The organism is Marinobacter lacisalsi, assembly GCF_042651045.1.
Classification (GTDB): Bacteria; Pseudomonadota; Gammaproteobacteria; order Pseudomonadales; family Oleiphilaceae; genus Marinobacter; species Marinobacter lacisalsi.
Genome location: NZ_JBHSDI010000001.1, coordinates 56,767 through 113,421, shown reverse-complemented (window position 1 = coordinate 113,421; position 56,655 = coordinate 56,767). Strand labels below are relative to the sequence as shown.

General features: G+C 59.7%; 51 protein-coding genes, 1 tRNA gene and 1 pseudogene (2 of these 53 cut by a window edge). 31 read left to right on the top strand and 22 right to left on the bottom strand.

Translation table 11 applies throughout. The features are described from left to right. Positions 1–1,256: the 3' portion of an NfeD family protein gene (locus ACFOZ5_RS00520; protein ID WP_379884686.1), read on the top strand. Its footprint begins 187 nt before the window's first position; 1,256 of the gene's 1,443 nt are visible here — the last part of the coding sequence; its start codon lies off the left edge, out of view; the stop codon is at positions 1,254–1,256. Continuing rightward, positions 1,253–2,065 carry a slipin family protein gene (locus ACFOZ5_RS00515; RefSeq protein WP_379884684.1) on the top strand — a complete coding sequence of 271 codons (813 nt, stop codon included), beginning with the start codon at positions 1,253–1,255 and terminating at the stop codon, positions 2,063–2,065. The genes ACFOZ5_RS00520 and ACFOZ5_RS00515 overlap by 4 nt, the downstream gene beginning before the upstream one ends. Before the next feature lie 74 nt (positions 2,066–2,139). On the opposite strand, the gene ACFOZ5_RS00510 is transcribed toward ACFOZ5_RS00515, so the two are convergent. The 3 genes and pseudogenes from ACFOZ5_RS00510 to ACFOZ5_RS00500 form a co-directional block, all read right to left on the bottom strand. Continuing rightward, on the bottom strand, positions 2,140–2,421 hold the full coding sequence (locus tag ACFOZ5_RS00510; protein ID WP_379884682.1) for an Lpp/OprI family alanine-zipper lipoprotein: 282 nt from the start codon (positions 2,419–2,421) through the stop codon (positions 2,140–2,142). A gap of 225 nt (positions 2,422–2,646) precedes the next feature. Then, positions 2,647–3,093: a L,D-transpeptidase family protein gene (locus tag ACFOZ5_RS00505; RefSeq protein WP_379885412.1), complete on the bottom strand. Its 447-nt coding sequence runs from the start codon at positions 3,091–3,093 to the stop codon at positions 2,647–2,649. A gap of 241 nt (positions 3,094–3,334) precedes the next feature. Beyond that, positions 3,335–5,051, bottom strand: a pseudogene (locus tag ACFOZ5_RS00500) (potassium/proton antiporter). Positions 5,052–5,235: 184 nt separating this feature from the next. Between ACFOZ5_RS00500 and ACFOZ5_RS00495 the strand changes: the two are divergent. After that, positions 5,236–5,309: transfer RNA gene (locus ACFOZ5_RS00495), tRNA-Gly, on the top strand. A gap of 186 nt (positions 5,310–5,495) precedes the next feature. On the opposite strand, the gene ACFOZ5_RS00490 is transcribed toward ACFOZ5_RS00495, so the two are convergent. Continuing rightward, positions 5,496–5,663, bottom strand: coding sequence for a hypothetical protein (locus tag ACFOZ5_RS00490; protein ID WP_379884680.1), 168 nt, complete (start codon positions 5,661–5,663; stop codon positions 5,496–5,498). 96 nt (positions 5,664–5,759) lie between these two features. Here ACFOZ5_RS00490 and ACFOZ5_RS00485 point away from each other — a divergent pair, with 96 nt between their 5' ends. Continuing rightward, complete coding sequence (locus ACFOZ5_RS00485) at positions 5,760–6,815, top strand: type IV toxin-antitoxin system AbiEi family antitoxin (RefSeq protein ID WP_379884678.1); 1,056 nt, start codon at positions 5,760–5,762, stop codon at positions 6,813–6,815. Further along, positions 6,781–7,632, top strand: a complete 852-nt coding sequence (locus ACFOZ5_RS00480; protein ID WP_379884676.1) for a nucleotidyl transferase AbiEii/AbiGii toxin family protein — start codon at positions 6,781–6,783, stop codon at positions 7,630–7,632. Before ACFOZ5_RS00485 ends, ACFOZ5_RS00480 begins: the two co-directional genes overlap by 35 nt. Positions 7,633–7,933: 301 nt before the next feature. Here ACFOZ5_RS00480 and ACFOZ5_RS00475 read toward each other — a convergent pair whose 3' ends face one another. The 3 genes from ACFOZ5_RS00475 to ACFOZ5_RS00465 form a co-directional block, all read right to left on the bottom strand. Continuing rightward, positions 7,934–9,166 (bottom strand): permease, encoded by a 1,233-nt coding sequence (locus ACFOZ5_RS00475; protein ID WP_379884674.1) that lies wholly within the window; start codon positions 9,164–9,166, stop codon positions 7,934–7,936. A 132-nt stretch (positions 9,167–9,298) separates the two neighbouring features. Further along, entirely contained in the window at positions 9,299–9,526 is a 228-nt protein-coding gene (locus ACFOZ5_RS00470; protein ID WP_379884672.1) for a hypothetical protein, read from the bottom strand. A 327-nt stretch (positions 9,527–9,853) separates the two neighbouring features. After that, positions 9,854–10,345, bottom strand: coding sequence for a hypothetical protein (locus tag ACFOZ5_RS00465; RefSeq protein WP_379884670.1), 492 nt, complete (start codon positions 10,343–10,345; stop codon positions 9,854–9,856). A gap of 566 nt (positions 10,346–10,911) precedes the next feature. Here ACFOZ5_RS00465 and katG point away from each other — a divergent pair. After that, positions 10,912–13,092, top strand: coding sequence for a catalase/peroxidase HPI (gene katG, locus ACFOZ5_RS00460; protein ID WP_379885410.1), 2,181 nt, complete (start codon positions 10,912–10,914; stop codon positions 13,090–13,092). A gap of 338 nt (positions 13,093–13,430) precedes the next feature. Beyond that, positions 13,431–14,246, top strand: coding sequence for a poly(ethylene terephthalate) hydrolase family protein (locus ACFOZ5_RS00455; RefSeq protein WP_379884668.1), 816 nt, complete (start codon positions 13,431–13,433; stop codon positions 14,244–14,246). Positions 14,247–14,307: 61 nt separating this feature from the next. On the opposite strand, the gene ACFOZ5_RS00450 is transcribed toward ACFOZ5_RS00455, so the two are convergent. The 3 genes from ACFOZ5_RS00450 to ACFOZ5_RS00440 all read right to left on the bottom strand — a co-directional run bounded on the left by ACFOZ5_RS00450 (position 14,308) and on the right by ACFOZ5_RS00440 (position 18,083). Further along, positions 14,308–15,618 carry an NAD(P)/FAD-dependent oxidoreductase gene (locus ACFOZ5_RS00450; protein ID WP_379884666.1) on the bottom strand — a complete coding sequence of 437 codons (1,311 nt, stop codon included), beginning with the start codon at positions 15,616–15,618 and terminating at the stop codon, positions 14,308–14,310. A gap of 143 nt (positions 15,619–15,761) precedes the next feature. Then, the gene (gene ilvD, locus ACFOZ5_RS00445) at positions 15,762–17,438 is read right to left on the bottom strand and encodes a dihydroxy-acid dehydratase (RefSeq protein WP_379884664.1); all 1,677 of its coding nucleotides are present in this window, start codon (positions 17,436–17,438) and stop codon (positions 15,762–15,764) included. 33 nt (positions 17,439–17,471) lie between these two features. After that, positions 17,472–18,083, bottom strand: a complete 612-nt coding sequence (locus tag ACFOZ5_RS00440; protein WP_379884661.1) for a TetR/AcrR family transcriptional regulator — start codon at positions 18,081–18,083, stop codon at positions 17,472–17,474. A gap of 107 nt (positions 18,084–18,190) precedes the next feature. On the opposite strand from ACFOZ5_RS00440, the gene ACFOZ5_RS00435 reads away from it, so the two are divergent. From ACFOZ5_RS00435 to ACFOZ5_RS00425, 3 genes are all read left to right on the top strand, one after another. Beyond that, positions 18,191–18,745 carry a carboxymuconolactone decarboxylase family protein gene (locus tag ACFOZ5_RS00435; protein ID WP_379884659.1) on the top strand — a complete coding sequence of 185 codons (555 nt, stop codon included), beginning with the start codon at positions 18,191–18,193 and terminating at the stop codon, positions 18,743–18,745. A 107-nt stretch (positions 18,746–18,852) separates the two neighbouring features. Beyond that, positions 18,853–19,530, top strand: a complete 678-nt coding sequence (locus ACFOZ5_RS00430) for a TVP38/TMEM64 family protein (RefSeq protein ID WP_379884657.1) — start codon at positions 18,853–18,855, stop codon at positions 19,528–19,530. Positions 19,531–19,598: 68 nt separating this feature from the next. Continuing rightward, entirely contained in the window at positions 19,599–20,222 is a 624-nt protein-coding gene (locus ACFOZ5_RS00425; protein ID WP_379884655.1) for a YbhB/YbcL family Raf kinase inhibitor-like protein, read from the top strand. A 103-nt stretch (positions 20,223–20,325) separates the two neighbouring features. Here the strand turns inward: ACFOZ5_RS00425 and ACFOZ5_RS00420 are convergent, their stop codons facing one another. The 3 genes from ACFOZ5_RS00420 to ACFOZ5_RS00410 form a co-directional block, all read right to left on the bottom strand. Further along, on the bottom strand, positions 20,326–20,571 hold the full coding sequence (locus tag ACFOZ5_RS00420) for an anti-sigma factor family protein (protein ID WP_379884653.1): 246 nt from the start codon (positions 20,569–20,571) through the stop codon (positions 20,326–20,328). After that, positions 20,565–21,182 carry an RNA polymerase sigma factor gene (locus ACFOZ5_RS00415; RefSeq protein WP_379884651.1) on the bottom strand — a complete coding sequence of 206 codons (618 nt, stop codon included), beginning with the start codon at positions 21,180–21,182 and terminating at the stop codon, positions 20,565–20,567. The genes ACFOZ5_RS00420 and ACFOZ5_RS00415 overlap by 7 nt, the downstream gene beginning before the upstream one ends. Before the next feature lie 195 nt (positions 21,183–21,377). Further along, positions 21,378–21,662, bottom strand: coding sequence for a hypothetical protein (locus ACFOZ5_RS00410; protein ID WP_379884649.1), 285 nt, complete (start codon positions 21,660–21,662; stop codon positions 21,378–21,380). A gap of 214 nt (positions 21,663–21,876) precedes the next feature. Here ACFOZ5_RS00410 and ACFOZ5_RS00405 point away from each other — a divergent pair, with 214 nt between their 5' ends. From ACFOZ5_RS00405 to ACFOZ5_RS00385, 5 genes are all read left to right on the top strand, one after another. Next, positions 21,877–22,629, top strand: coding sequence for a YiiX/YebB-like N1pC/P60 family cysteine hydrolase (locus ACFOZ5_RS00405; RefSeq protein WP_379884647.1), 753 nt, complete (start codon positions 21,877–21,879; stop codon positions 22,627–22,629). 279 nt (positions 22,630–22,908) lie between these two features. After that, positions 22,909–24,084, top strand: a complete 1,176-nt coding sequence (locus ACFOZ5_RS00400; RefSeq protein ID WP_379884645.1) for an ADP-ribosylglycohydrolase family protein — start codon at positions 22,909–22,911, stop codon at positions 24,082–24,084. Positions 24,085–24,153: 69 nt separating this feature from the next. Further along, positions 24,154–24,909 (top strand): amino acid ABC transporter substrate-binding protein, encoded by a 756-nt coding sequence (locus tag ACFOZ5_RS00395; protein WP_379884643.1) that lies wholly within the window; start codon positions 24,154–24,156, stop codon positions 24,907–24,909. A 25-nt stretch (positions 24,910–24,934) separates the two neighbouring features. After that, the gene (locus ACFOZ5_RS00390) at positions 24,935–25,609 is read left to right on the top strand and encodes an amino acid ABC transporter permease (RefSeq protein WP_379884641.1); all 675 of its coding nucleotides are present in this window, start codon (positions 24,935–24,937) and stop codon (positions 25,607–25,609) included. Further along, on the top strand, positions 25,606–26,352 hold the full coding sequence (locus tag ACFOZ5_RS00385) for an amino acid ABC transporter ATP-binding protein (protein ID WP_379884639.1): 747 nt from the start codon (positions 25,606–25,608) through the stop codon (positions 26,350–26,352). Before ACFOZ5_RS00390 ends, ACFOZ5_RS00385 begins: the two co-directional genes overlap by 4 nt. Positions 26,353–26,448: 96 nt before the next feature. Here the strand turns inward: ACFOZ5_RS00385 and ACFOZ5_RS00380 are convergent, their stop codons facing one another. Then, complete coding sequence (locus tag ACFOZ5_RS00380; protein ID WP_379884637.1) at positions 26,449–27,297, bottom strand: DUF547 domain-containing protein; 849 nt, start codon at positions 27,295–27,297, stop codon at positions 26,449–26,451. 216 nt (positions 27,298–27,513) lie between these two features. On the opposite strand from ACFOZ5_RS00380, the gene ACFOZ5_RS00375 reads away from it, so the two are divergent. The 12 genes from ACFOZ5_RS00375 (at position 27,514) to ACFOZ5_RS00320 (ending at position 44,623) form a co-directional block, all read left to right on the top strand. Then, entirely contained in the window at positions 27,514–28,359 is an 846-nt protein-coding gene (locus ACFOZ5_RS00375; RefSeq protein ID WP_379884635.1) for a UDP-2,3-diacylglucosamine diphosphatase, read from the top strand. A gap of 291 nt (positions 28,360–28,650) precedes the next feature. Beyond that, entirely contained in the window at positions 28,651–29,502 is an 852-nt protein-coding gene (locus ACFOZ5_RS00370; RefSeq protein ID WP_379885409.1) for a universal stress protein, read from the top strand. A 216-nt stretch (positions 29,503–29,718) separates the two neighbouring features. Next, complete coding sequence (locus ACFOZ5_RS00365; protein WP_379884633.1) at positions 29,719–30,822, top strand: efflux RND transporter periplasmic adaptor subunit; 1,104 nt, start codon at positions 29,719–29,721, stop codon at positions 30,820–30,822. Then, positions 30,822–33,878 (top strand): efflux RND transporter permease subunit, encoded by a 3,057-nt coding sequence (locus tag ACFOZ5_RS00360; RefSeq protein ID WP_379884631.1) that lies wholly within the window; start codon positions 30,822–30,824, stop codon positions 33,876–33,878. Before ACFOZ5_RS00365 ends, ACFOZ5_RS00360 begins: the two co-directional genes overlap by 1 nt. A 202-nt stretch (positions 33,879–34,080) precedes the next feature. Continuing rightward, on the top strand, positions 34,081–36,279 hold the full coding sequence (locus ACFOZ5_RS00355; protein ID WP_379884629.1) for an FAD-dependent oxidoreductase: 2,199 nt from the start codon (positions 34,081–34,083) through the stop codon (positions 36,277–36,279). 49 nt (positions 36,280–36,328) lie between these two features. Further along, positions 36,329–37,285 carry a radical SAM protein gene (locus ACFOZ5_RS00350; RefSeq protein WP_379884627.1) on the top strand — a complete coding sequence of 319 codons (957 nt, stop codon included), beginning with the start codon at positions 36,329–36,331 and terminating at the stop codon, positions 37,283–37,285. 157 nt (positions 37,286–37,442) lie between these two features. Continuing rightward, positions 37,443–38,852 (top strand): sodium:solute symporter family transporter, encoded by a 1,410-nt coding sequence (locus ACFOZ5_RS00345; protein WP_379884625.1) that lies wholly within the window; start codon positions 37,443–37,445, stop codon positions 38,850–38,852. Continuing rightward, positions 38,849–39,814 (top strand): metallophosphoesterase family protein, encoded by a 966-nt coding sequence (locus tag ACFOZ5_RS00340; protein WP_379884623.1) that lies wholly within the window; start codon positions 38,849–38,851, stop codon positions 39,812–39,814. The genes ACFOZ5_RS00345 and ACFOZ5_RS00340 overlap by 4 nt, the downstream gene beginning before the upstream one ends. A 133-nt stretch (positions 39,815–39,947) precedes the next feature. Then, entirely contained in the window at positions 39,948–40,463 is a 516-nt protein-coding gene (gene ectA, locus ACFOZ5_RS00335; RefSeq protein WP_379884621.1) for a diaminobutyrate acetyltransferase, read from the top strand. A 155-nt stretch (positions 40,464–40,618) separates the two neighbouring features. Continuing rightward, on the top strand, positions 40,619–41,887 hold the full coding sequence (gene ectB, locus ACFOZ5_RS00330) for a diaminobutyrate--2-oxoglutarate transaminase (protein WP_379884618.1): 1,269 nt from the start codon (positions 40,619–40,621) through the stop codon (positions 41,885–41,887). Between the two features lie 53 nt (positions 41,888–41,940). After that, positions 41,941–43,383 (top strand): aspartate kinase, encoded by a 1,443-nt coding sequence (locus ACFOZ5_RS00325; protein WP_379884616.1) that lies wholly within the window; start codon positions 41,941–41,943, stop codon positions 43,381–43,383. 271 nt (positions 43,384–43,654) lie between these two features. Further along, the gene (locus ACFOZ5_RS00320) at positions 43,655–44,623 is read left to right on the top strand and encodes a sigma-70 family RNA polymerase sigma factor (RefSeq protein WP_379884613.1); all 969 of its coding nucleotides are present in this window, start codon (positions 43,655–43,657) and stop codon (positions 44,621–44,623) included. A 38-nt stretch (positions 44,624–44,661) separates the two neighbouring features. Here the strand turns inward: ACFOZ5_RS00320 and ACFOZ5_RS00315 are convergent, their stop codons facing one another. The 5 genes from ACFOZ5_RS00315 to pdxH form a co-directional block, all read right to left on the bottom strand. Then, positions 44,662–45,108 (bottom strand): DUF3429 domain-containing protein, encoded by a 447-nt coding sequence (locus ACFOZ5_RS00315; RefSeq protein WP_379884611.1) that lies wholly within the window; start codon positions 45,106–45,108, stop codon positions 44,662–44,664. After that, complete coding sequence (locus ACFOZ5_RS00310) at positions 45,105–45,410, bottom strand: DUF6482 family protein (protein WP_379884608.1); 306 nt, start codon at positions 45,408–45,410, stop codon at positions 45,105–45,107. Before ACFOZ5_RS00310 ends, ACFOZ5_RS00315 begins: the two co-directional genes overlap by 4 nt. Positions 45,411–45,487: 77 nt before the next feature. Continuing rightward, positions 45,488–46,099: a DNA-3-methyladenine glycosylase I gene (locus ACFOZ5_RS00305; RefSeq protein WP_379884607.1), complete on the bottom strand. Its 612-nt coding sequence runs from the start codon at positions 46,097–46,099 to the stop codon at positions 45,488–45,490. After that, the gene (locus ACFOZ5_RS00300; RefSeq protein ID WP_379884605.1) at positions 46,096–46,878 is read right to left on the bottom strand and encodes a 4'-phosphopantetheinyl transferase family protein; all 783 of its coding nucleotides are present in this window, start codon (positions 46,876–46,878) and stop codon (positions 46,096–46,098) included. The genes ACFOZ5_RS00305 and ACFOZ5_RS00300 overlap by 4 nt, the downstream gene beginning before the upstream one ends. Further along, positions 46,847–47,482 (bottom strand): pyridoxamine 5'-phosphate oxidase, encoded by a 636-nt coding sequence (gene pdxH / locus ACFOZ5_RS00295; protein ID WP_379884603.1) that lies wholly within the window; start codon positions 47,480–47,482, stop codon positions 46,847–46,849. The genes ACFOZ5_RS00300 and pdxH overlap by 32 nt, the downstream gene beginning before the upstream one ends. 93 nt (positions 47,483–47,575) lie before the next feature. Between pdxH and ACFOZ5_RS00290 the strand changes: the two genes are divergently transcribed. Both ACFOZ5_RS00290 and yfbR read left to right on the top strand, forming a co-directional pair. After that, on the top strand, positions 47,576–50,290 hold the full coding sequence (locus ACFOZ5_RS00290) for a DUF748 domain-containing protein (RefSeq protein WP_379884601.1): 2,715 nt from the start codon (positions 47,576–47,578) through the stop codon (positions 50,288–50,290). Continuing rightward, complete coding sequence (gene yfbR / locus ACFOZ5_RS00285; protein ID WP_379884599.1) at positions 50,287–50,895, top strand: 5'-deoxynucleotidase; 609 nt, start codon at positions 50,287–50,289, stop codon at positions 50,893–50,895. Before ACFOZ5_RS00290 ends, yfbR begins: the two co-directional genes overlap by 4 nt. A gap of 12 nt (positions 50,896–50,907) precedes the next feature. On the opposite strand, the gene ACFOZ5_RS00280 is transcribed toward yfbR, so the two are convergent. Beyond that, positions 50,908–52,014 carry a GGDEF domain-containing protein gene (locus ACFOZ5_RS00280; RefSeq protein ID WP_379884597.1) on the bottom strand — a complete coding sequence of 369 codons (1,107 nt, stop codon included), beginning with the start codon at positions 52,012–52,014 and terminating at the stop codon, positions 50,908–50,910. Between the two features lie 370 nt (positions 52,015–52,384). On the opposite strand from ACFOZ5_RS00280, the gene ACFOZ5_RS00275 reads away from it, so the two are divergent. Continuing rightward, on the top strand, positions 52,385–52,843 hold the full coding sequence (locus ACFOZ5_RS00275) for a hypothetical protein (RefSeq protein ID WP_379884595.1): 459 nt from the start codon (positions 52,385–52,387) through the stop codon (positions 52,841–52,843). After that, on the top strand, positions 52,840–53,289 hold the full coding sequence (locus ACFOZ5_RS00270; RefSeq protein ID WP_379884594.1) for a hypothetical protein: 450 nt from the start codon (positions 52,840–52,842) through the stop codon (positions 53,287–53,289). The genes ACFOZ5_RS00275 and ACFOZ5_RS00270 overlap by 4 nt, the downstream gene beginning before the upstream one ends. Before the next feature lie 267 nt (positions 53,290–53,556). On the opposite strand, the gene nirD is transcribed toward ACFOZ5_RS00270, so the two are convergent. Further along, the gene (gene nirD, locus ACFOZ5_RS00265; RefSeq protein WP_379884592.1) at positions 53,557–53,925 is read right to left on the bottom strand and encodes a nitrite reductase small subunit NirD; all 369 of its coding nucleotides are present in this window, start codon (positions 53,923–53,925) and stop codon (positions 53,557–53,559) included. A gap of 342 nt (positions 53,926–54,267) precedes the next feature. Beyond that, positions 54,268–56,655, bottom strand: partial view of a nitrite reductase large subunit NirB gene (gene nirB, locus ACFOZ5_RS00260; RefSeq protein WP_379884590.1) — the 3' portion only. The gene runs 132 nt beyond the window's last position; only the last 2,388 of its 2,520 coding nucleotides appear in the window; its start codon lies beyond the right edge, outside the window; the stop codon is at positions 54,268–54,270.

Genomic DNA, 56,655 nt, shown 5'->3' with positions numbered 1-56,655 from the left:
AGGCCGAAAAGGACGGTGCGGCCGTTATTGTTCTGCGTATGGACACCCCCGGTGGGCTGATGGACTCCATGCGCACCATCATAAAGACCATTCTCGCCTCCGACGTACCCGTGGTTACCTGGGTTACGCCTTCCGGTGCCCGGGCAGCCAGTGCCGGAACCTATATCCTTTACGGCAGTCATGTGGCGGCCATGTCTCCAGCCACCAATCTTGGATCGGCCACGCCCGTCCAGATGGGCGGCATGCCCGGCAGTAGCGAGCCACCTGACGAGCCAGGCGGCGAGCCTGCTGAGGGAGACAGTGAATCCGGAAACGAACAATCCGCTCCGAAAGGCGGCACCGCCATGGAGCGCAAGATACTGGAAGATGCCGTCAGTTATATCCGGGGCCTGGCGGAGCGCCATGGGCGTAACGCCGACTGGGCTGAGAGTGCCGTTCGTGAAGCGGTGAACCTGGGGGCCACTGAGGCGCTGGAACAGAACGTGATCGAGGTGGTGGCGACCGATCTGAACGACCTGCTTGCCCAGATCAATGGTCGGCAGGTGCTGATGGCCACCGGTGAACACACCCTGGATACCACCAATCTGACCATCGTGCGCCAGCAGCCCGACTGGCGGACCGACCTGCTGTCGGTGATCACCGATCCCAATATTGCCTATTTCCTGATGATCATTGGCTTCTACGGCATCATCTTTGAGCTGGCCAACCCCGGCAGCCTTTACCCCGGGGTGATCGGCGCCATCTGCCTGGTGCTGGCCCTGTTCGCCTTCCAGGTACTCTCCGTGAACTATGCCGGCCTGGCCCTTATCCTGCTGGGCCTGGCCTTTATTGTGGGAGAGGCCTTCATGCCCAGTTTTGGCATGCTTGGTGTGGGGGGTATTGTGGCGTTTGTGCTGGGGTCGGTGATCCTGATGGATGGCTCCCACCAGGAAATCTCCCTACCGGCGGTGGGCGGGACCGCTGCCGTGGCCGGCGGCTTCATGCTCTGGACCGTTGTCCGCTTCATGGGGCTGAGACGCAAGGCACCCGTGGTTGGTGCTGAGCACATGCCGGAAGAGCGTTGTCGGGCGGTGGAAGACTTTTCACCGGATGGCGACTACTATCGAGGGCATGTCCAGCTTGGTGGTGAGCGCTGGAATGCGGTAAGCGACGGCCCCATTGCCCATGGAGCGTGGTTGCGCGTAGAGAAAGTGGAGGGCCTTACCGTAAAGGTCAGCCCGGACCGGGAACATGACAACAGGAAGGAGACGTTATGATTGGTGAACTGATTCCCTGGATTGCACCCCTGGTGGTGCTGTTGCTGATTCTTGGTTCCGCGATCCGGATCCTGCCTGAATACGAACGGGGCGTGGTGTTTTTCCTGGGGCGTTTCCAGGGCGTGAAAGGCCCTGGCCTGATCATTATTATCCCTGGCATCCAGCAGATGACGCGGGTTGACCTGCGGGTGATCACCCTTGATGTACCCAGTCAGGATGTCATCTCGAAAGACAACGTGACCGTGAGGGTGAACGCGGTGCTCTATTTCCGGGTCGTGGATCCGGAGAAGGCCATTCTCAGGGTGGAGGACTTTGGTTCGGCGACCAGCCAGCTTTCCCAGACTACCCTCAGGTCCGTGCTCGGCAAGCACGACCTGGACGAAATGTTGTCGGAGCGGGACAAGCTCAACTCCGACATTCAGGAGATCATTGATGCCCAGACGGAAGACTGGGGTATCAAGGTGGCCAACGTCGAAATCAAGCACGTGGACCTGAACGAGTCGATGATCCGGGCTATTGCCCGACAGGCCGAGGCAGAGCGTGAGCGGCGGGCCAAAGTCATCCATGCCGAGGGTGAGCTGCAGGCGTCAAAGAAACTGGTGGAGGCGGCCGAGGTCATGTCCACCGATTCCGGTGCCATGCAGTTGCGCTATCTGCAGACGCTCTCTGATATGAGCACCAATAACGCCAATTCTTCAACCATTGTCTTCCCGCTGCCCATGGATCTGATGGAAGCCTTCAGGAAGAAGGCCACAGGCACCGGGGCACCCCGTCCGAAGCCTGATGAATCAGGCCAGGCAGAGTCGTAAACCATATGTGATTGAAATAGAAATAAAAAAGGCCGGCAAATGCCGGCCTTTTTCATGCAGTTGCTAGCCAACCATTATTTCTGGCTAGACCGCTGAAGCATGCGACGAGCACGCTCGTTTGCTTCGTCTGCAGACTTCTGGGCTGCCTTGGCTTCAGCCAGGGCCTGCTCGGCACGACGCAGGGCGGTGTTAGCCTTGCGGTCGGCGTTGTTTGCAGTGCTCAGGGCGTTGCTGGCGGTCTGCTCTGCAGAGTTGGCAGTTGCAGTCGCTTCGTCAATAGCTGCCTGATCAGTAGTGGCACAACCGGCAGTCAGAGCCGTGGCCAGTGCAAACCCTGCGATCGTCAACTTACGCATGTCTAGAATCCCCTTATTGGTCGTTATACTTCCTGTGGTGCAGAAGTTCTGAATGAATAACATCCTGTTAAATCGGGTCCGGTGGGCTTCCCCACCGGGTGCAGTTACAGTGTAAAACACTCCAGACAAAAATGTTAACTCGGGATACGTAAAATTTCTTAGCTAATTACATAACCTTAAGTCTGGGTTCAGGAACATTCCGGATCTGCGGGGGTCGCGGGGCTTTCAGGGGAGTATGCGAATAGGGGTTCCCACGTCTACCAGTTGCCATATCTCGTCCATTTCCTCGTTGGTTACGGCAATGCAGCCATCCGTCCAGTCCAGCCCCTTATAGGCAAAGGCCATGTCGCCCACGTTGTTGGGCAGACCGTGGATCATGATGTTGCCGCCGGGCTTCAGGCCCCAGGATGCCGCCAGTTCCCGGTCCTTCGGGCTGGGGTAGGAAATGCGGATGGACTTGTAGAAGTCGCTGTTGGGATTGCGGAAGTCAATGGTGTAGCTGCCCTCCGGCGTACGGCTGTCGCCCTCGTACAGCTTGTGGCCTTCCGGGCTCTTGCCCAGGGAGATGCGATAGCTGCGAACGATCTGATCGTTGGACATCAAATACAGGCGGCGTTCTTCCTTGCGTACGACGAGCTGATTGATGTCACCGTAGGCACCGGTTTCGGCCATGGCCAGGGTTCGGTTTTCAGCGGCCTGAGTCCCGGTAGCAATGACGATCAGTGCCAGGCAGGCTGAAATAACGACGTGTTTACGCAAAAGTGTCAGTAGCAAAGTCATGGCTCAATACTATCGGGCTGAATTCATCACAATTTCGCCATGTTATAGCACAAAGCAAAGGTTGCGGGCAGGTAACTTTTGTGGGGATATGTCACAAAACCTTGCCGGGATTGACGAGTGAGGCAGTACCCTTTCAGGACTCGCTCATTTTCAGGCCCACCTTGGTCACCCGATCTGACTCCGTTGCCCGTGCCACCAGTACCACGGGCCCGAGGGTTACCTTGTCGCCCACCACCGGGTGGCCCTTGGTTCGCTTGGCAAAGCACTCGGCCAGTGACAACTCTGGTGGCAGCTCATCGAACTCGATCCCGTAAACCTGCTCCACATCACCCAGTAGCGCATCGCCGTTCAGCACAAAGTCACCGAAGAACGCCCGTTCCGCCAGGTGCCGCGGCGACGGCTTGCCCGACAGCGATTTGCCGAGTTCCCGCAATGCCGACGATACCGCAAATACCGCTATCACGTCCCCCTGTGAGATCTGCAGGTCCGGAGCCGGCGGCAGGCACTGGCGGTGACGGAAGATGCCGGCAATGGCGGTGTTCTGCGGCATGGAAAGCTGGCCCAGCGGGCGAGGGTCTTCCCAGCGCTCGCCCCTTAGCGGGAACAGCATCAGTTCGTGATCACCGGCGGCAGGCACATCCAGCGGCAGGCGGCGATAGGGTTCGCCGGTGGCGGGTACCTCCAGGTTGAGCTTTCGGGCCAGGGGGGGCCAGCGAGGTGCCCTGGACAATCAGTGACACCAGTACGATAAAGAACGCAAAGTGGAAAATATCCCTGGCCTCCGGTAACCCTGCCATGATCGGGAACAATGCCAGCACAATCGGCACCGCGCCCCGCAGGCCCACCCAACTGATAAAGAACAGTTCACGACGGTTGAAGCCGAACGGCCAGAGCGTGCCGAACACCGCCAGTGGCCGGATCACGAAGATCAGTGTCAGGGCCAGTATCAGGCCGCCGCCGGCCAGCGGCAGCAACTCCGACGGGCTCACCAGCAGCCCCAGCATCAGGAACAGGCAGAGCTGGGCCAGCCACGCCAGGCCGTCGTGGACCTGCAGGATCATGGGCATCATCCGCACCGGGCGGTTGCCGACGATGACACCGGTCAGATAGATCGCAAGAAAGCCGCTGCCCCCCAGGATGTTGGTGCCCGAGAACACGCACAAACCTGCCGCCCCCACCATTAATGGGTAAAGTGCCGGTGTCAGCCGGACCCGGTTGGCCATCTCGACAATCACAAAGCCACCAAGAACCCCCACAATGGTCCCGATGCCGAACTGCCGCACCAGCATCAGCAGGCCATCCATAAGGCCCGACGCGCCATTGGCGCTGAGCAGGCTGACCAGCATCAGGGTCAGGAAGATGGCCATCGGGTCGTTGGAGCCGGATTCGATTTCCAGGGTGGCGCTGACCCGCTCGTTCAGATGCAGGCCGTGCCCCTGCAGCAGGGAGAACACCGCTGCGGCATCGGTGGAAGAGATGATGGCGCCGATCAGCAGGGCCACCATCCAGTGCAGGTCGAACACCAGCCAGGCACAGAGGCCGGCCAGTGCCGCGGTGATGAACACCCCGAAGGTGGCCAGCACAACCGCCGGCTTCAGGCCGACACGGAAGGTTTCGGACCGGGTCCGCATACCGCCATCCAGCAGTATAACCGCCAGGGCGAGATTGCCGATGATAAAGGCCAGCTCGAAGTCGTCGAAGCGGATCCCGCCAGCGCCGTCTTCCCCCATCATCATGCCGACCACCAGGAAAATCAGCAGCACCGGCATGCCGACCCGGCTGGAAAGCGGGCTCAGCAATATGCTCATGACAAGCATGGCGGCGCCAATAAGGATCAGGTGGGGGTCCATGAATACTCCAAAGCGGGATGGCTCCTCAAACGGGCCAGGGAAAAGCCTGACCAGCCCGAGGTTGCAGACGACCCGGTATCTTACCAGAGACCTCTAAATACTAGCTGACTCGTTAGTCCCTGCGAACAGCGTGTTTTCGGCGGATGTTGCCAGTTCTGGCGGGTAGGCCTATATTGGTGCCAACGCGGGTGTAGCTCAATGGTAGAGCAGAAGCTTCCCAAGCTTAAGACGAGGGTTCGATTCCCTTCACCCGCTCCAAACCGATATCCTTCCAAGTCCTCACGCATCCATTAAGTCCTTTATTATCAATGCTTTGTAGCTGAGCTCTATCCTTATGCGTCCTTGTGGATCCCTGTATATCGGCCCCGTTGTGTATAGCGATTTGTATGGTAATTTCAAAGGCGAACTCAGCCATACAAGTGACTGTGGTGTCAAACCCATTTATCAGGCCACTTTTTCACGCCATGGCTCCTGATTTTTCACCATGGTATTGAGCACTACGATCTTCTTTCTCATGCAGGCTACGAGCGCGACTTCGGGGATCTTGCCCTGTGCCTTCAGGCGTTCGTAGAAGCGCTTTAACACGGGGTTGCACTGGATCGATGAGAGCATGGCAGGCAATAGTGCTCCTGAGCTGTTGTTCATTTAAAAGCCTTGTTCATTAATAATGAACAGTGCTATTTTGTGAACATAATGTTTGGAGAGGCTATGAAACCATCAATCAACGAGCGCGAATTTCTAAGCCAGGCAATCCGCGTGTTCCAGCAAGAGACAGGTTTAGAGTTACACCCTACTGTCGAGAGTGATGTGATGCCCTACTCTGATGGCTTCATTCTTGAACTGGGCGATACGGGTATCCAGTACAGCGTGGAGCTGAAGCGCTGGGCGCAGCAGGCGAATATAGGCACTATAGTCGCTCAGCTACGACGAATGCCGCCGCCCGCACTGCTCGTCGCTGATTACGTAAACCCGAATATGGCAGACCGTCTTCGAGAAGCCGGCGCACAGTTCATTGACGCTGCCGGCAATGCCTACCTGAACGAAAAGACCTTCTTCGTCTTTGTAAAAGGTAATCGCAAAACGCCTGTCCATGCATCACAAAGGAAAACTTCCCGAGCCTTCAATTCATCTGGGTTAAAGCTGATTTTCAGTTTTCTAAAGGACCCTCATCTGGTCGGTGAAACCTACCGAAGAATGGCAGAAGTCAGCGGTGTTTCCCTTGGTGCCATAGGCTGGGTTCTGAATGACCTGAAAGACAAGGGTTATGTCCGAGAACATGGAAAGAAGGGCGCAAGGTCACTTGAGAACCCTATGGGACTGCTTGATCGCTGGGCCGAGTCTTACCCGGAAAAACTGCTGCCCGAGTTGGACATGGGGCTATTTCAGGCAACCTCTGCGATGCCGTGGAAGAACATCCGGCCGGAGCTTTTGGGTGGGTGTTGGGGCGGGGAAGTTGCCGTCTCCCGACTGGGCAACTATCTGTCGCCTGCTCAGGGGACCATTTATCTGCCCCGAGGAGAACTGAAAAACTTGGTAATGGAGTATAGGCTTCGTAAAAGCCCGGACAACTCACCCAATACGTCCGAGACATTGCAGATCAACGAGAAATTCTGGCTCGATGATTCACTCACCGTAAACCAGACTCCTGGGATTGCCCCAGATATTCTTGTTTATGCTGACCTCCTGATGAACGGCGACCCTCGTAATCTGGAAGCAGCGGAGCGGCTTTATGCCCAGATTAAAAATCGAATCCAAGAATATTGATCCGATTCAATTGGACACCTACGGAGCCATCAAGCGTGTTGCCGTGAATCAGGATGTGCCATTCATCATTGTCGGTGCCTCCGCCCGTGATCTGGTAATGCATCACGCCTATGGAGCACCCATTCAGCGGGCAACAATGGATATCGATCTTGCAGTCCAGGTCCCGGATTGGACTGATTTTGAAAGCATCCGCGGCAGTCTGATTGGTAAAGGTTATACCAAAACCGATCGCCCTCATCGTTTGCGCGGCCTGAACGGCGCACCGATCGATATTCTTCCTTTTGGAGCTGTTGAAAGTGACGATTCAACGATCCAATGGCCTCCGTCCGGCGACGTGCACATGAGCGTGGTCGGTTTTCAGGATGCACTGGATAATGCCGACTGGTTGACGATAACAGCAGAGCCAGAGCTGGAATTGCCTGTCGCCAGCCCCGAGGGGTTGGCCCTTCTGAAACTGGTGGCCTGGTCCGAAAGAGATGCGCAAACAAGACGCAAAGACGCGGCCGATATCGCTTATCTGGCATCCAACTATGAAAATATTCCCGGACAGATGGGCCGGCTTTTCGAACAGCATGAAAGCATCCTCGAAGTCTACGGCTGGGATACGAGACTTGCGGGCGCTCAGTTGCTCGGCAAGGAAACGGCACAGATTGCCAGCGAATCAACGATGAAAGTCCTGCGACGCTTGCTCAATAAGGATCTGATTGCCAACCTCACACGGGATTCGGGCAATGCGTGCGGCGATGCCACCGAAGAAATCGTGTCAGCGTTTGTTGGTGGACTTTTTGGCTCAGAGGTAACGAATGTACAGAATTGACTCAGAAGCCAACCGCATAACACCACTGGCGGTAAAACGCTTCTCAGAACTCAAAATCTTCGAGCGAAATCACTTGCAGGAAGGGCTCGAAAACGCTCCCGAAAAGCCTTCGGCGAAGAGCCGGTCCAAAGGACCACATCCGGAAACATTTTGTCGAAGCCATATCGGACGGAATCATAGTCTCTCCCGGCGCCGCCGGCGGACGTGCTGAAAGCGTAAAACGCTACGAGTACTGATTTACTCTGTGGCCGCCAGGTTGCAGCTGATGGTTGCGCCACGCTCGACCATCAGCTGGACCATGTCACAACAGGGGCACGATGACGCCCCCTGCCAGCCAGATCAGGGCGATCACCACCAGCACCCGCAATACCTTGTCGGTCATTGAGGCACCCCCATGATCGTGGTCGTGCCCGTGGTCATGGGAGTGCTGCTTCTGGCCCTGACGCCAGAACCAGATCAGCGCGGCCGTGATGGTCAGGAAGATGATGTTCAGTACGCTCTGGTAATTCCATTTGAAAAATTCCCGGTCGCTCATTGACGTCTGGCCACCGAAATCCGGTAGCAGGCCAAGTAGCGCCAGGCTGTAATGCATGATCAGCGACGCACTGACGATGCCCACCAGCATCAGCGCGAGGATATAGAGGGCCATTTTCCAGCCATAGTAGGAGGCGTTGATCCTGAGGATCGGCAGCACCACCAGGTCGGAAAAGATAAAGGCCATAACGCCGGCAAAGCTCACACCCTGGGCAAACAGCACCGCCGCCAGGGGGATGTTACCCATCGAGCCGATAAAGGTGAAAAAGGCCGCCAGCGGACCGACCAGGGTTTGTGCCAGTACCGCGAGAAATCCCGGGTTGGCGGCATTTTCGCCGCCGGAGCCGATAAACAATGCCTCGAAGAAACTCTGGGGCACCATGGCAGAGATGATGCCGGCGACCGTAAAGCCGATCAGTACATCCTTCCAGACCATCTGCCATTCCATGATGTAGGTCTGGCCTATCTGCTGCCAGCCTTCCCTGCTGGTGATTTTCTCTTTCCAGGTCCTGTCGTCGCTGTTGTCATCCGCGTCGCCATCATCCATTTTGCGGCGGGCCTGGGCTTCCAGCCGGCGCGGGCGGGTAATGCGTATCAGCAGCCAGGTAATCAGGATCAGCAGGATACCGCCAACATACTCCCCGACCACGAACTGCCAGCCCAGGAACACGGCGATCACCATGCCCAGTTCGATGACCAGATTGGTGGAGGCCAGCATAAACGCCAGGGATGGCGCCAGACCGGCGCCCTTGTTGAAAATTGCCCGGGTGGAGGCCAGGGCCGAGAAGCTGCAGGAGCTGGAGATAAACCCAAAAAAGGTCCCCAGGGCGATACTGCGTGGGCCATCCGTACCCATGGCCTGCTGCATTTTCCTGCGGGTAACCAGAACCTGGATCAGGCTGCTGATGATATAGCCGAGAACAAACGCCCAGAGTGCCATCCAGAAAAAGCCGAGACTGGTGGTGGCCGCCTCATTCCAGAGAGTCAGAAAGTTACTCAAATCATTTCTCCTGTCTGGTTTATAAGCGTCGGATTAACTATCTCTCCTCACTATAGCTTTGCCGTAAAGGTGGGAGCACCCAAGCAGATTAACTGGAGGCTCTTTTCTCCGTTCGAGACGGATCTGGCCCCGTTATGCGTCCTTATCCTTGATGCGGTTGTTTGGCCAATCCGCGAACGCGATGAAGTAGAGCAGAAACAGGTTGATCATGGGGATCAGTATCAGGATGCCCATCCAGCCCGGGTAACCAATCCGCTGGCAGATACGCCAGACTGGCACTACCACGACGATGGCCATGACCAGCAACCATAACCAATGACCTGCCCATATGGAGTTACTGAACATGTAGCCATGCATCATGGCAATACCCTCCGGTTCGGGGTTGAATGTTTATTTTTTCATGGGTGGAACTTTGGAACAGCAGAAGGGCCCGTGCCTGGCGTTTGCCCGGACATTGTCGTCGGTGAACCGGTACCACGCCAGTTTCCGGCGAAGCAGAAACTGCACCTGGCTTGTCGCTTTGTGAGCTTGCATGGTGATGTACCTTTCAGCCTGCTGCTTTGGCACCATCACAGCATGCCAAGCTGAATTGCGACTGAAAAAGCACGGGCTCCGTCGATGCTCTGCAGATGAATTGATTCGCATCAATTCATCTGCCCCCGGTCAACGGGTGCTTATGACTCAGCGCTAGCGCTGCTGCCTACGATCCATATGCTGCAGCATCTGCTCCATCATGAGCTGCATCTGGTCCATGCGACGCTCCATCATTTCCATGCGCTGCTCATAATTCATATCACCAGTCCCGGCGCGACTTCCCTGGGAGTTACCCGACTGCTTCTGGCGCTGGTTGTTCATCATGCCCTGGCCGTCGCCCATCATGCCCTGACCGTTACCCATCATTCCCTGACGTCCCATCATGCCACCGCGCATCATGTCCATGTGTTGCCGCATGGACTGCATGTGCTGATCCCTCAGTCGTTCGCGTTGGTCGCCGGGGTTGGTATTGTGCATTTGCTGCATCATTTCCTGCATCTGGGACATGTTTTCATGCATCTGCTGCATTTGTTCCTGATTCATCATGCCACCCCGGGGCATCTGACCGGCATTGCCCTGGGCAAATCCCAGCATAGGGGTGGAGACGAGAAGCGAACACGCGATCAAACGGGTCAATCTGTTCATGGGATCCTCCTGAGAATCTGTATTGTCTGTATTGAATGACATCGCCCTCAGTAAAGACCATAAAACTGAATCCAGGCTGAAAAAGTGTCGGATTAAGGGGGAAATATGGGTCATCTTTGACCTGAGTCATCCGTTGCTGAGTGTGGATGCTTGGTCGATAAGACGGTTCTGGAGACAGGTTCCGGATGCTCATCTGTGGCATTCGCCCAGACCAGCCTGCCATTTCAGGGTGCACTCGTCCCATTGAACTTCCCTATCGTGATTTTTCAAAAGTTACATTGGCTATCAACCGGCATGGAGTAGTCCCATGGGCGTCGCGGGCGGCCATTGCCAGTCTCCCGTCCATTCCTGATGTGTGGCCTTCGGTTGTTGAGCGCTGTCCCGAAGGTCGCCCCGCACTGGATCAACAAGCTGTCAACGTGCGCACGGCGAGAGGTTGGTTCGGGTGGAAGTGAGTTGTCTCCGGTTGTCCTGATCCACGTCCCACCATCGGGCCTGATCAAACCACGACAAATCAAAAAGAGAGCGCTTATATGACAAGGAAACCTGTATCGGCCGCCATCCTGGTGGCCCTGGTGTCGTCCCTTCCCGTGCATGGCCAGCAAGATGGCCCCGACAACGCCTATTGGTGGCCCAACCGCCTGAGCCTGGAACCCCTGCGACAGAATGCAGCCACCTATGACCCCATGGGCGACGAGTTCGACTATGCCGAGGCCTACGAGCAACTCGACATGGCTGCCCTCAAGCAGGACCTGAAAACCCTGATGACCACCTCCCAGGACTGGTGGCCCGCCGACTTCGGGCATTACGGTCCGTTCTTCATTCGCATGTCCTGGCACGCGGCCGGCACCTACCGGGTGGTTGACGGTCGTGGTGGTGCCGATGGCGGCATGCAGCGTTTCGCGCCCCTGAACAGCTGGCCGGACAATGCCAACCTGGACAAGGCCCGCCGCCTGCTGTGGCCCATTAAGGAAAAATACGGTCGCAGCATTTCCTGGGCCGACCTGATGGTATTGGCCGGTACCGTGGCCATGGAGGACATGGGCTTCGAGACCCTCGGTTTTGCCGGTGGCCGGGAAGACGCCTGGTACCCGGAGGATGTCTACTGGGGCCCCGAGGGTGAGTGGCTGGGCGGTGATCGCTATGACGAGGCAGCGGACAGACTGGAGAAACCCCTGGGGGCGACCCAGATGGGGCTGATCTATGTGAACCCGGAGGGCCCGGGGGGCAAGCCGGACCCGCTGGCCGCCGCAAAGGCTATCCGCACGGCCTTCGGTCGCATGGCCATGAATGATGAGGAAACCGCAGCGTTGATTGCCGGCGGGCATACCTTCGGCAAGGCCCATGGTGCCCACAAGGCATCCGACTGTATCGGCCCTGAACCGGAAGCCGCCGGGGTCGAGGCCCAGGGCCTGGGCTGGAACAATACCTGCGGCAGTGGCAAGGGCGCCGACACGGTCACCAGCGGTCTGGAGGGTGCCTGGACGATCGACCCGGCGAGCTGGACCCACAACTACCTGCAGAATCTGTACGGCTTCGAATGGGAGCAGACCGAGAGCCCCGGTGGCGCCATTCAGTGGAAGCCCACCGATGAAAGTGCCGCCAACATGGTGCCGGATGCCCACGACGAGTCGAAACGCCATGCCCCGGTCATGTTCACCACCGACCTGGCACTGAAGGAAGACCCTGCCTACCGGAAGATCACCCAACGCTGGCTGGACAACCCGGAGGAATTCGAGGACGCCTTCGCCCGCGCCTGGTTCAAACTCACCCACCGGGATATGGGGCCACGTTCCCGATATCTGGGCGACCTGGCTCCCCGGGAGGCCATGCTCTGGCAGGACCCGCTGCCAGACGTCGACCATGAGCTGATTGATGACCAGGACATCGGGCAACTGAAAAAGGCCATTCTCGATACGGACCTGACGGTCAGTGAGCTGGTGCGTACCGCCTGGGCTTCGGCCGCTTCCTACCGCAGTACCGATATGCGCGGCGGGGCCAACGGTGCCCGCATCCGGCTGTCACCCCAGAAGGGCTGGCCGGTGAATGAACCGGACAGGCTGGCCGAGACCCTGTCGCAGCTGGAACAGGTACAGGCGGACTTCAATCGGAAACAGGCCGGTGACAAGCGGGTTTCCCTGGCGGATGTCATCGTACTGGGTGGCGCCGCTGCCATCGAGAAGGCGGCCAGTGACGCCGGCCACGACGTTACTGTGCCATTCCACCCGGGCCGTACTGACGCCACTCCGGAGCAGACCGATGTGGACTCCTTCAACCACCTGAAGGTCACTGCGGATGGCTTCCGCAACTATGTGGCGGAAGATCATTCCCGCCCCCCCGTGGCGTCGCTGGTGGAGCGTGCGGATATGCTGGACCTGACCGTGCCGGAGATGACCGCACTGGTCGGGGGCATGCGGGTGCTGGATGCCAACCACGGCAATACGGCTCATGGCGTCTTCACCGACAGGCCGGGAACCCTGAGCAACGATTTCTTCGTCAACCTGGTGGACAACTCAACCCGGTGGCGGAAATCGGCCCGGGAGGAGGGCATCTACGAGGGGCTTGACCCGGACACAGGTAAGCTGAAATGGACTGCCACCCCGGTGGACCTGGTTTTCGGGTCCAATTCCGAACTGCGGGCAGTGACCGAGATGTACGCCACCGATGAGGCCGGGGCAGAGTTTGTGGATGACTTCGTTGTCGCCTGGAGCAAGGTGATGACCCTGGACCGGTTTGATCTGCGGTAGTGTGCCCGTGCGGCGGCATCAATGATGCCGCCGTTCCTGTATCCCTCCCCTGAGCGGACACTGAAGTCTGCAGCTACAGATAATTTCCATAATATCAATCATGTACGGATTATTACGAAATGCTTCTTTATGGGCAAAGGTGATCCCTGTCGCAGCTTTGGAGTCGGCAATTCCGGTACCTTTGCGCCTGAGCATCCCGTACAGGTATCCACGGTTCTACCGAGCTGTTTTCAGATCACGGCTCCAGGCCCTGGCGGGTTGCTTACCGACGCGGCATTGATGCCAGCCGATTCCCATCGTGCCCGACCATTCAGTTCTGACGAACAGGGAAAATTGCCATGACACCAGAAACACTGAAACCCGCCATGCTGGGCAGGGCCGTAGCGGCCGCCAGCGTACTGATCTTTTCCGGTTCCGCGCTCGCCATCGGTGGTGGCGGTGGTGGCTCCGGCCCCATGGCCGAATATGCATCCAATGGCTCCCATGCCACCACCTCCGGTGCTGAAGGGCAGGCTTGCACTGTGTTCCGGCCCCGTAATGTGCCCGAAGGTGCGCCGCTGATTCTCTGGGGCAACGGCACCGGCGCCCCCACCATGAGTTATTCTCAGGGTCTGCGCCACTGGGCGTCCTGGGGCTTTGTGGTGGCGGCAGCCAACACCACTATGGCCGGCTCTGGTGAGGAAATGCTCGATTGCATCGATGCGGTTCGCAGCGCCAGCTACGGAGACAATGTCGACTTCTCCAAAGTCGGGGCGTCTGGCCATTCCCAGGGTGGCGGTGGTGCCTACTTCGCGGGACGTGATATGAAAGTTACCGCCACGGCGCCCATGCAGCCCTATCCGTTCGAATTCGGTATCGGGGCGCGTGACCCACAGAACGGGCCCATGCTGCTGATGTCCGGTGGCAATGACATGATTGCGCCCCGAACAGTTCAGAGCCGCATCTACTCGGGGGCTGAAACGCCGGTTTTCTGGGCAACCCTGGACAGCGCCAGCCACTTTGAACCGTCCTGGAGCTTTGGCGGATTCCGCGGCATCAGTACGGCCTGGTGGATGTACCAGCTCAAAGGCGACAGTGAAGCCGCCGAGCTGTTCACTGGCGCCTGTACCGCCTGCGATATGGCGGGCTGGACCATCGAGCGCAAGAACTTCTGATCAACCCTTCGAGCCGGACCGTCTGGTCCGGCTCAGCTTCCACATCACAGAAAGCGGTGCGTCAGTGCAGTTTCAACCTTGGCTGCATAGCCCGGCTGACCCGGTCCATGGCCCAGATAATGGCGGTTCGCAACGGACCGTGCAGTGCATTCTGGTGCATTCGGTACAGCGAAGCGTAGAACAGCCTGGCCACCTTACCCTCCACATACATGGAACGACCGGACAGGTTGCCCATCAGGTTGCCCACCGTGGTATAGCGGCTGAAATTGATCAGCGAGCCGTGGTCGTGATAGACGAAAGGCACCGGGTTGCCGCCGCCCTCAATACGATGCCGCAGGGTCTTGTACAGGGTATCCGCCTGCTGGTGCGCGGCCTGGGCCCTGGGCGGCACCGGCCGGTCTGAGTCCGGTTGCGGGCAGGCGGCACAGTCGCCAAAGGCAAAAACATCGGGGTCGGTAACCGACTGCAGGGTCTGTTTCACCACCACCTGGTTGCCCCGATTGGTTTCCAGATCCAGTTTTCCCAGCCATTCCGGGGCCTTGATGCCAGCGGCCCAGATGGTCATCTGCGACGGAATCTCGGTGCCATCCTTCATCACGATGTCATGCTCACGGACTTCCGCCACCGGCTGGCCGGTCAGTACCTGCACGTTCTGGCGTTCCAGCTCCCGGGTGGCGGCCAATGACAGGCGGGCGGGCAGTGCGGGCAGAATACGGTCCGCCGCCTCAATCACCGAGATCCGGATATCCTCGGGGGCGAGATGGTTCATGCCGTAGACAGGCAGTTCCCGGGAGGCGAGCCGCAACTCGGCGGCCAGTTCCACCCCGGTGGCGCCGGCCCCGATGATGGTGATTGGCAGCTGGTGATCCAGCCCTTCCCTGGCGTCATGGTTCTTGCGCAGGAAGGCATTGAGCATCAGGTTATGGAAACGGCGGGCCTGAGACAGGCTGTCCAGGAACAGGCAGTGGTCCTGGGCGCCGGGAGTGCCAAAATCATTGGCGGTGCTGCCAACGGAGATGATCAGGGTGTCGTAATGAATGTCCCGTTCCGGCACGACCTCGTTGCCGTCGTTATCCAGAAAGGGGGCAATCACAATCCGGCGGTTCTGACGGTCGAGGCTGGTCATGCGGCCCAGCTGGAACTCGTAGTGGTGCTTGCGGGCGTGGGCGCGGTAGTTGATCTCGTTGGCGTTGGCGTCCAGGGAGCCGGAGGCAACTTCATGCAGCAACGGCTTCCAGACATGGGTCAGCCCGGCGTCCACCAGGGTGATGCGGGCCTTGCCTTTACGCCCCAGCTTGTTGCCCAAACGCGTGACCAGTTCCAGGCCGCCGGCACCGCCGCCGACCACGACAATGTGGTGTTTGTTTCCCATAGCCAGATTTCCAGTAAGTGAGGACAGGCAGACGCCCTCACCAGGACGGCTGGCTCTCATCACTCAGGTTCGACAGGGGGTCGATCGGGGAGCATCGGTTATTCAGGCCCCTGTGAGCGGGGCCTGAAACAGCTCTCTACTTGTTATGGCAGGTCGGTCACGGCGCCGATAGAAGCGGAACTGACCGTACGGGCGTACTTGGCCAGTACACCCCGGGTCGAGCGGGGGGCGGGTGCCTGCCAGGCCTGGCGGCGCCGCTGCATCTCGTCGTCGGAAATGCCCAGCTCGATGGTGTTGTTGACCGCGTCGATGGTGATTGTATCACCGTTCTCGACCAATGCGATGGGGCCGCCTTCGGCCGCTTCCGGGGTGATATGCCCCACCACGAAGCCGTGGCTACCGCCGGAGAACCGGCCATCGGTGATCAGCGCCACATCACTGCCCAGACCTTTGCCCATGATGGCGGATGTCGGTGTAAGCATCTCCCGCATGCCGGGGCCGCCCTTCGGGCCTTCGTAGCGGATCACCAGCACGTCGCCGGCCACTACGGTGCCATCCATAATCCGTTCCTGGGCTTCTTCCTCGGAATGGAACACCCGCGCCTTGCCGGTAAAGTGGGTGCCTTCCTTGCCGGTAATCTTGGCCACAGCCCCGGTGGGGGACAGGTTGCCGTAGAGGATACGCAGGTGGCTGTCTTCCTTGATGGGGTTGTCGAAGGCGTGGATGATGTCCTGGCCTTCAGGGTAGGCTTCCACCTGGGCCAGGTTTTCCGCGAGGGTCCTGCCGGTGACGGTCAGGCAGTTGCCGTGGAGCAGGCCCCGCTCCAGCAACATCTTCATCAGCGGCTGGATACCGCCGATGGCCACCAGCTCCGACATCATGTAATGCCCGGAAGGCCGCAGGTCGGCCAGCACGGGTACCTGCTTGCCGATCCGTACGAAATCATCCAGGCTCAGCTCCACGCCCATGGTGCTGGCCATGCCCAGCAGGTGCAGCACGGCGTTGGTGGAGCCGCCCAGGGCAATGACCACGGTGATGGCGTTCTCGAAGGCCTCGCGGGTCATGATGTCAGAGGGCTTGATGTCCTCGTCCAGTAGTTTCAGTACCGCGGCGCCGGCGGCTTCACAGTCCGCCAGCTTGGTGTCGGACACCGCGTTCTGGGCGGAACTGCCGGGCAGGCTCATGCCCATGGCCTCGATGGCCGAAGCCATGGTGTTGGCGGTGTACATGCCGCCACAGGAGCCGGGGCCGGGAATGGCGGTCTCCTCGATCTGTTTCACTTCGATCAGGTCCATCTTGCCCTGGGCGTGGGCGCCTACCGCCTCGAACACGGAGATAATGTCGGTGTGGTTTTCGCCCGGCTGGATGGTGCCGCCGTAGACGAACACCGAGGGCCGGTTAAGGCGCGCCAGGCCCATAACGCAGCCGGGCATGTTCTTGTCGCAGCCGCCAATGGCCACCAGGCCGTCAAAGCCCTCACAACCGGCCACGGTTTCGATGGAGTCGGCGATCACTTCCCGGGACACCAGCGAGTACTTCATGCCCTCGGTACCGTTGGCAATGCCATCCGATACGGTAATGGTGTTGAAGATCAGGCTCTTGCCGCCGGCAGCGTCGGCGCCCTTGGCCGCTTCCCGGGCCAGGCCGTCAATATGCATGTTGCAGGGGGTCAGGTTGCTCCAGGTGGAGGCGACACCCACCTGGGGTTTGCGGAAATCCTCGTCGGTAAAGCCCACGGCCCTGAGCATGGCACGGCTGGCGGACTTGCCCAGGCCATCGACTACCGGGGCGGAATGGCGACGTCGCTTGTCGTCGGTCATGATCTCTCTCCTGAATTTTTTGATGCCAAGAGGTTAGTGCGTGGCGGGGTCCTGCGTAAAGGCGCTTAACGCGAAGATGACATCTTCCGTGAGGGATCTGACGGTGTCGGCATCAATATCCCGCTGGGCCAGCGAGCGCAGCCCCATGATCTGGGCCTGGACGAGCCGGGCCAGCCGTCGGCTGTCGACGCCGTCTTTCAGCTCCCCCCGCGACCGGGCCTTTTCAAAAAGCTTCGCGAGGAAGTCTTCAACAGCCTGCAGGCGCTGGTTGACCAGGGTGCGCAGTTCTTCCTGCTCTTCGGTCACTTCCAGCAGTGTTTTCACTACCAGACAGGCCCGGGCCGGTGAGTCGGGGGAGGTGATCTCGGCAGTCAGGGCGCGCAGGTAGTCAAAAATACCGTCCATGATGGTGGGCGCGTTGTCGAGGGCCTCCGCCATGGCCCCGGACATGCGGCCGGCGTAGAGATCCAGCGCTTCCCGGAACAGGCCGTCCTTGCTGCCAAAGGTGGCATAGAGGCTGCCTGGGCGCATGTCCAGGGCCTTCTCGATGTGCTTCATGGACGTGCCGCTGTAGCCGCGTTCCCAGAACAGGCGTACGGCGTCTTCCAGGGCCTTGTCCCGGTCAAACTTGGCGATTCTTGGCATGGAACAACGTTACCGTTCAGGATTTGTACGAATTATAACTTGAGTGACCACTCAATTACAGTTAGCCTGAGATTGAAATTGAGTAATCGCTCAAAAAGGAGGTTTTCATGACTGATTTTACGTTGCACGACATCGACTCTGCCCCGAAAGAAGCCAAGCCACTGCTTGAGGGCTCCAAAAAGAACATGGGTATGATCCCCAGCCTGCACGCGGTGATGGCTGAGGCGCCCGCGCTGCTGGAAGGCTACCAGGCGCTCCATGGCCTGTTCACCAACACCAGTTTCAATGCCAGTGAGCAGACGGTGGTCTGGCAGACCATCAACGTGGAAAACGAGTGTCACTATTGCGTTCCGGCCCACACCGGCATTGCCCACATGTTGAAAGTGCCGGAGGAGATTACGGAAGCCCTGCGTAACGAAACCGCACTGCCCGATAACAAGCTGGAAGCGCTTCGCACGTTCACCCTTGCCGTGGTACGCAAACGCGGCAATGTCAGCAAGGAGGACCTGCAGGCATTCCACGACGCCGGCTATGGTCAGCGGCAGGTGTTGGAAGTGATCCTCGGTGTGGCCCAGAAGACCATGAGCAACTACGTCAACCACATCGCCGAGACGCCCGTCGACGAACCCTTCCAGAAATTTGCCTGGAAGAAGAACGCCTGATTCTGCCAACCATGGAGTGAAACAGGGTGTCGCACCCCTCCTGGCGCGTTACGGTATAGTGACGCGCCTTTTTTGTGTTTGCGCCCGGTCGGGAGAGGAGGACCAACTTGACACCCCTGCAACGTCAGCGACTGTCGATTCGCCTATTGGCCATTACCGGCCTGGCCCTGTTGCTGGCCGGGATCTGGGGCGTACTGCAGGCTTTGGGGGCGCCGGCCTCCCTGTCGCCAGCGGGTCTGTCTGCATGGCTGCAGGGTGAAGGCGCCTGGGGGCCGTTGCTCCTGGTTCTGCTGATGGTGTTGGCAGTGGTGGTCGGGCCCATTCCCACGCTGCCTGTCAGCGCCGCCTCAGGACTGGCCTTCGGAATGCTCCCGGGCACGCTGATCGCCGTCTTTGGTGCCGCTCTGGGAGCCATGGTGGCGTTCTGGAGCAGCCGGGTGCTGGCCCGGGATTACTTCCGCCGCAGGCTCTCAGGCCACCCTGTCTTCGCTGCGGATGCGCCTCAGGCAACCCTGTTCTGGGGCGTCCTGTTCACCCGCCTGGTGCCCCTGTTCTCCTTCGCCCTGATCAGCTACGCCGCCGGGCTGACGTCGGTGACGGCCACGCGGTTTCTGCTGGCATCGGTGATCGGCATGTTGCCCATGACGTTCGTATTCGCCGGTCTGGGCCATACCCTGGAAGTGCATCCGGTGTGGACGGTGATCACGGCTGCCCTGGTGTTGCTGATCATGACGCTGATGCCCTGGTGGTGGCACCGTCGCGGGCAGTCCGGCGGGCCCCGCTGATCTGGACAAGGTTGCCACCCAACTGCTAAAACCGGGGAGTATTTTCTGACAGCCAACAGGAGCAGACCATGAAGGTTCACGTGAACGGCATTACCGAGGGCCAGCCGGTCCCCGAGAAATTTGCTTTTGGGGTCTACAGCGAAGAAGACCACATGAGTTTTGGCCCCAACCGTAACCCGGAAGTCAGCTGGGAAGGCGCGCCCGAGGGCACCAAAAGCTTTGCCGTGGTGATGTACGACCCCGACGTGCCCAGCGTGGCGGATGACGCCAACCAGGAAGGCAAGACGGTATCGAAGGACATCCCCCGGGTCGATTTCTTCCACTGGTTGCTGGTGGACATTCCCGCCACCACCCATCGCATTCCGGAAGGCGAGGACAGCGACGGTGTCAGCCCCAAGGGCAAAGAGCCGGGCCCCGGGCCCATTGGTATCCGCGGGGTCAACAACTTCACCCAGTTCCTGGCCGGCAATCCGGACATGGCCGGTACCTACGGTGGTTACGACGGTCCCTGCCCGCCCTGGAATGACGAGCTGGTGCACCACTATCACTACGAAGTCTACGCCCTTGATGTCGAAACCCTGGGCCTGGACGGCGAGTTCGATGGTGACGCTGTGCGCAAGGCCATGGACGGGCATGTTCTGGCCAGTGATCGGGTGACGGCGACCTACACCCTGAATCCGGATCTTCGGTAGGTTTTCATCCACCCCCAGCGGTAACGTCCGTGCTCTTCCGGTGTCCGTGAGTCACACTGACTGCTCAGCGCGTGAAGAGCCGGACGCCTTTCCTGCCTGACGATTATCGTTCGCCACGCTTCCTCAGGGTGGCGGCCACAGCCTCGTCCAGGTGCCGCGCGTAGTCTTCATCAATGCGGTAATCGGAATGCCCCTGCATCAGCCGAACGCTCTCCCGAAGGTTGCCGATGAACGATCGACAGTGTCGACACATCAACAGGTGCATTTTGACGGAAAGGGTATCGGCTGCTCCGAGCTCCCCATCAATGTAGTCACTGCCAATCCTGGCCAGATCTCGACACATCAGCATTCGCCGGTCTCCTGGAAGTCTTCCACCATCAGGTAGATTTTCTGACGGGCACGGTGCACCAGTACCCTCAGATTAGACGCACTGATATCCAGAATGTTACACACATCGTCCGCTTTATGCTGATGGGCTTCATACAGCATCACGGCAGAACGCTGCTGTTCCGGAAGGGCGGACAGGTGCTTGTCGAGGCAGTCGCTGAGGGCCTCGTTTTCCATCAGGGATTCGGCATGTTCCTCGAATCGGAGTTTGGGTGGTGTGGCCCAGCGCCCGCCGGACTGGAACCGGTCGGCGATACCGGGCTCCAGTTCCTCGCCGAATTCACTGGATACCTCCCTGTTGACGGTACGCAAACGGTTCTTGCAGCGGTTGGCAACAATGCGGTGCAGCCAGGTTTTCAGCCCGGACCGGCCCTCGAACTTCTGGATAGCCTCCACGACATTGATCCAGGTGTCCTGGACCACATCTTCGGCGCTGGAGCGATCGAGGTAATAGCGGGCCACAGCTAGCATGCCGGGTGAGTAGGTCCTGACGGCCTGGTGGAAGGCCCTCTGATCGCCGGCCTTCAGGGCCGAGACCAGGTCGCTTTCGTCGATGCTCTGTGCTGTTTGCATGTCCATAGTCCGTTGGGTTTCCCGATATACAAGCAAGCGTTCCCTGCCGGTATGACGGGTGTTTTCTCGTCTGGTTCCCGTTTAATTGAACAGGTGCTCAAATTGTAGCACAGCATTAACAGTCTGCCGTTTACCACGAAAAAGCCCCATTCCGGGGAATGGGGCCTGTGAGGTTTCGACGTTTCAGGTCAGGTTTCAGATGCGGGAGTTGCCCTCGTCATCGTACAGGTCGGAGATGTTGATATCCGCCGGTGCTGCATTCTGCGGGCTGAGGCTTTCCTCGGCAGTCTCCGTGTCCTTGCCCCGCTCACCTGCCTGCTCTTTCGCTTTCTCTTCTTTGACGAGCGTTTGCTCCTGGCTGGTCTGCTCGAGTACCTGTTCCATCCACTTCTGCTGGGCGTGGCCAACGGAAGCTGTGGCGGTCATTGCCAGACCGGTGAGGATGGCGGCGAACTTTGTGGATGTGATGATACGGCTCATGGTGTCTTCTCCTTTCGGCGTTTTTGCCGTCTCTCTATGAGTTCGGATAATAGACACCCTGAAGGCGCTAATTGTTACTGACGGGAAGATGAGATAATTTGTTGAAGTTGTTCAGAAAAAATCGCGTTTCCAGCTGTAATTAACGGCCCTTTGCTGTGTCTGTGAGCGGTAGTGCATCTGCTATTGCTGAAAACCAAAAACAAGAGTCCGACCCATGTTTAACTGGCTATCCAGGGCCCTCGCCCGCTACCTGACCAAAAGCGTGATGACGGCCACCGTCAGCACGTCAACCTGGGAAGCGCTGGTAGCAACCATCCGGCCAGGCGATGTCCTCCTGGTGGAAGGGGACACCCGTATAAGTATGGCCATCAAATACCTGACCCAGTCCACCTGGTCCCATGCCGCCTTGTATCTGGGGGATGGTGCCGGGCTGGGGCGTAGCGATAGTGGTGAGTCAAACACTCTGGTGGAAGCCGATCTGGAAGAGGGTATCCGTGCCATTCCCCTGTCCTTCTATCGGCATTGCCATACCCGCATCTGTCGCCCGGTGGATCTGGGGCCTGAGGCGCTTGAGACATTGTCGCTGTATTCCCGCGAACGCCTGGGCCACCAATATGATCTGAAGAACATCGTGGACCTGGCTCGTTATCTTTTCCCCACGCCCCCGGTACCTGCCCGCTATCGCCGTAGAATGCTTGCCCTGGGAAGTGGTGACCCTACCCAGGCGATCTGTTCATCCTTTATCGCCCAGGGCTTTCAACGTATCCGCTACCCCATTCTCCCGGAGGTGATCGCCATTCCTTCAGATGATCCGCGGTGCCGGGAGTGTGAGCGGGAGTTTTACCGAATTCGCCACCACTCGCTGTTTGTGCCCAGGGACTTTGATGCCTCGCCTTATTTCGAAATCATAAAGCCCACCATTGCGCAGGGGTTCGACTACCGGGCACTTGAGTGGTTGAGGCCCTGATGTCGGCGCAAAGGGAAGAGGGTGGCGTTAGAGCCGTGACAAACAGCAAGGCTCAGTTAAGCGAAACGAACCCTATTCTGGATCGGGTCCTCAGGAGCTCCTTCGGCGATGATGGGGCACTGTTTGATAGTCTGTCCTCTATAAACACAGCCGGGTGATTCTTGTTACAAAAAGACGGCAGAACTCTGTAACAAGCCAGCGTGATGAGTGTCCCCCGTTATCGGTAAGCCATGAATCACGAATAGTCGTAAAGACACACTTTCTGCACAGGAGATTTCCATGAACCGGAACACGTCAGCTGGTATGGCTCCCCGACTCATCAACGCGCTTGCCGGGGGCTGGGTTGCCGATGCCGCCAGTCTTGGCCTGCACTGGTTGTATGACAGTCAGCGTATCCTTGAAGTTGGTGGTCAGTCTCCCGAGTTCCTGCCGCCGAAAGCAGACTATTTCAAAGGCGGGTTCGGGTACTTTGCCCATGAAGGCAAACAGTCCGGAGATATCAGCCACTATGGCGCTGCCACCGGAGTCATGACCGACAGCCTTCTGGCCAGTGAGGGCAGGCTGGATATCCGCGATTACCAGCGGCGCTTCCGGGCGTTCTTCGGCCCCGGTGGCCAGTGGCAGGGTTATATCGACAACCCTACCAGGGTGACCCTCGATAACCTGAACACCATTGAGCAGAAGGCCATCGATCAGGGCCTGTCGGGTGTTTCCGCCGAGCTGACCGATAAACAGAAGCGGATACTGGTGCAGAAGGTTTTACCCTACACCCGTCGACTGAGCGGCGATCAACTGGCGGAGCCGGTTCGCCGGGCCATCAGCCTGACTTACCAGGAATCGGGGATACAGGAAGCAGGGGTTCACCTTGCCGAAACCATCGACCAACACCTGCTACCGGAAAGCGGTGCCGACGACATGCAACTGCCTGTGGTATCGAAACTGCCGCCACTGGTCGCCTGCTACTGGGGCAGCGGCAGGCTGTTGGAGATTACCGAAGCCGCCGTGCGGGTGACCAATCACAATGACGAAGCGGTGGCCTGGGCAAAATGCGCCGCGACGCTTCTGGACCAGCTTTTCCAGGGCAAACCCCTGGCGGCGGCCCTGGAATCTGCCAAAGCCAGGGCGCCGGACCAGGAAAACCTGGACAACGCCCGATCCGGTTCATCGCTGGATGCGGTCAAGGCGGGCGACACCTTCGGTCGCACCTGCTATCTCCATGAAGCCATGCCGGTGATCTTTCACATCCTCAACCATGCCGACAGTTATGCCGACGCGGTCCGCGCCAACATCCATTGCGGCGGCGATTCCTGTGGCCGGGCCTGGATCATCGGGCCGGCCATGGCCGCACTGCATGGCGTGGGCGGCGAGCGTGGCATTCCGCTCAGCTGGTTGGCGCGGGTAACCGGTGCCCCTGATATCCTCACCGATATCGAGAGGCTGGTTAACCGCCAATGACAGGCAGGATTGCCCAATTTTCAGCCACGACTATGCTTCAGGTAGGATCCACGCCGGGAGGAGGTTGTTATGAAAACCCTGTTGATCAACACGTTATTGACGCTGGCTCTGCTCGCAAGCGCCCCATTGCTTGCGCAGGAGGACCCACTGAGAGTCGGAATGTCCGGCCAGTATTTCCCGTTCACCTTTGTGGAGCAAGATGAACTCAAGGGTTTCGACGTTGATGTCATGAACGCCATTGGCGAGGAGATGGGACGTGACATCCAGTACGAAACCGCCAATTTCTCCGGCCTGTTTGGCATGCTGGAATCCGGACGTATCGACACCGTTGCCAACCAGATCACCATCACTGAAGAGCGGCAGGAGGCATATATTTTCAGTGATCCCTTCGTCTATGACGGTGCCCAGGTGGTGACCAAAAAGGGCAATACTGACGTTGAAGGGGTGGAAGACCTCAAGGGGAAAACCGTTGCCGTGAACCTGGGCTCCAATTTCGAGGACCTGCTGCAGGAATTGCCCTACGCGGACCAGATCGACATCAAGACCTACGATAGCAACATAGAGCGGGACACCGCCCTGGGCCGAGTCGATGCCTTCGTGATGGACCGGGTCAGTGCCAGTCAGATCATCAAGGAGAAGCCTCTGCCTCTGGAGCTGGCCGGCCCTACCTTCTCGCAGATCACCAACGCTTACCCGTTCCGCGATACTGAAGCGGGCAGGGCCCTGCGTGAGGAGGTCAACGAGGCCCTGGCGGCCCTGCGTGACGATGGTACCCTGGCGACCATTTCAGAGAAATGGTTTGGCACCGATATCACCCGGCCCTGAGGGGCATACCAAGGCCTGATTCCCTATGGACGTGTTGAACGTCGATTACATGCTGGGGCTGGTACCTGTCCTGCTCAGGTACCTGCCCCTGACCCTGCAACTGGCTGGCATCGGGATGGTGCTGGCACTGATTCTTGCCTGCCTGTTTGCCGTCATCCGGGTACTTCGCATTCCGGTGCTCAACCAGCTGACCATCGTGTTCATTTCGTTCTTCAGGGGCACACCGCTGCTGGTGCAACTGTTCCTGTTCTACTACGGGTTGCCGCAACTGGTCAGTGCGCTAACAGTGATAGACGGCATTACCGCAACCATCATGGGCCTGACCATGCACTTCTCCGCCTATATGGCCGAATCAATCCGTGCCGCCATTGTGGGTGTTGATCGCAGCCAGACTGAAGCCGCCCTGTCGATCGGCATGACCAACGGCCAGATGATGCGGCGGATCGTCCTTCCCCAGGCCACGCGGGTGGCGTTGCCCACGCTGATGAACTATTTCATCGACATGATCAAGGCGACCTCTCTCGCATTCACCCTGGGGGTCACGGAACTGATGGGTGCCACCCAGAAAGAGGCTTCCGGCAGCTTCCTGTACTTTGAGGCGTTCATTGTGGCCGCCATCATGTACTGGATCGTGGTCGAGCTGCTGTCCAAGCTTCAACACTACCTGGAAATCCGCCTGAACAAGGCCTATAGCCGATGATCAAACTGGAATCACTGAGCAAACATTTCGGCGAGACCGTAGTCCTCAATGGCATCGACCTTACCATTGAGAAGGGCGAAATCGTGGTGATTATCGGCCCTTCGGGAACCGGAAAATCCACCCTGCTGCGCTGCCTCAATTTCCTCGAGCAACCCACCGACGGCACCATGACGGTGGGCGACCTCACTGTGGATGTGAAGCGGCCAAGCCGGTCGGATATCCTCTCCATGCGGCGGCGAACCGCCTTCGTATTCCAGAACTATGCGCTGTTTGCCAACAAGACGGCGTTGCAGAACATCGCCGAGCGTCTGCTGGTGGTGGATAAATGGCCCAAAGAAAAGGCCTACGGAAAGGCGCGCGAGATTCTCGACCAGATCGGACTGGGCGAAAAAGCCGACGCCTATCCCGCGTCCATGTCCGGCGGCCAGCAGCAGCGGGTTGGTATCGGTCGGGCCATGGCGGCCGGGGCTGAGGTTATCCTGTTTGATGAGCCCACGTCGTCGCTGGATCCGGAGTGGGTGGAGGAAGTTCTGGGGCTGATGAAACAGCTGGCGTCAGAACGACAGACCATGATGGTGGTCACCCATGAAATGTCCTTCGCCAGGGACGTAGCCGACCGGGTGATCTTTATCGACGGCGGCCGCATTGTGGAGCAGGGGCCTCCCAGTGAGATCTTCTATAACCCGCAGGATCCGCGAACGAAGGATTTTCTGAAGAAGATCCTTGCCACCAACCCGGTCTGAAAGGCCGGGAGTGGGTGCCGGGTTCCCCGGAACGGGCGGATATCCCGCTCGAAGGTCCAGGCGGAGGGACCCTATAGGCAGAGTGCCTGGACGGCGTTATCGCCGCAGCTCCGGGAAATTGCCGGGGCGGTTCAGTGACCAGTCGTAGTCAATGTATTCGATGGCGCTGGTCTGGCTGACGGCCTCCGCGACCTCGTCATCGGCCCATTTCCGGACAAATGCCCTGACTGACCCCGCCTCGTCCTCGAAATCGGCCTTGTACCAGTCGAACAGCTCGGTCAGGCGCAGGTTGCTGCCGGCAATCTCCAGGTGTCTTGGGGTATTGAATGCCAGGCGTGTGTTTTCCGCCAGTAGCTGCTCCAGGTTGTCTGCGGTATAGATCTGCTGGCGCAGGGGCGGGCAACCGACTGAGGCACAGTTGACGGCGAAATGAACCCGGGCCTCTTTCCAGCCTTTTCGCCCGTACTCCTCCCCCAGCAGGATGTCCTTCTCCATCTGGTCCAGGGAGTAGTCCTCCCCGCCAACGTTGAACAGGGGGCGCTCGAAGATGTTCTTGGTGAACGGGTTTACACGACCACCATAGTCCCACACCGACGAAATCAGTTCGCCATCAGGGCGTTCGGTGAGGATCTGATCGATCATGAAGAAGTTATAGGCGTTGAGCCAGAAGGCAATCGCCTGGTTCCTGTCGTCCAGCCCGGAAGGATCCACCTTCGCCAGCCGCTTGCGCTGGTCGTCCAGCAGGCTGTCAGTGTCGGGGTGTGCCAGTGCGGCGTCGTAGTTGAAAGCCGTAACCAGGCCTCCATCGTCCGGCTGATGCTCAATCAGGTGCTGGTCGAGGAGTTTCTGGTAGGGGGAGAACAATCGTTCGACCTCGATGGCGCCTGCCGGCATGGCCAGGAAGGACACCAGTCCTGCGAATAACAATGTAATTCGGTAGCGCATGGCGGGCTCCTGAATGGGCGCATTAGTGTGGCTCTGCCTTGGACACGGGCAGGCTGCGGTTGTTACAGGCTCTGATCCGGTCGTCGCGGCAACCACCCTCAATGGGTACGGGTCACCATTTCCGCCGGTTTCACTGAACTGACCGCAAAATGTCACGGCTTCTTCATTTCCCTTTGCCAGCCTGAAGCCATGACAAGGCAATCATCAGGGCCCGGCATGCAACAGTACCGCAGCGTTTTCATTTCCGACGTTCACCTGGGTACCCCGGACTGTCAGGCGGACTATCTGCTGGATTTTCTGGGGAAGGTTCATTGCGACACCCTCTATCTGGTGGGTGACATTGTGGATCTGATTGCCATGCAGCGGCGTGTGCACTTCCCGCCCAGCCACGAAGCGGTGGTGCACCGGCTGCTGGCCATTGCCGACAGCGGCACCCGGGTGATCTATGTGCCGGGCAATCACGACGAATTCATGCGTCGATTCTGCGGTCAGACCATCAGCGGCGTCGAGATTCATCACAAGATTGTGCACACCACCGCGAACGGACGGCGCTTCATGGTCTGTCATGGCGACCAGTTTGATCAGGTGGTGCGTTGCAGCCCTCTGATGCTGCTGGTGGGGGATCACGCCCATGGTCTGCTGCTGAGGATGAATCGCTGGTTTGCCGCCTGGCGTCGTTTGCAGGGCAAGCCCTACTGGTCGTTGGCGGCGTGGCTGAAGGGGCGCATCGGCAAGGCCCGTACCTTTATCCGCCGGTTTGAACTGGCGGCGCTCACCGCGGCGGAGAAGGGCAACTATGACGGCTTTATCTGCGGGCACATCCATTCCGCGGGCTTCCTGCGCAGCGCCGACGGCCTGTACTGCAATGACGGAGACTGGGTGGAGCACTGTACCGCTCTGGTGGAAGGCCACGATGGGCGACTGGAACTGCTGCACTGGTCCGAGCAGCCTTCGGTGCTTGCCCAGGAGCCCGACGCGCCGGCTCCGGAAATCAGCGGTGAACGTCGCCCGGTCATCGACATCCTGCCGGCAGCCTTCCTGGAGCAGGTCAACCGGATATAACCTGCCCTGCATCTCCGGTCCGGGAGTGATGACCGCCCTTCTCTGAACTATGGCCCCGCCTCCACCTGCCCGGTCATTTCCGGGGTTCGATACCCGCCACTACCGTGCAGCGCGTCAGGTTTTTTTCAATGGGTCGGAAAAACGCACCGAATTCTTTGACTTCAGGGAAGCGCCGGATAAGGTGGTGGTTAACCTTCACAGGGCCCGCTTCCGGGGTGTTTCTGCCGTGGCGACCCTGGTGAGGCAGTGATCGAGTTCCGTTTCAACAATGACCACGAAAGCGAGAACGCCATGCTACGAGTAGTCGCCTGTATCGATGGCTCCCGGGCCGCCCCGGCGGTGTGTGACTATGCCGCCTGGGCCAGCAAGTATATGGACGTGCCCCTGATGCTGCTGCACGTACTGGATGAAGAACGTTACCCGGTGGCCCCGGACCTGGCCGGCAATATCGGCCTGGGCAGCCGTGAGCATCTGCTGGAGGAACTGGCGGAGCTGGACCAGCAGCGCAGCAAGCTGGCACTGGAGCAGGGGCATCATCTGCTGGAACAGGCCGAGCAGCGGGTGGCCGAATCGGACCTCACGGGTGTGATAAAGCGTCAGCGCCACGGCGACCTGACCGAATCACTGCTGGCGCTGGAGGATCAGACCCGGTTGCTGGTCATGGGCCTGCACGGTGAGAGCAGTTCCGACCGTGACCTGCACATTGGCAGCCAGCTGGAAACGGTGATCCGCAGCCTGCACCGGCCGATCCTGCTGGTCCCGGACGAATTCACACGGCCCGGAAGCGCCATGCTGGCCTTTGATGGCAGCAATACCGCGTTCCGCAGTGTGGAGCTGCTCGCGGGCAGCCCGGTTATCAAGGGCATGCCGCTGCATATCGTGATGGTCGGGCCGGAAACCGGTGACCGCTGGGAGCAGCTGAAAAAGGCGCAAAGCATGCTGGCGGCCCCCGGCACCGATATCCAGCTGGCCATCCGCGCCGGCGATGTGGAGCCGGCCCTCCATGCGTACCAGCAGGAGCATGATATCGATATGCTCGTGATGGGGGCCTACGGTCACTCCCGCATCCGCCAGTTCCTGGTGGGCAGTACCACCACGACCATGCTCAAGACAGCCGAAAAGCCTTTGGTGATCCTGCGATAGAACGCCCTGGTCCGGTGCCATGGTTGTCGGCACCGGGGCCTGCCGCACGTCACTGCTTTGTACAGAAAATAACCTTGAATACAAGACTGTTTCGCTTGCTTATAAAATGAAATAATCGGCGATTACGGTATTGTTGTATCTTTCTCCGGTGTCAGGCTCCGACAGGGGCGACTGAGCCAGCGGGGCTTGCTTTGATTTTTTCAGGGATTGCTAACCATGCGCACGTTTCTCCGTTTTCTCATTGTCATCGTGCTCCTGGGCTTGGTGCTCGGAGGCATTTTTGGCTACAAGTTTTACCAGTTCGGCCAGATGAAGGAGCAGATGTCCCAGCCGCAGCCGCCGGTGGCGGTCAGCGCTACCACCGTGGCTAGCGAACAGTGGACTCCCGCCCTCAAGTCCGTCGGCAGTGTGGAAGCAGTGAACGGCATCCGCGTCGCCAACGAAGTGCCCGGTGTGATTCAGGAGATCGCGTTCGAATCCGGCGATACGGTCGGGAAGGGGGATGTGCTGATCCGGCTGGATTCGCAGATTGACGAGGCGGCCCTGCGTACCCGCCGCGCCGAAGCCCAGCTGGCGGCCCAGGAGTTCAAGCGTATCGGGGACCTGCTGCCCCGCCGGGCGGTCTCCCAGTCTCAGTACGACGAGGCCAAGGCCAACTATGACGCGGCCCGGGCCAGGGTCAATGAGGCCGAGGCCCAACTCAGCAAGAAGGTTATCCGCGCACCCTTCGACGGCACCCTCGGGCTGCGGCTGGTGGACCAGGGCGAGTACATAGCCACCGGCACCCCTATCGTCGAGATCAACATGCTTGACCCCATCTACCTGGACTACACCCTGTCAGAGCGGGAACTGCCCAGGGTGGACCGGGGATATGAAGTCGAGGCTACCGTAGCGGCGGTCCCCGGTGAGACCTTTACTGGCGAGGTCAGTGCCATCAATACCTCGGTCAACCCGGAAACCCGTACTGTGCGTATCCGCGCGACCCTGGCGAACCCTGACGGCAAGCTGCGCCCCGGCATGTTCGGCACGGTCATGACCCGACACCCGGAGCAGGAGGCGGTGCTGACCCTGCCGCGCACGGCGGTATCCTACAACACCTATGGTGACTATGTGTTCCTGATTGAAGAGAACGACAGTGGTCAGCTCACCGTCACCCGCCGCTCAGTGGATACCGGTGAGGTGCGGGGCAACAAGGTCGCCATCACCGGTGGCGTGGAAGAGGGCGACCGGGTGGTTGCCAAGGGCCTGCTGAGACTGCGGGCGGGCCAGCCGGTTGAGATCCAGAAGGAAGAAGATCAGCCGGCGGAGGCGTCCGAGTAATGAAGTTCACCGACGTATTTGTCCACCGGCCGGTACTGGCCACGGTGGTCAGCCTGCTGATCCTGCTGCTCGGGGCCCGTGCTGCCCTGGAGATGGAGATCCGCGAATACCCGAAGCTGGAAAGCACCACGGTGACCGTTGCCACGGCGTACCCGGGGGCCAGTTCCGAGCTGGTAAAGGGCTTTATCACCACGCCGCTGCAACAGGCCATGGCCGAGGCCAGCGGTATTGACTACCTCACCTCCACCAGCTCTCAGGGCATGTCCGTCATCAACGCCAAGATGGAGCTGAACTATGACGCCAACGATGCGCTGGCGGAAATCCAGGCCAAGGTGGCCAGCCAGCGCAACGTGCTGCCCGCGGATGCCCAGGATCCGGTGATTACCTCGGAAACCGGGGATTCCACCGCCCTGATGTATATCGCGTTCTACAGCAACGACCTGGATGTGCCCCAGATCACCGACTACCTGACAAGGGTGGTGCAGCCCAAGTTGCAGGCCCTGGCCGGGGTGGGCAAGGCGGACCTGCTGGGCCGTACCTTTGCCCTGCGCGCCTGGCTCGACCCGGAACGTCTGGCGGCGGTGGACATGACGCCCCAGGAAGTGGTCAGCGTGTTGCTGCGGAACAACTACCAGGCGGCCGTGGGCAATACCGAGGGCAAGTACACCAAGATCAGTCTGACCAGTGACACTGACGTGTCGGACCTGGACCAGTTCCGGGACCTGGTGGTGAAGGAAGCGAATGGTTCCATCATCCGCCTGCGGGACATTGCCCGGGTGGAACTGGGCTCCCAGAGCTATGACAACCTGGCCCTGTACAAGGGCCAGCCGGCCACCTATGTGGCCATCGAGATGTCTCCTGGTGCCAACCCTCTCACCGTGGCACAGCTGGTCAAGGACGAACTGCCGGGGATCAGGGAACAGCTGCCTTCCGGGCTTGATGTGCGCCTCGCCTACGATGCTTCCCAGTTCATCGATGACTCCATCAATGAAGTGATCAAGACCCTGCTCGAAGCCATTGTCATCGTACTGGTGGTGGTGTTCCTGTGCCTGGGATCACTGCGCGCGGCGCTGGTGCCCTCGGTGGCGGTGCCGCTGTCACTGATCGGCGGCGCCTTCGTCATGCTGGTCATGGGGTTCTCCCTTAACCTGCTGACACTGTTATCGATGGTACTCGCCATCGGGCTGGTGGTGGACGATGCCATCATCATGGTGGAAAACGTGCACCGCCACATCGAGCAGGGCGAATCGAAGTTTGATGCCGCCCTCAACGGTGCCCGGGAAATGGCGGTTCCGATCATCGCCATGACCACCACCCTGGTGGCGGTGTATGCGCCCATCGGCTTTATGGGTGGGCTGACCGGTTCGCTGTTCATCGAGTTCGCCTTCACCCTGGCGGGTACCGTTATAATCTCTGGCATTGTCGCCCTGACCCTGTCGCCGGTGCTGGCCGGGGCTGTTCTCAAGCCCCATGGCAACCCCAGCCGTTTCGAACAGAAGGTCGAGAAGACCTTCAACGGGCTCGCCAGCCTCTACAAGCGGGCACTGGCCTCCCTGATGAACACGATTTCAGTGGTGATCTTCTTTGCGGTCATTGTCTTTGCGTCCATCTTCTTCATGTTCATGCTCAGCCAGAATGAGCTGGCACCAGAGGAAGACCAGGGCATCCTGTTCTATCAGGGCAAGGGGCCGCAGACATCCACACTGGAATACCTCCGGGAAGAGGGCACTGAGGTCCAGCAGCGGATGACCACCGTGGAGGGCTACGAGGAAGACTTCATGATCCTGGGCATTACCGGTCCGAACGAAGTCTTTGGCGGCTTCAAGATGGCGCCCTGGAGTGAGCGCTCGGTGACCCAGTTTGAGGTTCAGCCCAAACTGAATGCCGAGCTGAACAAGGTCACCGGCCTGCAGACCGCAGTGTTTGCGCCGTCGGCCCTGCCTGGCTCCGATGGCCTGCCGTTCCAGTTTGTCATCACCACCGGCGGCGATTACGAACAGCTCAACGAGGTGGCCAGTGAGCTGCAGGGCAAGGCCATGCAGAGTGGCAACTTCATGTTCCTGCAGAAGTCCATCGACTTCGACAAGCCGGTGGTACAGATCCAGGTGGACCGCGATCGGGTGGCGGATCTCGGGCTGTCGATGCAGGATGTCGGGCAGGCCATGTCCAGCATGCTGGGGGGCGGCTATATCAACCGCTTCAGCATGGAGGGTCGTTCCTACCAGGTGATCCCGCAGGTGGAACAGGATTTCCGCATCAGCGAGGAGGCACTGAACGACTACTACATCCGCGCGGACACCGGTGAGCTTGTGCCTCTGGGCAGTGTGGTCAGCTTCGAGGAGGGCGTGGAACCTTCCCAGAGAACCCAGTTCAACCAGCTCAACTCCATCACCCTGCAGGGTGTGGTGATGCCCGGTGTCGCCATGGGGGATGCCATGAACTGGATGGAGGAAAACGCCGCCGAGGCCTTCCCCCTGGGCTTCAGTTCCGACTACATGGGCCAGACCCGGCAACTGGCTACCGAGGGCAGTGCCCTGATGGTCACCATGATGCTGTCATTGCTGGTGATCTACCTGGTGCTGGCGGCGCAGTTCGAGAGCTGGCGTGATCCACTGATCATCCTGGTGTCCGTACCGCTGTCGGTGGCCGGCGCCATGGCGTTTATCGTGCTGGGGTTTGCCACCGTCAACATCTATACCCAGGTGGGGCTGATCACCCTGATCGGTGTGGTGGCCAAGAACGGTATCCTGATCGTGGAATTCGCCAACCAGTTGCAGATCGAGCGCAGGCTGAACCGGCGTGAGGCGGTGCTGGAGGCGGCGGCAATCCGCCTGCGGCCAATCATCATGACATCGCTGGCACTGATCTTTGCCATGGTGCCGCTGCTGATTGCCGTGGGGCCGGGCGCCCAGAGCCGCTTTGCCATCGGTCTGACCATTGTCGCCGGCCTGGGCATCGGCACCCTGTTTACCGTGTTTGTGTTGCCGGCCTTCTACATCCTGCTGGCCAGGGACCACAACGCCGGTCATTCGCATGAGGAGGAAGCCACGGCATAAAGGTGGCCAGGTAACCGTGACAAAAGAGGGCTGATCAGCCCTCTTTTTTTTGATACCCCGGCCAGCGCTTTTCGTATGGTCCGTTACGGATGGCTTTGCGAGATACCCGTTATCCTTTTGTGAGGTTTGCAGGTTAACCTGTAACGCATGGTCGATTCGGGTGTCTGGATACCCACATTCTCTGAAACGGAACGAATAGACGATGTCGAAACAGAAGCTGATCGTGTTGGCGTTGATAGTGGTTGCGGTGGGGGCATTCCTGCTCCTAGGCGGCCCGGAATTACTGACGCTGGACAATCTCCAGCGGCACCAGACGTCCCTTGATCAGTGGATTGCCGGGCACCTTTTACTGGCGGTTTCCCTCTACGCCCTGATCTACGTTGTGGTCACGGCCCTGTCATTGCCGGGCGCTGCGGTCATGACGCTGGCGGGCGGTGCCTTCTTCGGCAATATGGTCGGCCTGCTGACGGTATCCCTGGCCTCCACCATCGGCGCTTCCATCGCGTTTCTGGTGGCCCGGTTCCTGTTGCGGGATACCCTGCGGCGCAAATATGCCAACACCGTCAAACGTATTGATGAGGGCATCGAGAAAGATGGGGCGTTCTATCTTGCCACCCTGCGACTGGTACCGGTATTTCCGTTTTTCCTGATTAACCTGACCATGGGTCTGACCGGCATGAAGCTGCGGACTTATGCCCTGGTCAGTTGGCTGGCGATGCTGCCGGGTACCTTTGTGTATGTGAATGCCGGCACCCAGCTGGCGCAGATCCAGAGCATGGGTGACATTGTCTCGGCAGACCTCCTGCTGTCGTTTGCGTTGCTGGGGCTGTTCCCGCTGATCGCCAAGTTTGTGGTCGGGTTCATCCGCCGTCGCCGGGCTTATAAAGGATTTACCAGACCGGACAGCTTCGACTACAACCTGCTGGTCATCGGTGGTGGTTCCGCCGGACTGGTGTCCGCGTACATCGCCGCGGCAGTGAAGGCAAAGGTTGCCCTGATCGAGCGGGATCGCATGGGCGGCGATTGCCTCAATACCGGCTGCGTGCCTTCCAAGGCCCTGATACGCAGCGCCAGGGCGGCAGACACGATGCGTAACGCAGACCGTTACGGCCTGGATGCCGTGCCGGTGTCGGGCTCCTTCACCAGCATCATGGGGCGGGTGAAACGGGTCATCGCGAAGGTGGAGCCCCACGATTCTCCGGAACGCTATCGTGGCCTGGGAGTGGATGTGGTTGCCGGCAGTGCTGCCTTCGTCTCGCCCTGGGAAGTCGACGTCACCCACAACGATGGGCGCCGCGAACGGCTCAGCGCCCGGAGCATCGTCGTGGCCACTGGTGGCAAACCCTTTGTGCCCCCGATTCCGGGGCTGGATGCCATGGACCCGCTGACCTCCGAGAACCTGTGGGACCTGGAAGAGCAGCCGGAGCGTTTGCTGGTACTTGGCGGCGGCCCGATCGGCTGTGAGCTGTCGCAGGCGTTTGCCCGCCTGGGCAGCCAGGTGACTCAGATCGAGGCGGGAAGCCGTATCCTGGCAAAGGAAGATCCGGACGTGGCGGAACTGGTCATGGACACCTTCCGTCGTGAAGGCATTGATCTCCGGCTCAGCCACAAGGCAGTGGAATTCGAGCGGCAGGAGGGCGAGAACCTTGTCTGGTGCGACCATGAGGGAGAACGGGTGAAGATTGCCTTTGACCGAGTGCTGGTGGCCGTAGGCCGTGCCGGCAATACCGAAGGCCTGAATCTTGAGGCGCTGGGCATTGAGCCGCGGGGCAATGGCACCGTTCCGGTGGAAGAAGACATGTCCGTGGGCTTTCCGAACGTATTCGCCTGCGGTGATGTCGCCGGCCCCTACCAGTTCACCCACGCCGCCTCCCACCAGGCCTGGTATGCCGCGGTGAACGGCCTGTTTGGGCAGTTCAGGCGCTTCCGGGTGGATTATCGCGTACTGCCCTGGGTGACCTTCACCGCTCCGGAGGTGGCCCGGGTCGGACTCAGTGAGGAGGAAGCACAGGCCCAGGGTGTCGCCTACGAGGTCACCCGCTACGAGCTTGGTGAGCTTGACCGGGCCATTGCCGAAGACGAGGATCATGGCTTTATCAAGGTGCTTACCGCTCCGGGCAAGGATCGCATCCTGGGGGCGGTTGTCGCCGGAACCCACGGCGGCGAGATCCTGGCGGAGTTTACCCTTGCCATGAAACACGGTATCGGCCTCAACAAGATTCTGGGCACCATTCATCCCTATCCCACCTGGAACGAGTCGGCCAAGTCCGCTGCGGGTGTGTGGAAGCAGGCCCATGCGCCACAGGGCGTGCTGGCGTGGCTGGCAAAGTTCCATCGCTGGCGGCTGGGAAGTGGTCAGCCTGGCGCCTCTGCCCGTAAACAGAACGAGTCTGTAACATAACGACCGTTGCCGTGTCTGAGAAATCACAGAGAATAAAACCGGAGCGCCTATGCCCCTGACTGCAGAGAAGATCATACCCACGACCGAAGTGCTGGAGCCCCGGGCACGGGACAGCTGGACTCACACCCGGGACGGAGATCCCCGTGGATACATCGACTCTGACCGTCTGAAGGAGCTTTGGATTCACACCGGCACCGCCTGCAACCTGGCCTGTCCCTTCTGTCTTGAAGGCTCGCACCCGGGCGACGGGCGCATTCCGGGGATGAAGCTCAGCGATGTTCGCCCCTTTATCCATGAGGCCCTGGGCATGGGCGTGGAGCAGTTCTCTTTCACCGGTGGCGAGCCGTTCGTGATCCGGGATTTCGTCAATATCCTCGACTACGCCAGCCAGCACCGGCCCTGTTTTGTACTGACCAACGCGACGGATCCGCTGCTTAAACGTCGACACCAGGTGCTGCCACTGCTGGACAACCCCCATCCGATCCACTTCCGCGTCAGCCTCGATTTCCCGGATGCGGCCCGCCACGACGTGGACCGGGGCGAAGGCAGTTTCGACAAGGCGCTGGAAGGCATCCAGTGGCTGGTGGAGCAGGGTTTCAAGGTATCCATTGCCCGCCAGACGGATACCGATGAAGACCCCGTACAGGTGGAAGAGGCTTTCCGCTCGATCTTCCGTGACTGGGGCATTCCCGACACCCTGGCTTTCACTGCTTTCCCGGACCTGGGCACCCCCGGCACCGACGATGGCAGCCCGGAAATCACCGAAACCTGCATGGAAAAGTACCCGACCCGGGAAAGCCGGGCCCACTTCATGTGCACCTATACCCGCATGCTGGTGAAGAAGAACGACCAGGTGCGTGTCTACGCCTGCACCCTGGTGGACGACGACCCCGAATACGACCTGGGCGGCACCCTGGCGGAAAGCATGGACGAGCGCATCATGCTGCGGCATCACCGGTGCTTCGCCTGTTACCGGTTCGGGGCGAGTTGCGGGGCGCCTGAGTAGCCTGAGAGAAGCCTTTCTCCCTTGTTGGCGCCGAATAAGCCCCTCTCCCCCGGTGGGGAGAGGGGATATATGGCGCTGAACACCGGGTGTCGCAGGGTTCGCACCACGCCAACCTGACTTTGAAGATCCAAATAACGCACGGAAAGGGGAATAATCGATGACCGGCACTGAGGCCACCCTGTTCTGGGGGTTCCTGATCGTTTATGGGGTGGTGATGTACGCCCTGTCCCCGAAAAGCCGTAATCCGGCCTCCTTCTACAAGGGCGCGGATGACCATGGGCGCCCGGTTGGCCAGTGGTCACTGACCGCCTCCATCTTCATCAGCTGGATCTTCGCCAAGTCGGTGACCAACGCCGCCAACCTGGGGGCCGCCTATGGTGTCACCGGCGGGTTGGCCTACGCGGCCTACTGGCTGTCGATTCCGGTGGCCGGCTACATCATCTACCTGATTCGCACCCAGACCGGTGCCGGCAGCCTGCAGGAGTTTCTCATCTCCCGCTTCGGACGGCTGGCGGCCCTGAGTTTTGCTGCCGCCATACTGATCCGGCTTTACAACGAAGTGTGGAGCAACACGGCGGTAGTGGGCGGTTACTTTGGCAGCCCCGGTGAGTGGCCCTATTACACAGCGGCGATGGTGTTTACCGCCTTCACCCTGGCGTACAGCCTCAAAGGGGGCCTGCGCAGCTCTATCTTTACCGACGTGATCCAGGCCGTGGTGTTCGTATTCTTTGTGGCGGCGGTACTGTTCCTGATCATACCGGCCAACGACACCGGCACCCTGCTGACCACTGGCGAGTTCCGCCTCGACGCCGGTATGGATTTGCTGCTGGTGGCCGGGCTGCAGCTGTTCAGCTACCCGTTCCACGACCCGGTGCTGACGGACCGGGGGTTTGTGAACCGTGAGAAGACCATGCTGAAGAGTTTTGTGGTGGCCGGCCTGCTGGGTTTCGTGGCGGTGTTTATCTTCAGTCTGGTGGGCGTGCATGCGCAGATCAATGGTATCGAGGCAGCCGGTAATGCCCCTGCTGCCGTTGGCCAGTCCCTGGGCCTGACGGCGCTGTTCCTGATGAGCGTGGTGATGATGACCTCCGCCGGTTCGACCCTGGATTCCACCTTTACCTCTTTCTCCAAGTCCATTGCCGTGGACCTGCCCAGGCTGGCCCGCAGGGCGGTCGAGCGTCTGCCCAGCATGAAAGTGGGGGCGGCGGTGATGATCATTTTCGCCATTCTCGGCAACCTGCCCATGTTTGCCGGCACCGATATCCTCAAGGCCACCACCATCTCCGGCACCATGGTCATGGGGCTGGCGCCGGTGTTCCTGTTCTATGGCTTTACCCGGTGGTCGCCCTGGAGCTTCCACCTGAGCTTCTGGAGCGGGCTGACCTTGGGTGTGCTGATGACCATTGGCTGGATTCCCGACTCCTGGGCTATTGGTGAGGGTGCCTATGGGTTGCTACTGGGTACCAATGCCTGGGGCATACTGATCTGCACCGCCGGCTTCTTCCTGCCCCTGGTTGTTCGCAGGCTGGCGGGCCGGTCGCTGCCGGCGTCGGAAACCAGTGCATGACGGAAGGCCGCACCTGTCCGCTGCATTACCGCTATCGGCCCGGCGATCTCACCCGTGAGCCGGTGGCCTGTGACGCCGACGTGCTTTATGTGATCGGTGGGCTTTATGGTAACCCCTATGCGCTGGACGAAGTGGAGGCCCTGGCAGAGCGTGAAAAGGCACGGGGCCACCGGGTTCAACTGCTGTTCAACGGCGATTTCAACTGGTTTAACGCCAGTGATGAGCTGTTCCGGAGCATCAACACCCGGGTGTTGGGCCACTGGGCCACCACCGGCAATGTGGAATATGAGCTTGCGCAACCGGCAGGCGACGCCGGCTGTGGCTGCGCCTACCCGGAGTTTGTGGATGATGGCGTGGTTGAGCGTTCCAATCGGATCATGGCGCGCTTGCAGTCGGTGGCGGCAAATCATTCCGTTCTACAGGATAAACTGGCGGATCTGCCCCGCTACCGGTGCCTGATATTTGGAGGCCTAAAGGTTGTTGTTCTGCATGGTGACCCGGAGTCCCTGGCGGGGTGGGGGCTGTCCCACGAAATGCTGGAAGCCCACGGCGATGGGCCTCTCGTCACCTGGTTTCGTCAGACCGATGCCGATGTGATTGTCAGCACCCACACCTGCCTGCCGGTGATGCGCAGCCTGACGGTTGACGGCCAGCCCCGTCTTTTTCTGAACAACGGCTCGGCGGGGATGGGCAACCTGGCGGGAGACACCACCGGTCTGGTGGCCCGCATCGCCGCATCCCCGCCACCGGAGGGGGCCTTTTCGCTGCCGTCCTTGCTGCCACTGAGCGCGGCGCTGGTGCCCGTACACTTTCCCCTCAAATCCTGGGTGACGTTGTTCGACCAGCTCTGGCCGGCGGGTACTGACGCAGCTGTGTCATATCGCCATCGTATTCTTAACGGAACCAGCCTGACCGTGAAACAATTGATCCATGACACTGGAACGGTTGGAAAAGTCCTCTAATATTACTGAAGGCAATGATGGCAGGCGCTATCTGCCCCTGGTCGGAGCGCGGGAGCGCTCCCCGTGGCCCGGTTGATTTTTCTTTTGTGGTCTATATAATTCACCACTAACGTTTGCAGCGAAAAGGCTGAGCATGACAACCGAAGGTTCAAATACCACCGCCATCACCCTCCGCAAACCGGTGAAGGATGATGGCTACCGGCTTCACCGGCTGGTGGCGGAATGCCCCCCGCTGGACCCCAACTCGATCTACTGCAACCTCCTGCAGTGCAGCCACTTTGCCGACACCGGCGTGGCGGCGGAAATAGACGGCGAACTGGTCGGCTTTATTTCCGGATATATCCCTCCCCAGCAGCCTGACACCGTGTTTGTCTGGCAGGTGGCCGTCCACGAGAAGGGCCGCGGCAAGGGGCTCGCCAAGAAAATGCTCAAGGAGATCGTGGGCCGGGACGAGTGTCGCGACGTCACCCATATGGAAACCACGATCACTGAGGATAACGAAGCCTCCTGGGCACTGTTCCGTTCATTTGCCCGGGACCTGGGTGCTGAAGTGAAGTACCACGAGCATTTCGAGAAAGAGATGCACTTCGGCGGCCAGCACGACTCCGAATTCCTGCTTCGTATCGGGCCCTTTACCCAAAAGGGCTGATCGCACCGCCATCACATCGGTTATAAGGGCCGGCAGGGGATAAGAGGAACCCCTGCCCTTTGTGCCCCTGACACTGTGTGGTGTGCCGGTCGCGACCGAAACCCGTCCGGCACGCCGCATTTCCACCTCGAACCTATATGCTAAGAGGCAAGACAATGGAAATCTTCAAGTCCACTGAATCTGAAGTTCGCGTTTATTCACGGGCCTTTCCGGTCATTTTCAACCGGGCCAAGAACGCGCACCTGTACACCGAAGACGGCAAGGAATATCTGGATTTCCTGGCCGGCGCCGGGTCCCTGAACTACGGCCACAACAATGACGTTATCAAGAAGGCGCTGCTGGAATACGTGGAGGCCGATGGTGTCAGCCAGGGCCTGGACCTGTTCACTACTGCCAAGCATGACTTCATCGAGTCCTACAAGACGCACATCCTCGAGCCCCGTGGCCTGAACTACAAGATGCAGTTCACCGGCCCCACCGGCACCAACTGTGTGGAAGCGGCCCTGAAGCTGGCCCGCAAGGTGAAGGGTCGTACCGGTATCATTTCCTTCACCAACGGCTTCCACGGTGTCACCACCGGGGCGGTTGCCGCCACCGGTAACAAGCACCACCGTGGTGGCGTTGGTATGCCGCTTGGTAATGTGGATTTCATGTTCTACGACGGCTACCTGGGCGAGAATGTCGATACCCTGGCCATTATGGACAAGGTGCTGTCCGATGGTTCCTCAGGTTTTGAAACCCCTGCCGCAGTGATCGTGGAAGCGGTCCAGGGCGAGGGTGGTCTGAACGCCGCACGGGCTGAATGGCTGCAGGGTCTGGAAAAGCTCTGTCAGAAGCACGACATGCTGCTGATCCTGGACGATATCCAGGCAGGCAACGGCCGTACCGGCGAGTTCTTCAGTTTTGAGTTCGCCGGCATCAAGCCGGATATGGTGACGGTATCCAAGTCACTGAGTGGCTACGGCCTGCCCATGGCCCTGGTGCTGTTCAAGCCGGAACTGGACATCTGGGAATCCGGTGAGCACAACGGTACCTTCCGTGGCAACAACATGGCGTTTGTCACCGCTCGTGCCGCGGTGGAAACCTACTGGAAGGACGATGCGTTCGCCAATGAAGTGAAGGCCAAGACGAAGGTGCTGGGCGATGCCCTGCAGTTGATCTGTGACAAGTATCCGGGCGAATTTCACGTCAAGGGCCGCGGCCTGATGCGCGGCATCGAGGCGAAGCGGGCGGAGCTGACCGACGCCATCACCAGTCGCGCCTTCGAGAAAGGCCTGATTATCGAGACCAGTGGCCCCAATGACGAGGTCATCAAGTGCCTGATGCCGCTCACCACCAGTGAGGATGACCTGAAAAAAGGTGCTAAAATTCTGGCTGAGAGTGTGGACGAAATCATGCAGGAAGGGATCAGTGAGGCGTCGTAAGACGCTTCCGACCTCCCTGGCCATTCATTCTGCAAGATGGACACGGAAACACCATGACTAGCCAATTGCATACCGTCGAGAAAATCGGCGGTACCTCCATGAGCAACTACGAGGCGGTCCGTGACAACATCATCATCGGCGACCGCAAGAAAACCGACCTTTACCAGAGGATCTTCGTGGTGTCCGCCTATGGCGGTGTCACCGATGAGCTTCTGGAACACAAGAAAACGGGTGAACCCGGGGTGTATGCCCTGTTCGCCGACGCCGAGTCCGACTGGGCCTGGGCTGACGATCTGACCAAGCTGGTGAAGATTCTGACCGACATCAACGGTGAGCTGTTTGTCGACCCCATGCTCAAGCAGCAAGCCGACCAGTTCATTACTGACCGCGTCGAGGGTGTCCGGGGTTGCCTGATCGATCTTCAGCGGCTGTGTTCCTATGGCCAGTTCCAGCTTGAGGAGCACCTTCTGACGGTGCGTGAGATGCTGGCTGGTATCGGTGAAGCCCACAGTGCTTTCAACACCGCGCTGAAGCTTCAGCAGGAAGGCATCAACGCCCGTTTTGTGGATCTTACCGGCTGGCGCGATAACGAGCTGCTGCCCCTGGATGAGAAGCTGAAGCAGGCTTTCGATGCGGTCGACCTGAGCCGCGAACTGCCCATCGTGACCGGCTATGCCCAGTGCAAGGAAGGCCTGATGCGGACCTTCGACCGCGGCTATAGTGAAATGACCTTCAGCCGGGTGGCGGTGATCACCGAGGCCCGCGAAGCCATCATCCACAAGGAATACCATCTGAGCTCCGCCGACCCCAACATCGTCGGCGCCGACAAGGTGGTGCCCCTTGGCCGCACCAACTACGATGTGGCGGACCAGCTGGCCAACCTGGGCATGGAGGCGATCCACCCCCGTGCCGGCAAGGGCCTGCGCCAGAACGAGATTCCCCTGCGGGTGAAGAACACCTTCGAGCCGGAGCACACGGGTACCCTGATCACCGGTGATTACGTCAGTGAGAAGGCCCGTGTCGAGATTATCGCCGGTGCCAAGGGCGTCTTCGCCATCGAAGTGTTCGATCAGGACATGCAGGGAGAGCCGGGCTATGATCGTCGCATTCTCGAGATTCTGACCCGTTTCAAGGTACGGTTCATGTCCAAGGACACCAACGCCAATACCATTACCCATTACGTGGATAGCACGCTCAAGCACGTGAAACGGGTGGTCAAGGCCCTTGAAGAACAGTTCCCGAATGCGGAACTGAGTACCCGCAAGGTCGCTCTGGTCTCCGCTATTGGCAGTGACATGAAGGTTCCGGGCATCCTGGCACGCTCTGTCAAGGCGCTGGCCGATGAAGAAATCAGTGTGCTGGCCCTTCACCAGTGCATGCGCCAGGTGGATATCCAGTTCGTGGTGGACGAGGATCATTACAAGAGGGCCATCGTGGCCCTCCACGGTGTGCTTATCGAGCCCCACAACCACGAATACGCCATCGTGGCGGCCTGAGGCCAGACCTCAGGTCCATTGATTATCGGTGGGTGGAACCGGTCGCTTCATCCGCTGGTAAAGGAGGGTGTCTTGCCTCCTGATCGGACCCCCGGCACGCGCCTGCCGGGGGCGCCGGTCCGTCTCTCTATTTTTCTATCCGCTTCACGGCACTTCCCTGTTTCACTACTCTCTGGCCGGTTAATCCGCGCCTGACCCCCTGTCGTAAAACCGTTAAACAACCCCGGATGGTGGTGGGGTTGTTCAGTTATGGGTCCGAAGCGGAGTGCCTATGAGCAAGATGACCTTCGATGATTTTCCGGAGAGCCTGGTGTCCCGGTATTTCCGGGATGTATCCGATAACGATATGCTGACGGTTGAACGCGAGCAGAGGCTGGCAAGACGGCTGTCACGATGTTTCGTGATGGTGGGGGAGCTTGCCGGTCAGTCTGAACCTTCCACCCTTCGTGAGGCCCGCGCCTGTTATGACAGTTTACCGACCAGCCTGCGAGCAAACCGCGTTCGCCGTCTGATTGAAGCCAGTCGTGACCTGCTGATCCGGAGCAACCTGAGGCTTGCCGTCCATATCGCCCGCCGTCATGAGCACGCGGGCGGCAGTGGCATGTCTGATCTGATCCAGGAAGCCAACGTGGGGCTGATCAAGGCCGTGGACCGATTCGATCCCGCCCGGGGCTTTCGTTTCTCCACCTATGCCTACTGGTGGATCACCGAGGAAGTCCGTCGCAGCCAGAAGCGGGGCCAGCGGGTGGTTCATACCCCGGACCATATCGTCGACGAGATCCGACAGCTGCAAACCATCACCATGCGTCTGCACCACCGTCTGGCCCGTGCCCCCAGGCAAAGTGAACTGGCGAGGGAAATGGAGGTGTCGCCGTCACGCATCAGCGAAATCCGGGGCTTTGCCGCTGCTGAGTTATCCACCGAGCTTCCGGTGGGTATTGAGGGCGGCACCTCCCTCGGGGATACCCTGTCTGATAGCCAGCCCAATCCCATGGACCTGGTGCGGAGCCGTGACCACGGCCGTGTTCTGGAAAGCTTGCTGGCCCAGTTGAATGACCGGGAACAGGAGGTGCTGAAACGGCGCTTCGGCATCAACCTCAGAACCGAGGAAACGCTGCAGGTCATTTCCGACGATCTCGGCATCAGTCGTGAGCGGGTGCGGCAGATCGAAAAAAGTGCCCTGCGTAAACTGCAGCAGATTCGTCAGGAACAAGGGCGCACGGATACCGGTACACCCTGAGCCGTGTTTTTGGTCAGGGACGATCAGCCTTCCTCAACTCAGTGCAGATAAAGCCACGCCATAACCATCAACTGGCACGTGACCACCACCACGGTGAGTCCGATACGCAGCCGGCGATACCATTGCGGCCAGTAATTATATAGCCAACGCACGTCGATCAGACACAGGCCAAGGTAGAGCGCCGGGTAGATCACCGCCCGCCAGCCCAGCGGAAGCAGCAGCGTCAGGCCCCCGGTCAGGAACAGGACCTGGCTGATAATGAGTGTCACCATCGGCGACAGCGGATAGCAGCGGTTTTCCAGCTGCATGGCCACCGGCCAGTACACCCCTGACATGAAGGCCAGCAGCCCGGCACTGTAGATGTAGAACCACTTGATCAGCCAGGCATCATGCTCCGGCATCAGAAACAGGCCAAAAGCCCCGACAAGAAAGGGGATGAGCCCCGCAAGCCCTACCAGGATGGCCAGCCGCTGGATAGCAATCATCGGTCCTGCCTCTGGAGCTGAATGCGCATGGGGGCTACCGGGGCAGGGTCCATACCCACCATTTCGTTGTAGGCCGAGGCGTGTACCACGTCGGTACGGGCGATGGGAATATCCCGGAGTGTGTCCTGCGCCTCCCAGCTACTGCGGAACAGGCGGGTATGCCCGTCGGCATCGGAAAGAACCAGGGTCTGATCTCCGATCCTGAGCCTGGCCATGTATCGCTGACCTTCCAGGGAGATGAGTTCCATTAACGTCACGGCCCCGGTGTCTGGCCGGTAGAGTTCAGCAAGAGTAATACGCACGAGCGGTCCCCAGTATCGGTAGGTCTTTCTCTATAGGGGTTTGTACGCGCGGGGCTCAGGGGAAGATCATTGGCCGTTCAGAAAAGTGGATGGTGTCCCATCTTACGGCAGGGCTCATGGGCCGGGCACTGCACCAGGTGATCATTGACCATACCGGTGGCCTGCATGAAGGCGTAGACAATGGTCGGGCCGACAAAATTGAAGCCCTCCTTTTTCAGCGCCTTCGACATGGCTTCGGCTTCGGCGGTAGTCACCGGCACGTCGGCAAACGCCTGCCAACGGTTCTGGATGGGACGGTAATCGACGAACGCCCAAAGGAATTCGCCGAAGGAATCACCACGCTCCCGCAGTGCGAGGTAGCTGCGGGCGTTTCCAATAATTGAACGTACTTTCAGTTTGTTGCGGACAATGCCGGGGTTGGACAACAGCTCTTCCACCTTGCGGTCGTCATAGCGGGCAATCGCCTCCGGATCGAACTGATCATAGGCATTACGATAGTTTTCCTGCTTGCGCAGGATGGTGATCCAGCTCAGCCCCGCCTGCTGGCCGTCCAGGCACAGCTTTTCGAACAGAGCCTGGTCATCGGTCTCGGGCCGGCCCCACACCCGGTCATGGTAGTCCACGTAGAGCGGGTCAGTGCCGCACCAGGGGCAGCGTTCTCCCTGGTCGGGGTACTCGTTGACGGTCATTCCGGGGCGTCCTGTTCCGGTGATAGCTGTTTCAGCGGGCAGATAACCCAGGGCTGTTCGCCCAGGCGTTCCAGTTCGGCCGGCTGCATATGGGCCTCGTCGTTGTTATGGACCAGGTGCAGCTCGGGGGCCGCCTCGGCGGACTCATCCTGCCAGACCACGGCAATCATGAAGCCCTCCGCTTCCGTCAGGGCAGCATGCCAGTTCTCGCCCGGGCGGTCGCCGGTCAGTTCCAGGTTGGCCGTCACCTCGAGTGTGCGGAGGTTATTGGCGATGCCGCGGCCGGTAGCCTTCAGCCAGGCCTCCTTCAGGGTCCAGACCTTGAGAAAGGCCTCCTGGCTGGACTGGGATAGCAGCCAGTCCTGCTCCCGGGGGGTGAACCACCGGCGCACGATCTTTCGCCAGTTGGACTCCCGGAAAAGGGGTTCGATATCTACCCCGATGCCAGTGTGCGAGGAAATGGCACAAGCCGACATGCCGTGACTGTGGCTGAGTGACAGAAACCAGCCTTCAGGCTCGGCAGAGGCCACCGGCCGGCCATGTACCGGCCGGCACAGGTGTGGCGCCTTGCCACTGACGCCATAGAGCGACTGGCGTATCAGCCAGCGGCTGTGCACGTATTCCATCAGCTGGCCGGTTGCCATGCCGGCGGCTTTTTCCCGCTCGTATTCGCCCAGCCAGTCGGGGAAGTCATACGGCTCCAGGGGCTGCCGGCCCAGCCATACTGAGATGCTGGCGCGAACCGGTTCAGGGTTGGAGTCGTTGGATTGTCCAGCCATCATGGCTCCTGAGATATTCGAAACGATCATGCAGGCGGCTTGGGCGCCCCTGCCAGAATTCGATACGTTGGGGAACGACCCGATACCCCCCCCAGAAGGAAGGCAGGGGAACGTCCCCATCACCGAACTTGCGCTTGATTTCAGCCACCTTCTGCTCCAGCAACCCGCGGGAACTGATCACGCGGCTCTGCTCCGACACCCAGGCGCCCAGCTGGCTGCCACGGGGGCGGCTGGCAAAATAGCGCAGGGATTCCGCCTTGCTGACCCGGGTAACCTCGCCCTGCACAATGACCTGGCGATTGAGGCCGATCCACGGGAACAGTAACGCAGCCCTCGGGTTTTCTTCCAGCTCCGCGGCCTTGCGGCTGCCGTAGTTGGTGTAGAATACGAAACCCTGGTGATCGAAGTACTTCAGCAGCACGGTGCGCAGGTCCGGCTGCTGATCCGCCCCGGTGGTGGCCAGTGACATGGCGTTGGGCTCCAGTATGCCGGCTTCCCGGGCATCGTTGAACCAGTGTTCGAACTGTCGGACGGGGTCGCTGTCCAGCTGCTCACGATCGAGGCCCTCGCTCTCGAAATCGCGGCGCATATCACCTATGTCCATCGGGCTTTCCTGTTATAAAGGTTGGGTTCGAATCTACGGTTCTATATTCTTTCAGGATCAGGCGTAATTGAGAACCGCAAAGGAGTGAATGGTGTGACCGAAACTGCCCGACAACAACCGGCCTACCGCCGTTGGTGGTTCTGGCTACTGGTTCTGGGGCTGGTCTATCTGGTGACGGGCTTCGGCCTGATCCCCCTGTACCTGTCCTCCGCCATTCCGGAAAGGTTCCAGCAGCATCTGGGCTGGTCGGCGGAGATCGACGACGTCGGTTTCAACCCTTTTACCTTTTCCTTCTCACTGGACGAACTGTCTGCCACTGACCCATCGGGAGAGCGGGTTCTGGAAGCCGATTCGGTCGATCTCAACCTGGGGCTGATCGATCTGATGCGCGGTACGGTCCATGTGGAACACCTGGCGTTGGACAATCCGTTCCTGCGGGTTGATCTGCTTGAGGACAACCGCATCAACCTGATCGAAGACTGGCGCCGGCAGAACCAGGAGGCGGCCGACGACAGCGGCCACTACCCGGTCGTGTTCGACGAGGCGACGATCAACAGTGGCCGTCTCCGGTTCCGGGATTTCATCAATGGTACAGACAGTGCCGCCCGGGAAATCGTGATTGATTCCCTCGAACTCACGCTGTCGAACCTGGTGAGCCGGCAAAGCGATGAGCCCGGGGAATACAGCCTGCGGGCGGTGGTGGATGATCAGGTGCTGGAGGGGAATGGCACACTCAACCTGGTCCCGCTGTGGTCCAACGGACGTCTTGCCCTCAACAATGTCTCTGCCATAACCCTGCAGCAATGGCTGGGGCCGTATCTGCCCTGGACCTTGCAGGAGGGGCGCATTTCCCTCAGCACGGCGTTCCAGTTTGCCTTCGACGATCAGGGCGTGGCACTGGCGACGCGGGATGGTGAAGTGACAGCCGGAAATCTGGCACTGGCGGATCCGGCCCAGCCGGAAAACACCCTGGCCAGCGCCGATGGCCTGTCCCTGAACGGCGTGTCTTTCAACCTGGAGGGGCCGGAACTGGTGGTTTCCATGGTCCAGGGAGAATCGATTCACCTGAATGCGGTCATGAGTCCTGACGGGCAACTGAACCTGACCCGTCCATTGCAGGGTAATGAGCAGGAGGGTGGCGACTCTGGCCGTTTCCGGTGGTCGGTGGGCAATCTGGCGTTAAGTGGCAGCACCATTGACTGGCGGGACAACCGGCCGGCTACACCAGTGCAGCTGGGGTTGCAGGATCTGGAACTGAACCTTGGCGCCATGACCGAGCAACTGGAAGAGCCCATCAGCTACCAGATGCAGGCGACCCTGGAGCCGGGTGGCAGTGCGTCCGCCAATGGTCAGTTTACCCTTCACCCGCTGACGTTCGAGGGTGGCATCAACCTCGATCAGATCGTTCTGGCTCCGTTCAATGGCTATGTGCAGCAGATCAGCCAGATGGAGGTCCGCGACGGCACACTCAACCTGGCCGGCAATATCGATATCGATGTGCAGGACGACCCCCTGACCGGAACCTTCAGTGGCCGTGGCAGTATCAGTCATTTCAACGGTCAGTTTGCGGACGAGGAAGAGCCGGTGGTCACCTGGCGTGAACTGCGGCTGGATCCCATCGAGTACAACTTTGCGCCGGCACGACTCGAGATAGGCACCGTGACGGTGTCCGAGCCGGAGCTTAACGTGATCAACTATCGCGACCGGCCCCATAATGTGACCCGTCTGCTGCAGCCTGTTGCGAACGAGGAGTCGGTGGCTGATCAGTCCGGCTCCGGCGGCGGGGCGTCGCAGGAAGCGCAGAACCTGATCTTCAGGCTTTCCCGGCTGGAGCTGGCCAATGCCGAGATCCGATACACCGACCAGACCCCCAACCCGCCATTTACCGGCAGGGTCCATGACCTTGCGGCCTCCGTGTCCGGCCTCAGCAACATCACGCCGCAGCGCGGGCAGTTCACGCTCACTGGGATGGTGAACGACTCCGGTGAGCTGGAGGCGGATGGCACGATTGCCACCCTGGGCACCGATGACCGCTCGCGTATCAATGTGACCCTGAATGACCTGTCGATGCCCGTTACCAGTCCCTACTTCGCCTTCTATCTGGGGTACCGGGTGGATGGCGGCAAGTTGTCCGCTGAAGGCACGTACGATCTTCGGGGCACCAGGCTGGACTCGACCACGGCCCTGACCCTGGATCGTATTGAGCTGGGCGAGGCTGTGCAAAGCGACACGTCGATCACTGCTCCGGTCAAACTCGGCCTGACGCTGCTTCGTGACGGTGACGGCCGTGTCACCCTGGATATTCCCGTGAATGGTAACCTGGCCGACCCGGAGTTTGACCTGGGGCCGGTGATGATGAAAACCCTTCGTAGCACCCTGGTCAAGGCAGCCATGTCGCCATTCAACCTGCTGGGTTCAGTGATCGATCTGGCGGGTTTCTCCCCTGACGAACTGGGTGAGGTGGCGTTCCTGCCGGGAGAAACCACCCTGGTGATGGGGGAATACACCAAGATGGAAACCGTCGCCGAGGCACTGAAGGCCCGTGAGGGGCTGGTGCTGGCCATTCGTGGCCTGGCTGTGGAAAGTATCGACCTGCCCGCACTGGAAGCCGGCCTGTCGGAAGATAAAACCTTGCCGGATGGGGCGCTGGATGGCCTGGCCTCTCAACGGGGCCAGACCCTCAAGCGATTGCTGACGGATGAATATGACGTGCCCGACGGGCAGATTTTCCTGCGGGCCCACAAGGTGGAGCCGGGCGACGGCGAGGCCAGCCAGGTAGATATCGAGTTCCAGCTGGAGGCAAGATGAGCCGCCGTCGCGCCAGTCACTTTTTTGCCTACATCGGCCGCTTGCGGTGGATTCGTCGCTGGGGGTTGATGCGCAACGCCATCGACGAGAACGTTGCCACCCATTCCTGGGAAGTGGCCACCATCGCCCATGCCCTGGCGGTCATCCGTAACCGGGAGTGTGGCGGCAGGGTCAACCCGGAGACGGTAGCGACAGCGGCTCTTTATCATGACGCCACGGAAGTGATCACCGGTGATATGCCAACACCGGTGAAGTATCACTCTGCCGTCATGAGGGAGGCTTTCAGGGATATCGAGCACAAGGCATCCGACGAATTGCTGGCGTTGCTTCCGGAGTACCTGCGCGATGACTTCGCGCCCTACATACAGGAATCCCGCTGGGGGGATGACGTGGCGGAACTGGTGAAAGCGGCCGATCGCCTGTCGGCCCTGCTCAAGTGTGAGGCGGAAATCCAGGCGGGTAACCGTGAGTTCGAGCCAGCGGCCCAGCAGATACGACAGCGTCTGGAGCAGGACAATCTGCCGGAGGTGGTCTACTTCCTGGAAGTCTTTGCACCCGGTTACAGTCAGCCGCTGGATCACCTCCTGGGAGGTGAGGCAACATAGCCTTCGTCTGAATCAGGCCGCCAGAACCTGATTACGACCACTGTTCTTTGCCTGGTAAAGTGCCTCGTCAGCCCGCTTGAAGGTGGATTCCAGGGGCTCCCCGGCATGGTGCAGTGCCACACCCTGGGAAACGGTTACCTGGTAACCTTCCGGCAAGGCATCGAAACGCAGTGCTTCCACCGCGCGACGAATGCGTTCGGCGGCCGGTACGGTCATGTCGGGTGTGGTTTCCGGGAAGATGATCAGGAATTCCTCCCCGCCAATCCGGCCAATATAATCTCCCTTGCGGATGGCCGCTTCAATGGTCCGGCTGACCTTGCGCAGTATTTCATCCCCTGCCTGATGACCGTATGTGTCGTTGATACGCTTGAAGTGGTCGATATCCAGCACGCTGATACCCAGCGCCTTGGGGCCAGCCGACTGTCTGTCACTGCGGGCGACTTCCCGTTCGAACTGTTCCATTACGGTACGGCGGTTGGGCAGGCTGGTCAGCGGGTCGCGGGTTGCCAGTTCAACCAGCTCCAGGTTGGCGTGTTTGAGTTCCCGGTTACGGGCACCCAGCTCCTGGCGCAGGTGGGAAATGAAGCTGCCGAGGTAGGCAATAATGGACAGTACCGAGCCATAGGCAAACAGCGTAACCGCTTCCAGAGGCCAGTAGACATGGTCCGGCTTCTTCCAGGTAAGCAGCAGAACCAGACCGAGATAACCAAGCCAGAAGAACCAGGCGATCGTCAGCATCTGGCGCCGGTTGAGGGCAAGGGTGCCGAACATGAGGCCCCCGGCGGCCAGCAGCAGAAAGAGAATGCGTCCCTGGGGCAGCGCTACAAAGAACATGGCATAAAGCGAAGGCAAGACCGGCCAGACAATCTGGGCCATGGTCATGCTCGGGTCGCGGAATCGGAGGTTGATGCCGAACTGCAGTATCAGGACCTGCAACGTGCCAATCAGGATGCTGCTGGCAAAGAACACCATCATGGGCGCCAGTGGCAGGAAGCCCCCCATATACAACCCGGCTACCGCGAGCGCGGTACAGCCATGGTTGGCAAAGCCCCAGATCATGCGCTTCAGGCGCAGGGCCTGGGCACGCTGAATCCGTTGTTCGATGGTTTCTGCCGACATGTCGTCACTGACCCTGGCGAGAAGTCTGAGTGGCTGGGCGTTGTACCGCCGTTCCACGGCACCGTCTAGGCGCTGCAGACTCTCAAAATCGATTCTTATACGGTTGTTTTAAAGTGCGCCAAGATTATCACGAATTTGGCCATCTGAGGTGCCATCGGATTACAAATATCACCTCGAACCCTACAGGTCTATTAATTCGGGGTTAGGTGGAGGTCTCATCGGTTGGCAGTTAACTAAAGCCTTACTGTAGCAGAAGCGTAGGGATCTGGAGGTGAAGGCTAGTTGTTCGGCCACATGTCTTTTTCAGCTGAATTGTTGGCTTGCTGAAGCCTATGCTAGCGTCCAAAGCTCAAATACAAGGAGGTACATAATGGAAATGAGAACGCAAAATATTGGTGGTGGTGTTTCTGTAGGAGCTTTAAACACCGCGTACCTTTCCTTCCGTACATCTGAGGAATCTGACCCCGTTCGTTATGGCTTTGGTGGTGCTGGGCTGCGCGAACCGGCGATTGCCGATGCAGATTGGGTCACCACCGAGTGGTCACCAATCAGTTTAAGTCGGCATCCGTGGCTGAAGGAGCTCCATGCTCTGGAGGGCCATCGGTGTGAACTGAAGATTTCCGGCAACACAATGCTTGGATTTGGCAGTGTGGCGGTCGAGTTCACTGTCTACGACAAGTTCGGGCATCCCATCCACTCTTTGGTTGCAAAGTTCCTTGACGTAACGGGAGGTTCTTTTCTCTGGGGAGAGCGAAAGGCATCAGGACCAATACACCGCTTGCCTGAAGTTTCTAGCCGTCACAAGTCGACCCTGACAGAGGTGGGATGAGCATGGTGCATTCTGCTGTCAATGCCGGCGATCGGAACGAGAGAAGCGACGGCCAGAAGCCTAAAAAGTTTGCCAGTATCGTTTTATTGATTGTGGCAGCCTGGCCCGCCTTGCTTCTGGGCCACTTTGGTTTCGCACGTGAATCAATCGGATGGATCCTGGAATACCAGGGAGGCGCCTCGCTCTTTCTTAAAGGGGTCACCACCCCGTATTTCACACTTGGGGTAGCGATCGTTTTCCTGGGGCTCGTCGTGAAAGAGTTTCTGATCGAGAATCCGGGGCGCAGACTGGTCGCTAACGTGCTGGCACTGGTGGTTTTCTTTGCACTGTGGCTTTGTATTATGCTCGCTGTCTCCGCACCCTTGTCCGAGGCCTCTGGCTCTGGCCAGCCCAGTGGCGGTGCGCCGCAGAACCAGGTTGATTCAATGAGTCGGAATGGCGAATAGCTGTTAAACGCAGCCATACGGGGCAATGCGCGTCCAAATGGCAGCCCGTATCGGGAGTCCGGCGTGCGGGATTGAGGCGGAGTCGGGAGTTCGCTTCTTCCGGAAATCGAAAACTCGCTGCGCTCAGACAACGATTCCCTGCAGAAACAAACCCCCGGCTCCACCTCCTCTGGCCCTGGAGTGGCCTCATAAAAAGCACGGAAGCTGTGAAGGGGGGGGAGGCCGGCTTCCGTGCGTACTGCTCTGGTGTCCCGTCTGGCTGGCGGATCAGGCCGCTTCGACGAGGGATTTTGCCTTGCTGACCTCCAGTCTTACCGCGTTACCGTCCAGCAGCACCCGGTAGGTTCTCACTTTCACGCTGTCATCTTCCAGGCACTGACCGGTTACCAGGTTGAAGTGCTGCTTGTACAGAGGTGAGGCCACCACCGGTTCGCCCTTCAGGTCGCCGGTAATGCCACGGGCAAGAACGTTGGCGCCGCTGAACGGGTCGGTGTGGCTGATGGCGAACAGGGCCGGCAGCCGATGGGGGATATAGAAAATGGCCACCGGACCCTCCGGGGTCCAGACAGCGATGCCGGATTCGGGTACCAGGTCGTCGACGGTGCAGACGATGTCCCATTGGCTGGTGGTTTTCATGGTGGTGCTCCTCTGTCTGTTTCTGTCTTGTCTATTCTGGTTTGAGAGCCTTGGTGGCTTCGGCGGAGCGGGGGTATCTTCCCTCCGGAAAAAAGAACTCGCTGCGCTCAGACACCTTTTTTCCTGCGGGAAGACACCCCCGCCCCACCTTGATCGAACATGCGGCGGGTCTTCCCGGAAACCTGTCTGGGGTGTTCTTCGTTTTCCGCCGTTCGCCCCCCATGGTTTGCAGGAGGTGGGCGGGGATCCTTTTCTGCAGGGAAAAAGGTGTCTGAGCGCAGCGAGTTCTTTTTCCCGGAAGAAAAGCGTCGCCGCTCACCTCCCACCACCCAGGCCAGAAAATCAGGCCGGCTCGGCATCCGTCTCCAGCAGGGGCCGCCGCTGATCCCGCTCGGTCGTCCACATCTGCACCGGGTCCTTCTTCTCCGGCGCATTGACGAACTCACGGAACCGCTTGCGCTTCTCGGGATCCTCCACCGCAGTCTTCCACTCGCACTGGTAGGTGCCGACAAGATCCGCCATGTGCTGCTCCAGCTCATCGCCGATGCCCAGGCGGTCCTCCAGTACCACCTCCTTGAGGTAGTCCAGGCCGCCTTCCATGTTCTCCATCCACACGCTGGTGCGTTGCAGACGGTCGGCGGTGCGCACGTAGAACATCAGTACACGGTCGATGGTCTTGATCAGTTGTTCGTCGTCGAGATCGGTGGCGAACAGATCCGCATGGCGGGGGCGCATGCCGCCGTTGCCGCACACGTACAGGTTCCAGCCGTTCTCGGTGGCGATCACGCCGATGTCCTTGCTCTGGGCCTCGGCACACTCACGGGTACAGCCGGATACCCCCATCTTGACCTTGTGGGGCGCGCGCAGGCCCTTGTAGCGGTCTTCCAGGAAGATGGCCATGCCCACGCTGTCCTGCACGCCGTAGCGGCACCAGGTGCTGCCGACACAGGACTTCACCGTGCGCAGGGACTTGCCGTAGGCGTGGCCGGTCTCGAAGCCGGCGGCGATCAGCTTTTCCCAGATGTCCGGCAACTCGCTCAGGGTGGCGCCAAACAGGTCGACCCGCTGGCCGCCGGTGATCTTGGTGTACAGGTTGTACTCCTTGGCCACCTGGCCCAGCACGATCAGCTTGTCCGGGGTGATTTCACCGCCGGGCACCCGGGGGACGATGGAGTAGGTGCCGTTCTTCTGCATGTTGGCCATGAAGGTGTCGTTGGTGTCCTGCAGGGGCACATGGTCCGTGGCCAGGATGTGCTCGTTCCAGCAGGTGGCCAGGATGGAAGCAACCGCCGGCTTGCAGATGTCGCAGCCATGGCCGCGGCCGTGCTGTTCGATCAGTGTGCGGAAGGTGCGGATGCCGTTGACCTTGACGATGTTGAACAGGTCCTGGCGGCTGTACGGGAAGTGCTCACAGATGTCCTTGCTGACTTCCACGCCGCGTTTTTCCAGTTCGCTGTCCACCACGTTCTTGAGCAGGGCGGCGCAACCGCCACAGCCGCTGCTGGCCTTGGTTTCCGACTTCACGGCTCCCAGATCGGTGGCACCGGCGTCGATGGAGCAGCAGATATCACCCTTGGTGACATTGTGGCAGGAGCAGATCTGAGCGGTATCCGGCAGGGCATCCGGGCCCAGGGTGGGGGCGCCGCCCTGGCTTTCAGGCAGGATGAGGCTTTCCGGATTCTCCGGCAGATCGATGCCGTTGAGGGCGTACTGCAGCAGGGTATCGTAGTGGCTGTTATCGCCCACCAGGATGGCGCCAAGCAGCTTCTTGCCATCCTCGCTGACCACAATGCGACGGTAGTGCCCGGCTTTCTCGTCGTTGAAGCGAATGTTGCGGGCGCCGGGGGTTTTGCCGTGGGCGTCGCCGATGGAGCCGACGTCGACACCCAGAAGCTTGAGCTTGGTGCTCATGTCCGCGCCGGTGAAAGCGGCCTCTTCGTCATTATTCAGGGCCGCGGCCAGGGTTCGGGCCATGGTGTAACCCGGGGCCACCAGCCCGAAGATCTGCTGGTTCCACAGGGCACACTCGCCGATGGCGTGGATGTGCGAGTCAGAGGTGGTGCACTGGTTGTTTACCATGATGCCCCCGCGCTCGCCGATTTCCAGTTCGCAGGCCCGGGCCAGGGCGTCCTGGGGGCGGATGCCAGCGGAAAAAACGATCAGGTCTGTCTCCAGGAAGGAGTCGTCACTGAAGTTCATGCGCAGGCGACAGTCTTCACCGTCGACGATGCCGGTGGTGGCCTTCTCAGTGTGTACCTGAACCCCGAGTTCCTCGATCTTGCTGCGCAGTACCGCACCGCCATCTTCATCCAGCTGAACCGGCATCAGGCGCGGGGCAAACTCCACGACGTGAGCGTCAAGACCCAGGCTCTTGAGGGCGTTGGCGGCTTCCAGACCCAGCAGGCCACCACCGACCACCACGCCGGTCCTGGCGACATCGGCGCAGGCACGGATGGCATCCAGGTCGTCCAGGGTGCGGTAGACAAAGCAGTTGGCGTTGTCCTTGCCGTTGATGGGCGGCACGAACGGATAGGAGCCGGTGGCCAGCACCAGCTCATCGTATTGGTAGCTGCCTTTCGGCGTAGTGACCGTGCGAGCCTCGCGGTCAATGCCGGTGACCTGCTCGTGCAGGTGCAGGTCGATGTCGTTTTCGGTGTACCAGTCGGCGGTGCCCATGGCCAGGTCGGCGTGGGTGGAGCCGCTGAAGTACTCGGACAGGTGCACGCGGTC

Coding starts and splice junctions, on each gene's coding strand:
- ACFOZ5_RS00515 (WP_379884684.1), top strand. CDS start 1,253: ATGATTGGTGAACTGATTCCCTGGATTGCACCCCTGGTGGTGCTGTTG.
- ACFOZ5_RS00510 (WP_379884682.1), bottom strand. CDS start 2,421: ATGCGTAAGTTGACGATCGCAGGGTTTGCACTGGCCACGGCTCTGACT.
- ACFOZ5_RS00505 (WP_379885412.1), bottom strand. CDS start 3,093: ATGGCCGAAACCGGTGCCTACGGTGACATCAATCAGCTCGTCGTACGC.
- ACFOZ5_RS00490 (WP_379884680.1), bottom strand. CDS start 5,663: ATGCTCTCATCGATCCAGTGCAACCCCGTGTTAAAGCGCTTCTACGAA.
- ACFOZ5_RS00485 (WP_379884678.1), top strand. CDS start 5,760: ATGAAACCATCAATCAACGAGCGCGAATTTCTAAGCCAGGCAATCCGC.
- ACFOZ5_RS00480 (WP_379884676.1), top strand. CDS start 6,781: ATGCCCAGATTAAAAATCGAATCCAAGAATATTGATCCGATTCAATTG.
- ACFOZ5_RS00470 (WP_379884672.1), bottom strand. CDS start 9,526: ATGATGCATGGCTACATGTTCAGTAACTCCATATGGGCAGGTCATTGG.
- ACFOZ5_RS00465 (WP_379884670.1), bottom strand. CDS start 10,345: ATGAACAGATTGACCCGTTTGATCGCGTGTTCGCTTCTCGTCTCCACC.
- ACFOZ5_RS00455 (WP_379884668.1), top strand. CDS start 13,431: ATGACACCAGAAACACTGAAACCCGCCATGCTGGGCAGGGCCGTAGCG.
- ACFOZ5_RS00450 (WP_379884666.1), bottom strand. CDS start 15,618: ATGGGAAACAAACACCACATTGTCGTGGTCGGCGGCGGTGCCGGCGGC.
- ilvD (WP_379884664.1), bottom strand. CDS start 17,438: ATGACCGACGACAAGCGACGTCGCCATTCCGCCCCGGTAGTCGATGGC.
- ACFOZ5_RS00440 (WP_379884661.1), bottom strand. CDS start 18,083: ATGCCAAGAATCGCCAAGTTTGACCGGGACAAGGCCCTGGAAGACGCC.
- ACFOZ5_RS00435 (WP_379884659.1), top strand. CDS start 18,191: ATGACTGATTTTACGTTGCACGACATCGACTCTGCCCCGAAAGAAGCC.
- ACFOZ5_RS00425 (WP_379884655.1), top strand. CDS start 19,599: ATGAAGGTTCACGTGAACGGCATTACCGAGGGCCAGCCGGTCCCCGAG.
- ACFOZ5_RS00420 (WP_379884653.1), bottom strand. CDS start 20,571: ATGCTGATGTGTCGAGATCTGGCCAGGATTGGCAGTGACTACATTGAT.
- ACFOZ5_RS00415 (WP_379884651.1), bottom strand. CDS start 21,182: ATGCAAACAGCACAGAGCATCGACGAAAGCGACCTGGTCTCGGCCCTG.
- ACFOZ5_RS00410 (WP_379884649.1), bottom strand. CDS start 21,662: ATGAGCCGTATCATCACATCCACAAAGTTCGCCGCCATCCTCACCGGT.
- ACFOZ5_RS00405 (WP_379884647.1), top strand. CDS start 21,877: ATGTTTAACTGGCTATCCAGGGCCCTCGCCCGCTACCTGACCAAAAGC.
- ACFOZ5_RS00400 (WP_379884645.1), top strand. CDS start 22,909: ATGAACCGGAACACGTCAGCTGGTATGGCTCCCCGACTCATCAACGCG.
- ACFOZ5_RS00395 (WP_379884643.1), top strand. CDS start 24,154: ATGAAAACCCTGTTGATCAACACGTTATTGACGCTGGCTCTGCTCGCA.
- ACFOZ5_RS00390 (WP_379884641.1), top strand. CDS start 24,935: ATGGACGTGTTGAACGTCGATTACATGCTGGGGCTGGTACCTGTCCTG.
- ACFOZ5_RS00385 (WP_379884639.1), top strand. CDS start 25,606: ATGATCAAACTGGAATCACTGAGCAAACATTTCGGCGAGACCGTAGTC.
- ACFOZ5_RS00380 (WP_379884637.1), bottom strand. CDS start 27,297: ATGCGCTACCGAATTACATTGTTATTCGCAGGACTGGTGTCCTTCCTG.
- ACFOZ5_RS00375 (WP_379884635.1), top strand. CDS start 27,514: ATGCAACAGTACCGCAGCGTTTTCATTTCCGACGTTCACCTGGGTACC.
- ACFOZ5_RS00370 (WP_379885409.1), top strand. CDS start 28,651: ATGCTACGAGTAGTCGCCTGTATCGATGGCTCCCGGGCCGCCCCGGCG.
- ACFOZ5_RS00365 (WP_379884633.1), top strand. CDS start 29,719: ATGCGCACGTTTCTCCGTTTTCTCATTGTCATCGTGCTCCTGGGCTTG.
- ACFOZ5_RS00360 (WP_379884631.1), top strand. CDS start 30,822: ATGAAGTTCACCGACGTATTTGTCCACCGGCCGGTACTGGCCACGGTG.
- ACFOZ5_RS00355 (WP_379884629.1), top strand. CDS start 34,081: ATGTCGAAACAGAAGCTGATCGTGTTGGCGTTGATAGTGGTTGCGGTG.
- ACFOZ5_RS00350 (WP_379884627.1), top strand. CDS start 36,329: ATGCCCCTGACTGCAGAGAAGATCATACCCACGACCGAAGTGCTGGAG.
- ACFOZ5_RS00345 (WP_379884625.1), top strand. CDS start 37,443: ATGACCGGCACTGAGGCCACCCTGTTCTGGGGGTTCCTGATCGTTTAT.
- ACFOZ5_RS00340 (WP_379884623.1), top strand. CDS start 38,849: ATGACGGAAGGCCGCACCTGTCCGCTGCATTACCGCTATCGGCCCGGC.
- ectA (WP_379884621.1), top strand. CDS start 39,948: ATGACAACCGAAGGTTCAAATACCACCGCCATCACCCTCCGCAAACCG.
- ectB (WP_379884618.1), top strand. CDS start 40,619: ATGGAAATCTTCAAGTCCACTGAATCTGAAGTTCGCGTTTATTCACGG.
- ACFOZ5_RS00325 (WP_379884616.1), top strand. CDS start 41,941: ATGACTAGCCAATTGCATACCGTCGAGAAAATCGGCGGTACCTCCATG.
- ACFOZ5_RS00320 (WP_379884613.1), top strand. CDS start 43,655: ATGAGCAAGATGACCTTCGATGATTTTCCGGAGAGCCTGGTGTCCCGG.
- ACFOZ5_RS00315 (WP_379884611.1), bottom strand. CDS start 45,108: ATGATTGCTATCCAGCGGCTGGCCATCCTGGTAGGGCTTGCGGGGCTC.
- ACFOZ5_RS00305 (WP_379884607.1), bottom strand. CDS start 46,099: ATGACCGTCAACGAGTACCCCGACCAGGGAGAACGCTGCCCCTGGTGC.
- ACFOZ5_RS00300 (WP_379884605.1), bottom strand. CDS start 46,878: ATGGCTGGACAATCCAACGACTCCAACCCTGAACCGGTTCGCGCCAGC.
- pdxH (WP_379884603.1), bottom strand. CDS start 47,482: ATGGACATAGGTGATATGCGCCGCGATTTCGAGAGCGAGGGCCTCGAT.
- yfbR (WP_379884599.1), top strand. CDS start 50,287: ATGAGCCGCCGTCGCGCCAGTCACTTTTTTGCCTACATCGGCCGCTTG.
- ACFOZ5_RS00280 (WP_379884597.1), bottom strand. CDS start 52,014: ATGTCGGCAGAAACCATCGAACAACGGATTCAGCGTGCCCAGGCCCTG.
- ACFOZ5_RS00275 (WP_379884595.1), top strand. CDS start 52,385: ATGGAAATGAGAACGCAAAATATTGGTGGTGGTGTTTCTGTAGGAGCT.
- ACFOZ5_RS00270 (WP_379884594.1), top strand. CDS start 52,840: ATGAGCATGGTGCATTCTGCTGTCAATGCCGGCGATCGGAACGAGAGA.
- nirD (WP_379884592.1), bottom strand. CDS start 53,925: ATGAAAACCACCAGCCAATGGGACATCGTCTGCACCGTCGACGACCTG.